This window comes from Pantoea brenneri, assembly GCF_038594305.1.
Taxonomy (GTDB): Bacteria; Pseudomonadota; Gammaproteobacteria; order Enterobacterales; family Enterobacteriaceae; genus Pantoea; species Pantoea brenneri.
Genome location: NZ_JBCGBG010000001.1, coordinates 2240208 through 2282123, shown reverse-complemented (window position 1 = coordinate 2282123; position 41916 = coordinate 2240208). Strand labels below are relative to the sequence as shown.

42 protein-coding genes, 2 tRNA genes, 2 rRNA genes and 1 pseudogene (1 of these 47 cut by a window edge) are annotated in these 41916 nt (G+C 57.6%); 28 read left to right on the top strand and 19 right to left on the bottom strand.

The genetic code is table 11. The annotated features are described in order from the left end of the window. From AABB92_RS10865 to AABB92_RS10855, 3 genes are all read left to right on the top strand, one after another. Positions 1-85 (top strand): 23S ribosomal RNA (locus AABB92_RS10865); the annotation flags it as partial. Positions 86-184: 99 nt separating this feature from the next. Further along, positions 185-300: ribosomal RNA gene (rrf, locus tag AABB92_RS10860) — 5S ribosomal RNA — on the top strand. An 87-nt stretch (positions 301-387) separates the two neighbouring features. Then, a tRNA-Asp gene (locus tag AABB92_RS10855) sits at positions 388-464 on the top strand. A gap of 117 nt (positions 465-581) precedes the next feature. Here AABB92_RS10855 and yafC read toward each other — a convergent pair. Then, the gene (yafC, locus tag AABB92_RS10850; RefSeq protein WP_031377450.1) at positions 582-1511 is read right to left on the bottom strand and encodes a DNA-binding transcriptional regulator YafC; all 930 of its coding nucleotides are present in this window, start codon (positions 1509-1511) and stop codon (positions 582-584) included. 266 nt (positions 1512-1777) lie between these two features. On the opposite strand from yafC, the gene AABB92_RS10845 reads away from it, so the two are divergent. Next, a complete protein-coding gene (locus AABB92_RS10845; protein WP_031377451.1) occupies positions 1778-2569 on the top strand; it encodes an endonuclease/exonuclease/phosphatase family protein in 792 nt (263 codons plus the stop codon). Between the two features lie 100 nt (positions 2570-2669). Here AABB92_RS10845 and mltD read toward each other — a convergent pair whose 3' ends face one another. Together mltD and gloB are read right to left on the bottom strand one after the other, a co-directional pair. Further along, on the bottom strand, positions 2670-4046 hold the full coding sequence (gene mltD, locus AABB92_RS10840) for a murein transglycosylase D (RefSeq protein ID WP_031377452.1): 1377 nt from the start codon (positions 4044-4046) through the stop codon (positions 2670-2672). Positions 4047-4117: 71 nt separating this feature from the next. Continuing rightward, positions 4118-4873, bottom strand: a complete 756-nt coding sequence (gene gloB, locus AABB92_RS10835; RefSeq protein WP_031377453.1) for a hydroxyacylglutathione hydrolase — start codon at positions 4871-4873, stop codon at positions 4118-4120. A 42-nt stretch (positions 4874-4915) separates the two neighbouring features. Between gloB and AABB92_RS10830 the strand changes: the two genes are divergently transcribed. Beyond that, positions 4916-5653 (top strand): class I SAM-dependent methyltransferase, encoded by a 738-nt coding sequence (locus AABB92_RS10830; RefSeq protein ID WP_031377454.1) that lies wholly within the window; start codon positions 4916-4918, stop codon positions 5651-5653. Here AABB92_RS10830 and rnhA read toward each other — a convergent pair. Together rnhA and AABB92_RS23460 are read right to left on the bottom strand one after the other, a co-directional pair. Then, positions 5635-6102 carry a ribonuclease HI gene (gene rnhA, locus AABB92_RS10825; protein WP_031377455.1) on the bottom strand — a complete coding sequence of 156 codons (468 nt, stop codon included), beginning with the start codon at positions 6100-6102 and terminating at the stop codon, positions 5635-5637. The genes AABB92_RS10830 and rnhA overlap by 19 nt on opposite strands. Positions 6103-6151: 49 nt before the next feature. Next, positions 6152-6214 (bottom strand): annotated as a pseudogene (locus tag AABB92_RS23460) (hypothetical protein); the annotation flags it as partial. Here AABB92_RS23460 and dnaQ point away from each other — a divergent pair. Together dnaQ and AABB92_RS10815 are read left to right on the top strand one after the other, a co-directional pair. Next, on the top strand, positions 6205-6885 hold the full coding sequence (gene dnaQ / locus AABB92_RS10820) for a DNA polymerase III subunit epsilon (RefSeq protein WP_353846918.1): 681 nt from the start codon (positions 6205-6207) through the stop codon (positions 6883-6885). The pseudogene AABB92_RS23460 and the gene dnaQ sit on opposite strands and share 10 nt — an antisense overlap. A 134-nt stretch (positions 6886-7019) precedes the next feature. After that, a tRNA-Asp gene (locus tag AABB92_RS10815) sits at positions 7020-7096 on the top strand. A gap of 72 nt (positions 7097-7168) precedes the next feature. Here the strand turns inward: AABB92_RS10815 and AABB92_RS10810 are convergent. Next, positions 7169-8662 (bottom strand): NCS1 family nucleobase:cation symporter-1, encoded by a 1494-nt coding sequence (locus tag AABB92_RS10810; protein WP_031377457.1) that lies wholly within the window; start codon positions 8660-8662, stop codon positions 7169-7171. A gap of 144 nt (positions 8663-8806) precedes the next feature. Between AABB92_RS10810 and AABB92_RS10805 the strand changes: the two genes are divergently transcribed. Genes AABB92_RS10805 through puuE form a run of 3 tightly spaced genes read left to right on the top strand, consistent with a single transcriptional unit; the run spans position 8807 to position 11254 of the window. Then, a complete protein-coding gene (locus AABB92_RS10805) occupies positions 8807-9529 on the top strand; it encodes a GntR family transcriptional regulator (protein ID WP_031377458.1) in 723 nt (240 codons plus the stop codon). After that, positions 9526-10257: an allantoin racemase gene (gene hpxA, locus AABB92_RS10800; RefSeq protein WP_031377459.1), complete on the top strand. Its 732-nt coding sequence runs from the start codon at positions 9526-9528 to the stop codon at positions 10255-10257. The genes AABB92_RS10805 and hpxA overlap by 4 nt, the downstream gene beginning before the upstream one ends. Positions 10258-10291: 34 nt before the next feature. Then, on the top strand, positions 10292-11254 hold the full coding sequence (puuE, locus tag AABB92_RS10795) for an allantoinase PuuE (RefSeq protein WP_031377460.1): 963 nt from the start codon (positions 10292-10294) through the stop codon (positions 11252-11254). A 61-nt stretch (positions 11255-11315) separates the two neighbouring features. Here puuE and hpxZ read toward each other — a convergent pair whose 3' ends face one another. Genes hpxZ through AABB92_RS10775 form a run of 4 tightly spaced genes read right to left on the bottom strand, consistent with a single transcriptional unit; the run spans position 11316 to position 14874 of the window. Beyond that, a complete protein-coding gene (hpxZ, locus tag AABB92_RS10790; RefSeq protein WP_031377461.1) occupies positions 11316-11699 on the bottom strand; it encodes an oxalurate catabolism protein HpxZ in 384 nt (127 codons plus the stop codon). Next, entirely contained in the window at positions 11699-13096 is a 1398-nt protein-coding gene (locus AABB92_RS10785; protein ID WP_046288503.1) for an AtzE family amidohydrolase, read from the bottom strand. The genes hpxZ and AABB92_RS10785 overlap by 1 nt, the downstream gene beginning before the upstream one ends. Then, complete coding sequence (gene hpxX / locus AABB92_RS10780; protein ID WP_031374962.1) at positions 13093-13275, bottom strand: oxalurate catabolism protein HpxX; 183 nt, start codon at positions 13273-13275, stop codon at positions 13093-13095. The genes AABB92_RS10785 and hpxX overlap by 4 nt, the downstream gene beginning before the upstream one ends. A gap of 12 nt (positions 13276-13287) precedes the next feature. Beyond that, the gene (locus AABB92_RS10775; protein ID WP_031374963.1) at positions 13288-14874 is read right to left on the bottom strand and encodes a gamma-glutamyltransferase family protein; all 1587 of its coding nucleotides are present in this window, start codon (positions 14872-14874) and stop codon (positions 13288-13290) included. Between the two features lie 143 nt (positions 14875-15017). On the opposite strand from AABB92_RS10775, the gene hpxU reads away from it, so the two are divergent. From hpxU to uraH, 9 genes are all read left to right on the top strand, one after another. Continuing rightward, positions 15018-15857, top strand: a complete 840-nt coding sequence (gene hpxU, locus AABB92_RS10770; protein WP_031374964.1) for a MurR/RpiR family transcriptional regulator HpxU — start codon at positions 15018-15020, stop codon at positions 15855-15857. 192 nt (positions 15858-16049) lie between these two features. Next, the gene (locus AABB92_RS10765) at positions 16050-16835 is read left to right on the top strand and encodes a transporter substrate-binding domain-containing protein (protein ID WP_031374965.1); all 786 of its coding nucleotides are present in this window, start codon (positions 16050-16052) and stop codon (positions 16833-16835) included. Between the two features lie 10 nt (positions 16836-16845). Beyond that, positions 16846-17511: an amino acid ABC transporter permease gene (locus AABB92_RS10760; RefSeq protein ID WP_031374966.1), complete on the top strand. Its 666-nt coding sequence runs from the start codon at positions 16846-16848 to the stop codon at positions 17509-17511. Further along, the gene (locus AABB92_RS10755; protein ID WP_031374967.1) at positions 17511-18167 is read left to right on the top strand and encodes an amino acid ABC transporter permease; all 657 of its coding nucleotides are present in this window, start codon (positions 17511-17513) and stop codon (positions 18165-18167) included. The genes AABB92_RS10760 and AABB92_RS10755 overlap by 1 nt, the downstream gene beginning before the upstream one ends. Then, positions 18148-18879: an amino acid ABC transporter ATP-binding protein gene (locus AABB92_RS10750; RefSeq protein WP_031374968.1), complete on the top strand. Its 732-nt coding sequence runs from the start codon at positions 18148-18150 to the stop codon at positions 18877-18879. The genes AABB92_RS10755 and AABB92_RS10750 overlap by 20 nt, the downstream gene beginning before the upstream one ends. Before the next feature lie 21 nt (positions 18880-18900). Further along, positions 18901-20136 carry a pyridoxal-phosphate-dependent aminotransferase family protein gene (locus AABB92_RS10745; RefSeq protein WP_031374969.1) on the top strand — a complete coding sequence of 412 codons (1236 nt, stop codon included), beginning with the start codon at positions 18901-18903 and terminating at the stop codon, positions 20134-20136. Then, positions 20133-21386: an allantoate amidohydrolase gene (gene hpxK, locus AABB92_RS10740; RefSeq protein ID WP_031374970.1), complete on the top strand. Its 1254-nt coding sequence runs from the start codon at positions 20133-20135 to the stop codon at positions 21384-21386. Before AABB92_RS10745 ends, hpxK begins: the two co-directional genes overlap by 4 nt. A 2-nt stretch (positions 21387-21388) precedes the next feature. Further along, complete coding sequence (uraD, locus tag AABB92_RS10735; protein ID WP_031374971.1) at positions 21389-21883, top strand: 2-oxo-4-hydroxy-4-carboxy-5-ureidoimidazoline decarboxylase; 495 nt, start codon at positions 21389-21391, stop codon at positions 21881-21883. Then, positions 21880-22215 (top strand): hydroxyisourate hydrolase, encoded by a 336-nt coding sequence (gene uraH / locus AABB92_RS10730; RefSeq protein ID WP_031374972.1) that lies wholly within the window; start codon positions 21880-21882, stop codon positions 22213-22215. The genes uraD and uraH overlap by 4 nt, the downstream gene beginning before the upstream one ends. A gap of 28 nt (positions 22216-22243) precedes the next feature. Here the strand turns inward: uraH and AABB92_RS10725 are convergent, their stop codons facing one another. Further along, positions 22244-23011 (bottom strand): amidohydrolase, encoded by a 768-nt coding sequence (locus AABB92_RS10725; protein WP_031374973.1) that lies wholly within the window; start codon positions 23009-23011, stop codon positions 22244-22246. Further along, complete coding sequence (locus tag AABB92_RS10720; RefSeq protein WP_031374974.1) at positions 22999-24159, bottom strand: pyridoxal phosphate-dependent aminotransferase; 1161 nt, start codon at positions 24157-24159, stop codon at positions 22999-23001. The genes AABB92_RS10725 and AABB92_RS10720 overlap by 13 nt, the downstream gene beginning before the upstream one ends. A 594-nt stretch (positions 24160-24753) precedes the next feature. Between AABB92_RS10720 and AABB92_RS10715 the strand changes: the two genes are divergently transcribed. Genes AABB92_RS10715 through AABB92_RS10705 form a run of 3 tightly spaced genes read left to right on the top strand, consistent with a single transcriptional unit; the run spans position 24754 to position 26592 of the window. Further along, positions 24754-25368 carry a methylthioribulose 1-phosphate dehydratase gene (locus tag AABB92_RS10715; protein WP_031374975.1) on the top strand — a complete coding sequence of 205 codons (615 nt, stop codon included), beginning with the start codon at positions 24754-24756 and terminating at the stop codon, positions 25366-25368. Continuing rightward, complete coding sequence (gene mtnC, locus AABB92_RS10710) at positions 25365-26048, top strand: acireductone synthase (protein WP_031374976.1); 684 nt, start codon at positions 25365-25367, stop codon at positions 26046-26048. Before AABB92_RS10715 ends, mtnC begins: the two co-directional genes overlap by 4 nt. Before the next feature lies 1 nt (position 26049). Further along, on the top strand, positions 26050-26592 hold the full coding sequence (locus AABB92_RS10705; RefSeq protein WP_046288502.1) for a 1,2-dihydroxy-3-keto-5-methylthiopentene dioxygenase: 543 nt from the start codon (positions 26050-26052) through the stop codon (positions 26590-26592). A gap of 53 nt (positions 26593-26645) precedes the next feature. On the opposite strand, the gene mtnA is transcribed toward AABB92_RS10705, so the two are convergent. After that, entirely contained in the window at positions 26646-27668 is a 1023-nt protein-coding gene (gene mtnA, locus AABB92_RS10700) for an S-methyl-5-thioribose-1-phosphate isomerase (RefSeq protein ID WP_031374977.1), read from the bottom strand. A gap of 122 nt (positions 27669-27790) precedes the next feature. On the opposite strand from mtnA, the gene mtnK reads away from it, so the two are divergent. Next, positions 27791-28990 carry an S-methyl-5-thioribose kinase gene (gene mtnK, locus AABB92_RS10695; RefSeq protein WP_031374978.1) on the top strand — a complete coding sequence of 400 codons (1200 nt, stop codon included), beginning with the start codon at positions 27791-27793 and terminating at the stop codon, positions 28988-28990. A 190-nt stretch (positions 28991-29180) separates the two neighbouring features. Here mtnK and fadE read toward each other — a convergent pair whose 3' ends face one another. Further along, positions 29181-31634: an acyl-CoA dehydrogenase FadE gene (gene fadE, locus AABB92_RS10690; protein ID WP_031374979.1), complete on the bottom strand. Its 2454-nt coding sequence runs from the start codon at positions 31632-31634 to the stop codon at positions 29181-29183. Positions 31635-31886: 252 nt separating this feature from the next. Between fadE and lpcA the strand changes: the two genes are divergently transcribed. Then, positions 31887-32465 carry a D-sedoheptulose 7-phosphate isomerase gene (gene lpcA / locus AABB92_RS10685; protein ID WP_031374980.1) on the top strand — a complete coding sequence of 193 codons (579 nt, stop codon included), beginning with the start codon at positions 31887-31889 and terminating at the stop codon, positions 32463-32465. 50 nt (positions 32466-32515) lie between these two features. Beyond that, entirely contained in the window at positions 32516-33283 is a 768-nt protein-coding gene (locus AABB92_RS10680) for a class II glutamine amidotransferase (protein WP_031374981.1), read from the top strand. Here the strand turns inward: AABB92_RS10680 and dpaA are convergent. After that, the gene (dpaA, locus tag AABB92_RS10675; RefSeq protein WP_031374982.1) at positions 33254-33994 is read right to left on the bottom strand and encodes a peptidoglycan meso-diaminopimelic acid protein amidase; all 741 of its coding nucleotides are present in this window, start codon (positions 33992-33994) and stop codon (positions 33254-33256) included. The two genes, AABB92_RS10680 and dpaA, sit on opposite strands and share 30 nt — an antisense overlap. Positions 33995-34239: 245 nt before the next feature. Here dpaA and dinB point away from each other — a divergent pair, with 245 nt between their 5' ends. Continuing rightward, complete coding sequence (dinB, locus tag AABB92_RS10670; protein WP_046288501.1) at positions 34240-35295, top strand: DNA polymerase IV; 1056 nt, start codon at positions 34240-34242, stop codon at positions 35293-35295. Positions 35296-35356: 61 nt separating this feature from the next. Here dinB and AABB92_RS10665 read toward each other — a convergent pair whose 3' ends face one another. The 4 genes from AABB92_RS10665 to pepD all read right to left on the bottom strand — a co-directional run bounded on the left by AABB92_RS10665 (position 35357) and on the right by pepD (position 40670). Next, entirely contained in the window at positions 35357-36424 is a 1068-nt protein-coding gene (locus AABB92_RS10665; RefSeq protein WP_031374983.1) for a sugar ABC transporter substrate-binding protein, read from the bottom strand. Between the two features lie 25 nt (positions 36425-36449). After that, positions 36450-37451, bottom strand: a complete 1002-nt coding sequence (locus AABB92_RS10660; RefSeq protein WP_031374984.1) for an ABC transporter permease — start codon at positions 37449-37451, stop codon at positions 36450-36452. Then, positions 37448-38953 (bottom strand): sugar ABC transporter ATP-binding protein, encoded by a 1506-nt coding sequence (locus AABB92_RS10655; RefSeq protein WP_031374985.1) that lies wholly within the window; start codon positions 38951-38953, stop codon positions 37448-37450. Before AABB92_RS10655 ends, AABB92_RS10660 begins: the two co-directional genes overlap by 4 nt. Positions 38954-39212: 259 nt before the next feature. Then, complete coding sequence (gene pepD / locus AABB92_RS10650; protein ID WP_031374986.1) at positions 39213-40670, bottom strand: beta-Ala-His dipeptidase; 1458 nt, start codon at positions 40668-40670, stop codon at positions 39213-39215. A 253-nt stretch (positions 40671-40923) separates the two neighbouring features. On the opposite strand from pepD, the gene gpt reads away from it, so the two are divergent. Further along, on the top strand, positions 40924-41382 hold the full coding sequence (gene gpt / locus AABB92_RS10645; protein ID WP_031374987.1) for a xanthine phosphoribosyltransferase: 459 nt from the start codon (positions 40924-40926) through the stop codon (positions 41380-41382). A gap of 117 nt (positions 41383-41499) precedes the next feature. After that, a protein-coding gene (gene frsA, locus AABB92_RS10640; protein ID WP_046288500.1) for an esterase FrsA crosses the window boundary here: on the top strand, positions 41500-41916 show its beginning. Its footprint extends 831 nt past the window's final position; the window shows 417 of its 1248 coding nt (coding positions 1-417); it begins with the start codon at positions 41500-41502; its stop codon lies off the right edge, out of view.

Below are 41916 nucleotides of genomic sequence, written 5' to 3'. Positions count from 1 at the left end.
AAGACGACGACGTTGATAGGCCGGATGTGTAAGCGCAGCGATGCGTTGAGCTAACCGGTACTAATGACCCGTGAGGCTTAACCTTACAACGCCAGAGGCGTTTTGAGAGACGAAAGATTTTCAGCCTTGTTCATAACGGATTGAGCCGTGCGGCCCCTGGAGGCGGCGCGGACAACAGAATTTGCCTGGCGGCTGTAGCGCGGTGGTCCCACCTGACCCCATGCCGAACTCAGAAGTGAAACGCCGTAGCGCCGATGGTAGTGTGGGGTCTCCCCATGCGAGAGTAGGGAACTGCCAGGCATCAAATTCGTTCCTTTTCCCCTGACAAGGAAAATAACAGGAACAGACGGGTATCAGCCGGTTGCTGATAGCTGTGAAAGAATCGGTGGAGCGGTAGTTCAGTTGGTTAGAATACCTGCCTGTCACGCAGGGGGTCGCGGGTTCGAGCCCCGTCCGTTCCGCCACTTAATGAGTAAGCCCTGACTTAACGGTCAGGGCTTTTTCTATTGCATCGAATAAAAGCCGGCGTGTTGCCACAGCAGCGCGGCGGTAAACCGCCAGCGCGCACAGAGCGGGATCTGTTAAGGTAACTCTGTCGCCGAACGATCCTCGATCTGCCAGGGTTGATCGGCAGTCCACTCACTTAGAAAATCGATAAAGGCACGTACCCGCTGGCTCAGGCCAATATCACTGTAATAGACTGCGTTAAAGGGCATCTCAACCGGCAAACGCTGTTCCGCCAGCACCTCTACCAGTTTCCCCTCGGCAATTTCACGATCGATCATATAGTCAGACAGGCAGGCAATACCGTTACCGGTCAGGCTCAGTTGTTTGATGGTTTCGCCGCTATTAGACGAAATTTCCCAGGTAATGTCATAAAGCTCACCATTCTCCTGGGCGACCGGCCAGCGGTTAAGACGTGACGGATCGACGAAGCCGAGACACTGATGCTGCGCCAGATCCGCCACCGTTTTCGGCGTCCCGTACTCTGCCAGATAGGCTGGCGACGCAACCAGCTTGCGGAAACTGTTAAACAATAGCCGTGCGCGCAACGTCGAGTCTGTCAGGTTGCCTGCACGTATCGCTACGTCGACTTTACGCTCAATAAGATTGATAAAACTCTCCGACGAGATCAAAGAGAGCGTGATTTCAGGATAACGATCCCGGAACGGTTTGATCATCGGCATCAGTAAATGCAGGATCACCGGCGTGGCGGCATCAACCCGTAGCAACCCCTTCGGGGCCTGCAGGCTTTCGATCAACTCGCTTTCAGCGGTCGTCATCTCCTGCAGGAAGCGTTGTACGTGGCGGAAATAGCGCTCGCCCTCCTGGGTTAGCGCCAGCTGACGGGTGGTGCGGGTCAGCAGCGCGACGCCCAGCTTGCCCTCCAGCTTTTTAATCGTCCGGCTGACGGCAGAGTTCGCCATCCGCATCTGTTCAGCAGCGCGACTGAAGCTTCCACTTTCTACTACACTGACAAACACTTTGAGCTCGTCGGAAGACGCCTTCATTACTCCTCTCCGTATTGTGACCTTACCCGGAATGCGGTACCCGGCTGATATACTGTGCCAGGGGCAATTTTTATCATCATTATAGGGGAGATCAGCCTCTGGCTGATCTATGCGATGCCTGTTTCAGCAGAGCAGATAAAGCAGCAGATTTATCGCTGAAAAGTGGGCTGGATTCCGACATTGATCTGCATCCATTGAAACCCCGGACTAAAATCCCTATAACAGATCAGTGTTATCTGTTTTTGAACCATCAGTCAGGCGGGAAAGTGCGCAAAAAAACTTATGCAATGCGATATGTTGCGGGACAACCAGCGGAACAGATTTTTCCGCCGGGCGCGATGCTACATCTCGGTCAGGGACTGCCGCCCGGCGTGCCATTGCCCGCTCATCCTAACCTGAAAGTTCTGGTATGGAATATTTTTAAGCAGCAACGTGCCGACTGGATGTCAGTGCTGGAAGGTTTCGGTAAAGATGCGCACCTGGTGCTGTTGCAGGAGGCGCAGACCACACCGGAGCTGGTTGAGTTCGCCACCAGTAATTATCTGGCCGCCGATCAGGTGCCTGCCTTTGTGCTGCCTCAGCATCCCTCAGGCGTGATGACGCTGGCTTCGGCTCACCCAGTATATTGTTGTCCGTTGCGCGAGCGTGAGCCGCTTCTCAGGCTGGCAAAATCGGCTCTGGTTACCGCCTACCCGTTACCGACCGGCGAGATGCTGATGGTAGTCAACATCCATGCGGTGAACTTCAGTTTAGGCATAGACGTTTACAGCAAGCAGCTGGGACCGATTGGCGAACAGATCATGCACCATCGCGGACCAGTGATCATGGCGGGGGATTTTAATGCCTGGAGCCGCCAGCGTATTAATGCGCTCTATCGCTTTGCACAGCGGATGAAACTGGAGGAGGTGATGTTTACCGCCGATCATCGCCGCAAAGCGTTTGGCCGCCCGCTGGACTTCGTCTTTTATCGCGATCTGGCTGTCAGTGAAGCCTCGGTACTGGTCACACGCGCGTCTGACCATAATCCGTTACTGGTGGAGTTTAATCCAGGAGGTTAATGGGTATGAGTGGACGTTAAACCGGCTGGCGGTAAAAGGGCAGGGCGAAGGCGGGAGAGATCAAAGAAAAAGGCTGACAATTGTCAGCCTTTTCAACGTATCAGGTATCAGGATTCGCGTTATTATTCACGAACAGCGTTAAATTATCGCCGGGCTGAATATCTTTCGCATTGTCCAGTACACTGTTCCAGCGCATCACGTCTTTAATATTGACGCCGTGATGCCGTGCAATACTGGCAAGAGAATCACCCTTGCGAACACGATAGGTGATGCTGTTGCCGTTATCAGCCAGTCGGGTGCCGTTCGAACCGATAGTCAATGTCTGACCCGGTCTGATATCCGCACCACGCAGGTTGTTTTCCTGCTTCAGTGTACTCACGCTAACGCCAAGTTTAGAGGCAATCCCTGACAGGGTATCACCCCGTCGCACTTTGTAACCGCCATTGGCGCTGGCTTTCGCGAGCTGGGTCGGTTGCACCGCTGCGATATCACCGGAAGCCAGTGAGTTACGCAACTTAGCGACGTTGGACTTCGGCACCATAATGTAGTGCGGTCCGTTTGGCGCTGTCGCACCGCCTTTGTAGCCGGTATTGAAGCTCTTCAACTTAGTGAGCGACATACCCGCCATTTCTGCGGCCTGCGTCAGTTTTATCTGCTGACCCACTTCCACGCGTGCCAGAGCACGGCTTTCGTTAGGCGTCGGCAGTTTGATACCGTAACGCTTGTTATTTTTGAGCAGTTCACTCAGGGCTAACATTTTCGGCACATACACCGTGGTTTCGCGTGGCAGCGATAAGTGCCAGAAGTCAGTCGGCTTACCGCGCGCCTTATTCTGCTTAATCGCTTTGAGCACCCGTCCTTCACCACTGTTATAGGCGGCAATGGTCAGTAACCAGTCACCGTCGAACATGGTGTTGAGACGCTGCATCATATCCAGCGCAACTTTGGTGGATGCAACGACATCACGTCGCCCATCGTAATATTGGTTCTGTTTCAAACCATAGTTACGACCCGTTGCCGCAACAATCTGCCAGATACCAGCGGCATTGGCAGATGAGGTTGCGCGGGGGTCAAAAGCGCTCTCCACTATGGGTAGCAGTACCAGTTCCATCGGCATTTTACGTTTCTGTATCTGCTCGACTATCCAGTACATGTACGGCTCTGCCCGTAATGTTACATCGTGGAGATAGCTCTTATTTTTTAAAAATTTACTTTTTTGTTCGCGGATTCGCGGGTTTTCCGGAATCCCCATCTTCAACTCGTCACTAATGAAACTCCAGAGATCTGCGTCTGCTGCGAGGCCAGTTCCATCTTCCTGCCAACGCGGCGACAAAAACTCGTCTCCGTACTTTCCATTTTCACCTTGACCAGCTGAAGACAGACTCTGGGCATGCTGTTCGGGGATATTGGCGTCATTCCTTGATGCCTGACATCCCACCAGCAAGACCGAGGCGAGTAATATCGCTTTAGCCTTCATGTGTGTGTCAATAGTTCGCTTAAAAGACGAGCAACTATACGTGACGCGTTTTCACAACACAACCCGAAAAATCAAAAAGCGTCTTTCTTCTCGCGTAGAACGGCAAATGTTTGCCATACCGGTCCTGTAGCTGAATTAACACTTAAAGCCCTTTGCAAATCAGCATCTTGGGTACGGAGAAATAAATTTATTGTCCGTTCGTGCGCCAGTTTTGTTGGCAAACTAATGCCATTTTCGGCACGTAAGTCCTTAATTTTCTGATATTCGGCCGTTATTTGCGGGTCATGAGGCAGAATAGCCGCAGCAAACTTCAAATTGGATAAAGTATACTCATGCGCGCAACAGACCAGTGTTTCGCCGGGTAGCTGATTAAGCTTTTGAAAGGAATCATACATTTGTTCCGCAGTCCCCTCAAAAAGGCGTCCGCAACCGCCTGAAAAAAGCGTATCGCCACAAAAAAGATAAGGCGAACTGTAATATGAGATATGTCCTAAAGTGTGTCCGGGTGTCGCGATCACCTCGAAGGTCAAACCCATCACCTCGACCCGATCACCTTCATGTACCAGGGTCTTCGCCCCTTTACTGGCGGTTTCATGTGGACCGAAAACCTCAAGCTGCGGGAACTGCTCGCACAGTGTTTTTACCCCACCGGTGTGATCGTTATGGTGATGGGTTAGCAGGATAGCGACCGGTTGCCAGCCGTTGGCTGCCACTTTTTCTAATACCGGTTGCGCTTCACCCGGATCGACAATCAGGCATTTCCCTTCATCATCTGTCAGTGTCCAGATGTAGTTATCCTGCAACGCAGGAATACTGGTAAGATTCATCATCACCTCTCGCAGGCCGTAGGAAAAGGAAGATGGTAAAGCATGAAGCCCGCTAAAACACGCCAGATTCTGAATGCGCCGCTCTCATGGCGCGATATGCCATGGGGAGACTATTTTCGTGACGCGCTGACGCAGCAGCTGCAGCCTTACCTTGGAAAGCTTTATGGCTTTCATATGCTTAAGCTTGGCAACCTGAGCGCAGAAATCAACACTGAAAACTGTGCTATTTCACATCAGGTCAATGTCGGCAGTGAAGGCGAGCTGTTACAGGTACTGGCAAATCCGATGCAGCTGCCGTTTGAATCGAAATCGATTGATGCCTGTTTACTGGCGCATACCCTGGCGTGGAGCCAGGACCCGCATCGGGTATTACGCGAAGTCGATCGGGTCTTAATTGACGATGGCTGGATGATCATCAGTGGCTTTAATCCTTTCAGCCTGCTCGGCGTCAGTAAAATCGTGCCGGGTTTACCGCGTAAGGCACCGTGGAGCGGCAGGATGTTCAGCCAGATGCGATTACTCGACTGGCTGGGGCTGCTCAATTATGAAGTGGTCTTTCGTACCCGCTTTCAGGTGCTGCCGTGGCATCGGCAGGGTGGGAAAGTGATCAGCGCCCACCTGCCGGCGCTGGGCTGTCTGAATATTGTGGTGGCGCGCAAGCGGACCTTCCCGCTGATTCCGACCCGGGCGAAGAAAAGCCTGAGCACCAGTAAGATTCGTCAGACGGTCAACGCCACGCGCCAGTTCCGGCAGAAAGAGGATCAGGATTCAGTTTTATAACCGATGTCATCAAAGGCGGGATTCTCAGCAGCGCTGCGCGCCAGTTCATCACAGCGCTCATTTTCCGGATGTCCGGCGTGGCCTTTTACCCATTCCCACTGAATCTGGTGGGTACTGAGCGCAAGATCGAGACGCTGCCAGAGATCGACATTCTTCACCGGTTTTTTATCGGCCGTTTTCCAGCCGCGTTTCTTCCAGTTGTGGATCCAACTGGTAATCCCCTGACGGACATACTGACTGTCGGTGCTGAGCACCACATCGCACGGCTGTTTCAGCGCTTCAAGCGAGACAATCGCCGCCATCAGCTCCATCCGGTTATTGGTAGTGAGGTGATAGCCGGCGCTGAAGGTTTTCTCATGCTGGCCGTAACGTAAAATGGCGCCGTAACCGCCGGGGCCGGGATTTCCAAGACAGGATCCATCGGTGAATATTTCTACCTGTTTGCGCATCTCTGGTAGACTTCCTCTCAAAAACGCTAAGTCTGACATAAAACGGGTCTTATGAGCACTGCAAATAACCGCCAGATCGTACTCGATACTGAAACCACCGGCATGAACATGATCGGGGTACATTATGAGGGTCACCGCATCATTGAGATTGGTGCGGTCGAAGTGATTAACCGTCGCCTGACCGGTAACAATTTTCATATGTATCTGAAGCCCGATCGGCTGGTGGATCCGGAAGCGTTTGGCGTGCACGGCATTGCAGACGAGTTCCTCGCTGACAAGCCGACATTCAGTGAGATTGCCGATGAGTTTCTCGACTATATTCGCGGCGCTGAGCTGGTAATCCATAACGCGCCGTTTGATATCGGCTTTATGGACTACGAATTCGCCAAATTGCAGCGCGGCATCGAAAAAACGGAAACCTTCTGCAAGATTACCGACAGTCTGGCACTGGCGCGCCGGATGTTCCCCGGCAAGCGCAACAGCCTTGATGCGCTCTGCTCACGCTATGAGATCGACAACAGCAAACGAACCCTGCACGGCGCACTGCTCGATGCCGAGATCCTCGCAGACGTATTTCTGACCATGACCGGCGGTCAGACCTCACTCTCATTTTTATCGGAGAGTGAAAGCGCCCGTCAGGCGCAGGGGGAGAGCATTCAGCGCATTGTGCGTCCGACATCCGCTTTACGGGTGGTGACCGCCAGCGATGAGGAGATCGTCGCGCATGAATCGCGTCTCGATCTGGTGATGAAGAAGGGCGGCAGCTGCCTGTGGCGCGGCTGAAGTCAGTGATTTTGCGGGAAAAATCAACGCGAAGGTGAAAAAACCAGCAAACGGTTTTTTCCTCCGGAAAAAGCGTTGACGTGGTGGGAGCCTGCCATTAATATTCGCCTCGTTCTCGACGGGGAACAAAGCGCGGAGCGGTAGTTCAGTTGGTTAGAATACCTGCCTGTCACGCAGGGGGTCGCGGGTTCGAGCCCCGTCCGTTCCGCCAATCTCTTTAAAGAAGCCGATTCAGTAATGAATCGGCTTTTTGCTGTCTGCGTGTTACCCACTGCTGGTGTGTTTAATCCTTTTGCACCGCGACGTTACTGCGCCAGTTGCTCACCTCTTCGGTTTCACGATCCTCGCGGGCGATAAAGCGATAACAGCCTGCCGCCAGACCTGCACCGATAAACCAGCTAAAGTTCGCTACCTCATGCAGTGACGGAATAAAGCTGATGACCAGACAGATTGCGACCGAAGGCAGCAGTGCGCCAATTGCTTTCGGATTAAAGCCGCCGCGATACCAGTAACGGCCCGCCGGGGTGTCATTGAACAGATCGTTCACATCAATACGGCCACGCTTAATCAGATAAAAATCCGTCAGCAGAATGCCGAACAGCGGTCCGATAAAGGAACCCAGCACGTCGAGGGTATAGTGAATCAGCTCCGGTGACTGGAACAGGTTCCACGGCGTTAACAGTACCGAACCCACGGCGGCAATCATTCCGCCCGTCCGGAAGCTGATTTTTTGCGGCGAGCAGTTAGAAAAGTCGAACGCCGGTGAGACAAAGTTGGCCACGATGTTGATGCCGATGGTGGCGATAATCATGGTCAGCAGGCCAATTGCCACCGCGAGGTCATTACCGACCCGGCTCACGGTTTCGATTGGGTCGGTGATCATTTTACCGAACAGCGACTGGGTGCCAGAGACAATCACCACCGTCACAATCGAAAACAGCAGAAAGTTGAACGGCAGGCCCCAGCGGTTACCGCGACGGATCTCCGCCATGCTTTTGCCGTAACGTGAGAAATCACCAAAGTTCAGCAGCGGGCCGGAGAAGTAGGAAACCACTAACGCGGTGGCGGTAATCATCTGCCACGTCTGCTCACCGGCTGACAGCGACTTGCTGGCGAGAGTGAAAGAGATACCATCAAAACCGGTCTTGTATACAATCCAGCCGGCCAGCGCCACCATCACCACATAGACTGCCGGCCCGGCGACATCAATAAAGCGCTTGATGGCGCTCATGCCGTGCCAGAACACCATCGCCTGCAGCAGCCACATGGTACCAAAGCAGCACCAGCCCAGCAGCGACAGACCCAGCCAGCTGGTTTCGGTCATCGACGACAGTGACGGCGCAAACTTCAGCAGGACCAGCATCAGCGCGTTGGCGGCCAGATAGGTCTGAATGCCGTACCACGCAAAGGCGATCAGTCCGCGAATCACCGCCGGTATGTTAGCGCCAAACACCCCAAATGCCTGACGGCAGATCACCGCGTAAGGCACGCCCGCCATCTGGCTCGGTTTCGCCACCAGGTTGGCGCAGATCTGCACGATACAGATGCCCACCAGCAGACACAGCAGCACCTGCCAGCTGGCTAACCCCAGCGTAAAGAAGCTGGCGGCCACCACATACCCGCCCATGCTGTGCACATCCGACATCCAGAATGAAAAAATGTTGTACCACGACCAGTTCTGGTCGCGGGTCGGCGCCAGGTCGTCGTTACACAGCCGTGGGCTGTAGCTGGCGTTGGCTTCAGAGGCCGTGCTGGCCACCGTTGAATGATTTGGCATGAAACCTGCTCCTCTACCCGAGAGTGGAATGAATAATTGCGTGAAAGCGTATTGCAGGATTCAGGCCAGATTTGTTTTCTTGTATACAAAAATTATTGTTCATGTATACGATATGCTGCGCACAGTCACCTACCGGAGCGGGTAATGAAGAGTGAAACAGGCCAGCGAAAGGCCGCCGAACTGCATGATAAAGATGAGGCTATCTACCAGGCGTTGATGAACGCGATTGTTGAACATCAGCTGCCACCCGGCAGTAAATTACCGGAAGAGGCCCTCTCTGCGGTGTTTGGTGTCAGTCGCACCGGGATCCGTAAAGTGCTGCAACGCCTCGCGGCAGTGCAAATGGTGACTCTGACGCCCAAACGCGGTGCACAGGTTGCCACCCCGGGCGTTGACGAAGCGCGCGATATCTTTCGTACCCGCAGTTTAATGGAGTGCGCCAACCTGCCCGCGGTGCTGGCGCATCTGCAGGCACCGCATCTGGCGGCGCTGGCGCAGTTAATCGCGCAGGAGAATCAGGCTCATGCCGACCAGGATGGCCCGGCCGCGATTCGGCTGTCGGCCGCGTTTCATATTCAGTTGCAGGCTATCTCCGGCAATCAGGTGCTGACCGAGATGGTAACCCGACTGACGCAGCGCTCATCGCTGGTGATTGCCGCCTATGGCGCGCCCTGGCAGCACGGCTGTCGCTGTGACGATCACACTACGCTGCTCAGCCTGCTGCGCGATCGCGCCCTGGCACCGCTGACGCAGGCGCTGCAGCAGCACTTCGAACACATTGTCTCCAGCCTGCACTTTGAACGTAGCGGTGAAACCCTGCCCGATTTCGCCCGGCTGTTTGGCACGGATAAAGGAAATGCATCATGAGCCTGATTCAGGTCATCAACCCGAATACCAGCCTGGCAATGACCGAAACCATCGGCCAGGCAGCCCGCGCCGTGGCGGCTCCGGATACCGAAATTCTGGCCGTCTGCCCGACGCACGGCGTGCCGTCGATTGAGGGTCATTTCGACGAAGCGATAGCCGCTATCGGTGTGCTGGAGCAGATCAAGCTGGGTAAAGCGCAGGGCGTCAGCGGCCATGTGATTGCCTGCTTTGGCGATCCGGGTCTGCTGGCGGCGCGGGAGCTGGCCAGCGGTCCGGTGGTGGGAATCGCGGAAGCGGCGATGCACACCGCGACGCTGCTGGCGACACGTTTCTCGATTGTTACTACGCTGCCGCGCACGTTGGTGATTGCACGCCATCTGCTGCAGCAGTATGGCTTCAGCCATCACTGTGCAGCGCTGCACGCCATCGATCTGCCGGTGCTGGCACTGGAAGATGGCAGCGGACTGGCGCAGGAGAAAGTGCGCCAGCGCTGCATCCAGGCGAAGCGTGAAGATGGCAGCGGGGCGATTGTGCTGGGCTGCGGTGGTATGGCGACACTGGCCGCTTCCCTGACGCAGGAACTCGGCCTGCCGGTGATTGATGGCGTCGGTGCAGCGGTCAAAATGGTCGAGTCGCTGGTGGCGCTTGGCTTTGGCACCAGCAAATATGGCGATCTGGCCTGGCCTTTGCAGAAACATCTCTCAGGTGCGTTTCAGCATCTAAACTAACGGAACTCTCCCGATTGATGACAGGAAGCGAGTAATGACTGACGCTGCAGAGAAGAAAGAGTACAGCTTTAACAAAAACTATCCGCGCGATTTAATCGGTTATGGCGCCAATCCGCCGCACGCCGCCTGGCCCAACAACGCCCGCGTGGCGGTGCAGTTTGTCCTGAATTACGAAGAAGGAGCGGAAAATAGCGTGCTGCACGGCGACGCCGGCTCGGAGCAGTTTCTCTCCGACATCATTGGCGCGGCCAGTTATCCGGATCGCCATATGTCGATGGAGTCGCTGTATGAGTACGGCTCACGCGCTGGCTTCTGGCGCATCCATAATGAATTCCAGAAACGCGGTCTGCCGCTCACCGTGTTTGGCGTAGCCATGGCGCTGGCACGTCATCCGGAGATTGTTGAGGCGATTAAACAGGCGGACTACGATGTGGTGAGCCACGGCTGGCGCTGGATCCACTATCAGGGAATGGACGCCAAAACCGAACGCCAGCATATGCAGCAGGCGGTGGATGTGCTGATCGACCTGTTTGGCAAAGCGCCCACCGGCTGGTACACCGGCCGTGACAGCCCGAACACCCGCCGTCTGGTGGTGGAGCAGGGCGGTTTCAGCTACGACAGCGATTATTATGGCGACGATCTGCCGTTCTGGACCCAGGTCACCTGTCAGGATGGCACGGTCAAACCGCACCTGATCATTCCTTACACCCTGGAGTGCAACGACATGCGTTTTGCCTCGCCACAGGGCTTCAATACTGCCGAACAGTTCTTCACCTATCTGCGCGATACCTTTGATGTGCTGTATGAAGAAGGCGAAACGGCGCCGAAGATGATGTCGGTCGGCATGCATTGCCGCCTGCTGGGGCGTCCCGGAAAATTCCATGCGTTGCAGAACTTCCTCGATCATATCCAGCAGCATGATGACGTCTGGATTTGCAGCCGTCAGCAGATTGCCGAGCACTGGATCAAAACGCATCCGGCACCGGACGCACCCTGAGGTCAGCGCAAGGCGTTTCATTCAGCCACCGGGCCGGACGAAACGCCTGCTGTTCAGGCGCTTAACTCATCAGGCTCACCTGGGCCGCAACGATGCACCAGCCGTGCGGCAACCGCACCCAGGTTTGCTGTTGCCGGCCGATTTTATCGCTGCCGGCGCGGGTGAATTCGGTGCTGCACACCGCAAGGTCTTCGCCAAAAGTGGTGATCACGGTGTTGCGCAGCGTTCGCTCCAGCCCGGCAGAAGGGCGGGCAGCACGGAATGCGCGTATCTCATCAATGCCGTATAAATTCTCACCGGCACCCAGCCGAACGGTGCGGGCATCATGCCAGAACAGCGCATCCAGCTCGGCAATATCGTTGCTGACCAGCGCCTGCTCGTAGCGGTAAAACTGTGCCGTCACTTCACTGACTATCTGCGGTAAATTGATCTGTTGAATGTCCATCAGGCTCCTGCCATGTTGATTTGTGCCAGTGTGATACCTTGTTGTTCCAGTGCCCACGCAGCACGCAACACGGCCGCTTCATTAAAGGGACGGGCGATTAACTGCAGGCCAATCGGCAAACCACTGCGGGTCGCCAGCGGCACGGTGCAGACCGGCAATCCCAGGAAAGAGATCGGCTGCGTCAGCATACCCATGCTGGCTTTGGCGGGCAGTTCCTCTCCATTAATCGTGATAGTTTGCTGACCAATGGTAATCGCGCTGCACGGCGTCGCCGGTGCAATCAGCAGGTCAAACTGGCTGAACAGCGGCAGCACCTGCTGCTGGAAATGGCGACGGAAACGCTGCGCCTGCAGATACCAGGCGGCGGGCATCATCGCACCCGCCAGTAAACGCTCTCGGGAGTTGGGTTCAAACTGCTCTGGCACCTGACGTAACGCAGGCAGATAATGGTTACCCCCTTCCGCCGCCGTCATGATAAAGGCAGCAGAGCGCGCCAGTTCGGCTTCCGGCATCACCACCTGCTGCTGCGCGTCGAGCGCGGCGGCGACAACCGCAACCGCAGCCCGTGCCTCTTCGTCACACCAGTCATTAAAAAAACCGCCCAGCACGCCGCAGCGTAACCCTTCCACACCGCGGGACAGGGTCGGCAGCGTCGCAGCCGCGGGTCGGCTGGCCTGAAACGCATCGCTGCTGTCTGCGCCCTGTAGCTGATCATAGACCAGCGCCAGATCGTCGACCCGGCGGGCGAAGGGGCCAATGTGGTCGAGGCTGGCGACAAACGGATGGCTGCCGCTACGCGACAGGCGGCCAAAGGTCGGCTTCAGGCCAAACGTACCGCACAGCGAGGCGGGGACCCGAATCGAGCCGTTGGTGTCCGTGCCAAGTGAAAAATGAACCAGACCGGCCGCCACCGCCGCGGCTGAGCCGCCCGAGGAGCCACCCGCCACGCGGCTCAGGTCGCGCGGATTATGGGTCGCGCCGTAGTGGCTGTTTTCGGTGGTAAAGCCGTAGGCGTAGGCATCCATATTCAGCATGCCCGACAGCATCGCGCCCGCCTGCCGCAGCCGGTCAATGGCAAACGCATCCGCACGCGCGGCGGGCCGTTGACTGAACAGGCTGGCTCCGGCCAGCGTACTGTAGCCGGCAACGTCAAACAGGTTTTTTACCGCGTAGGGGATACCCGCCAGCGGCGGCAGATCTTCACCGCGCTGGCGCTTGGTATCGATACTCTCTGCCTCTTTCAGCATCCGCTGCCCGGTGACCTCAGTCCATGCATTGAGCTGCGGATTGTGCTGCTCAATCGCCTGCAGTGTGTTTTCAGCCACCTCTCTGGCGCTGATCTCGCCGTTGTGGATCGCCAGACGCAGCGTCTGAATCGAAACGTCGCTCAGTTTCATGCCTGATACACTCCCGCGACTTCCAGTCGATCGTCCAGCGGAAAGGCCATCAGCGGCGCGGCCATCTGCGCGATACGCGTCAGTTGGATTAACAGCTCTGCGCGCCGGGCTTCGTCCAGCTCCAGTTGTAGCATCTGCTCCATGTGAGCAAGATAGGGGGTCCAGTCAGCTTGATTCATGGTTGGCTCCTGTTAAAAACCGGCGGCGCTGCCGTTGCTGCGCGGATCGCTGGCACCTTCAAACATGCCATTGCTGTGGCGCACGATAGCGCCCGCATGGCCGACAAATTCACTGAAGGCCGGCAGCAGCTCGACCTGATGTCCCCACTGCCGCAGCAGCTCCACCGTTTCCGGTGCGAGACGGCTCTCCAGTTTGAGTGAGTCGGAAGACTGACCCCAGGTGCGGCCCAGCAGCCAGCGCGGTGCGCTGACCGCCTGTTGCAGCGGCAGGCCCTGAATCACATGACGGGTGAAAATCGCCGCCTGGGTTTGCGGCTGGCCATCGCCGCCCATCGATCCATAGACCAGGGTACGGCCATCTTTCAGGCGCGCGGCAGCGGGATTAAGGGTATGAAAAGGCTGCTTGCCGGGGGCCAGCGCCAGCAGGTGATCGGGATCGAGACTGAATGCCGCGCCGCGATTCTGCCAGGTAATGCCGGTGCCCGGCAGCACCACGCCGCTGCCAAATTCGTGATAAATACTCTGGATAAACGATATGGCCAGGCCGCTGCTGTCCATCACGCCCATCCAGACGGTGTCGCCCGGACCCCGCCCGTTACCCCAGGGCGCCGCCTGGCGATCGTCGATCTGACTGGCGAGCGTGGCGAGATGATCGCTGTCGAGCAGCGCCTGTAAATCTTCGGTAACGTGGCGCGGATCGGTAATGTGTTTATCACGCAGCGCGAAGGCTTTTTTGGTGGCTTCCACGATGCGGTGTACGGTCTGCGCTTCACTGGCGTCAGCCATATCCAGCGCGTCGGTAATGCCAAGGATCGCCAGCGACACCATGCCCTGAGTCGGCGGCGTCATATTCCAGATATCGCCTTCGCTGTGTGAAAGATGCAGCGGAGTACAGCGGCGGGCGCGCTGCTGTTGCAGATCCTCCAGGGTGATCGGCATGCCCAGCGCTGACATCTCACTGGCCAGATGGCGCGCCAGCGGGCCGCGATAAAAACTGTCGAGCCCCTGCTCCGTCAGCTGACACAGCGTTTGCGCCAGCGCCGGCTGGGTAAAGCGGCTGCCCGGCTGCGGCACATCGCCATCAGGCATAAAGGTGGCGGCAAAGCCGGGCTGATGCTGTAACTCGTTGCGGAAGGTCGCCGTGGCGGCCGTCTGTGAAGCGGTCACCGGAATGCCATCGGCCGCATAGCGAATGGCATCGCGCAGCAGACGTGCCAGCGGCAGCGGGGCAGCTCCCAGCTCCGCGCCCAGCTGCAATGCTTCATGCCAGCCGCTGACCGTGCCGGCGACGGTTAATGCCGCTTTCGGGCCGCGGTGTGGAATCTGTTGATGATCGCCGTAGAAATCGAAGTGAGCCAGCGATCCGGCTGCACCGCTGGCATCAATCGCGACAGGATCGCCGCCTGGCGGCATAATCAGCCAGAAGCCATCGCCACCGAGGCCATTCATGTGTGGATAGACCACGGCGATAGTTGATGCCGCCGCCACCATCGCTTCAATGGCGTTGCCGCCGTCACGCAGCACCGCCAGCGCACTTTCGCTGGCCAGATGGTGTGGCGTCACCGCCATCCCCTGTGGGGCCATATTGCTTTGAATCATGCTTTTCTCGTTCTGTTATCGGGTGACAGAACGGTATACAAAGCAAGAGCTGTTCCAGTTTTCATTCCGGCCGCGGTTGCAGCCGCGTTAACCTGGCGCAAATTATGCTAGCTTCAGCTGAAACAAAAGTTACAGGACCTGTTATGCAACAGCTTGATGAACGACTCAGAAGCCACTATTCCCAGCTCTCACCGCAAGAGCAACGGATTGCCGACTTTGTTTTTGACCATTTTGACGATCTGATCAGCTACAACAGCGCCGAGCTGGCGCGGCTTAGCGGCGTTTCGAAAGCCACTGTCAGCCGGTTGTTTAAACGTCTGGGTTATGAAAAGTACAAAGAGATGCGTGATGAGTTGCGCACCCTGCGTCAGAGCGGCATGCCGCTAACTGATAACCGCGATGCGGTGCAGGGCAACACCTTACTGTCACGGCACTATAAGCAGGAAATGGCTAACCTGACGCAGTGGGTGAATAGTCTGGATGCACAGCATTTCGGTGAGGTGATCCAGCAGCTGGCGCAGGCAAAACGTGTCTTTATTATCGGCATGCGTAACGCCTATCCGGTGGCGCTGCACCTGCGTCAGCAGCTGATGCAGGCGCGGCCGCAGGTGCATATTCTGCCGCAGCCGGGCCAGACGCTGGCCGAAGAGCTGGTGGATATCACGCCGGATGACATGGTAGTGGTGATGGCGTTCCGCCGCCGCACCCGGATGATTCGCCCGCTGATGCAACAGCTACAAACCGCCGGCATCCCGCTGCTGGCGCTGTGTGAGCCGCAGGCGCAAACGGTGATTGCGCTGGCACGCTGGCAGCTCTGCGCGCCGCTCGACAGCGTCTCGGCTTTTGACAGCTACGCTTCGGCAATGAGCCTGATCAACCTGATCGCCAACGCGCTGCTGCATGAAATGCTGGCGCAGGGCCGTCAGCGTATTCATCAGATCGCCGATCTTTACCAGCAGTTTGACGAGCTGGAGCACCGCTAACAGGCACCGTTTTGGTGCCTTGCCCCATTTTAGTACAGCCTTTTTCGACAGCATTTCGCGGCTTATCAGGCCGCTTTTCTCCCAACCTCATTGCCATCTAACCCTTTTTCTCCCGCTGCGCTGATTGGCACATTAGTTGCAGAATGCATGCTTAAGAATCTTTTGTTTCACACAATCTCACCGGGGTGCATAATGAAAAAAGTTTTGATGGCGGTTGCGGCAGCGGCATTACTGATGGCACAGGCGGGCAGCGCGCTGGCCGATCAGCTGCAGGATATCCAGCAGCGTGGCGTGATCCGGGTGGCGGTGCCGCAGGATTTCCCGCCGTTTGGTTCAGTCGGCACCGATCTGCAACCCCAGGGTTACGACATCGACATGGCGAAGTACCTGGCGAAGCAGATGAAACTTAAGTTACAGCTGGTGCCGGTCAGCAGCGCCAACCGGGTGCCTTATCTGCAAACTGACAAAGTCGATCTGGTGATCTCCAGCATGGGCAAAAACGCGGAGCGTGAAAAAGTGATCGATTTCACCCGCGCCTATGCGCCGTTCTTCCTCGGTGTCTTTGGGCCGAAAGGCGAAGAGATCAAATCGGCGGCGGCACTGAGCGGCAAGTCGATTGGCGTAACCCGTGGCGCAGTGGAGGACATGGTGCTGAGTGAGGTCGCGCCGAAGGACGCTCAGGTGAAACGTTACGAAGATAACAACACCACGCTGTCAGCTTACCTTTCCGGTCAGGTGCAGTATGTCGCGACCGGCAACCTGGTGGTGGCAGCAATCGCCCGTCAGAACCCGGCCAAAGCACCGGTTGCCCAGTTTATGCTGAAAGATTCGCCCTGCTTCATTGGCCTGAAGAAAGACCAGCCGGCACTGAAAGAGAAGATCAATGGGCTGATTGAGCAGGGCATCAAAGATGGCACCCTGAACAACCTGTCAGAACAGTGGCTGAAAGCCCCGCTGCCCGCCAGCCTCGGCGCCTGAGGAACGGATAATGATCGGGCAACTTAACTTTCCCGCCCTGTGGCCCTACTGGCCGGAGCTGCTCTCCGGCCTGTGGGTCACCATCCAGTTAACGCTGCTGGCCACCGTCGGCGGCGTCAGCCTCGGCATCGTCGGCGCCGCGCTGCGCAGCGGTAAACCCGGCTGGATGAGCCGTCTGTGGGGCGTCTACGTCGAGCTGATCCGCAATACGCCGTTCGTGGTGCAACTGTTCTTTATCGTGTTTGGCCTGCCTAATCTGGGGCTAAAGCTCACCGCCGGTGAAGCAGCGCTGCTGGCGATGCTGATCAACCTTGGTGCCTACAGCACTGAGATCATCCGCGCCGGTATTCAGGTGACGCCAAAAGGACAGTGGGAAGCGGGCCGGGTGCTGGGCCTGACCCGTAGCCAGACGTTTCTGCGGGTGGTGCTGCCGCCCGCGCTGCAGCGCATTTATCCGGCGCTGGTGAGTCAGTGCATTATCGTGATGCTCGGCTCGTCGGTGGTGTCGCAGGTCTCCTACGAGGAGCTGACTTTCGCCGCTAACCTGATTCAGTCGCGCACCTTTTTAAGCTTTGAGGTCTATCTGGTGACCACGTTGATCTACCTGGCGTTGTCGATTGCGATGCGTCAGTTGCTGCTGGCGATTGGCCGTAAATGGTTTGGAGTGCAGGCATGATGACAACCTTCACTGACTGGGACATCGTGCGCAACCTGCTGCTGGCGGCGCGCTGGACCCTGCTGCTCTCTCTGGTGGCGTTTGTCGGCGGCACGCTGGTGACGCTGCCGTTGCTGTTTATGCGGCTATTGCAACGTAAATGGCTGACGCGCTGGGTACGCGGCTATACCGCGCTGTTCCAGGGTACGCCGCTGCTGATGCAGCTGTTTCTGGCCTTCTTTGGCGTCGGGCTGTTCGGGATTGACGTCGCGCCCTGGACGGCGGCCTCGCTGGCGCTGACCTTTTACACCAGTGCCTTTCTGGTCGATATCTGGTACGGCAGTATTCGCGCGTTGCCGAAAGGCCAATGGGAAGCGTCACGCTGTCTCGGCCTGAGTTTCGGCCAGACCCTGGCGCGGGTGGTTGCGCCGCAGGCGATCCGCATCGCCATCGCCCCGACGGTCGGCTTTGCGGTACAGGTGATCAAAGGCACTGCGCTGGCGTCGATTATCGGTTTTATTGAGCTGACCAAAGCCGGCACCATTCTGAACAACGTGACCTATCAGCCGTTCAAAGTCTTTGGGCTGGTGGCGCTCGGTTACTTCCTGATGTGTTATCCGCTGTCTCGCTACAGCCAGTATCTGGAGAAAAAATTCAATGCCGCTCATCACCATTAATCAGGTGCAAAAATATTACGGCGACAACCATGTGTTGAAAGGCGTGGATCTGGATATCGACATGGGTGAGGTGATCTCGATTATCGGTCGCAGTGGCTCGGGTAAAAGCACGTTGTTGCGCTGCATCAACGGGCTGGAAGGCTATCAGGAAGGCAGCATCAAGCTTGGCGGCATGACCATCACCGACCGCGATTCGCAGGCCCGCGAGATCAGCCGTTCAATCGGCATGGTGTTTCAGAGCTTCAACCTGTTCCCGCACATGACCGCGCTGGAAAATGTCATGCTGGCACCACGTCGGGTATTGAAAAAGGGTGAGGCGGAGTGCCGGGCGCTGGCGACGCAGATGCTGGAGAAGGTCGGGCTGGGTGAACGCCTCAATTACTATCCAGCCAGCCTCTCCGGCGGTCAGCAGCAGCGGGTGGCAATCGCCCGTGCGCTGGCGATGACGCCGAAAGTTTTACTCTGTGACGAAATCACCTCGGCGCTCGATCCTGAGCTGGTCGGCGAAGTGCTCAAAGTACTGGAGCAGCTGGCGGCAGAAGGAATGACGCTGATCCTCGTCACCCATGAAATGAACTTCGCCCGCGACGTGGGCGATCGCGTGGTCTTTATGCATCAGGGGCGCGTCTGGGAGCAGGGCGACAGCAAAACGTTATTTGCGCAGCCGCAATCGCCTGAACTGAAACAGTTTATCTCCTCGGTCCGCCTGTAAGTCTTCAACAAGGAATTCATCATGGATATCACTCGCTACCCGCAACTCAATCCACCGCAACGTCTGCTGATGGGACCTGGGCCGATCAACGCCGATCCGCGCGTCCTGCGTGCCATGTCAAGCCAGTTGCTTGGCCAGTACGATCCCGCCATGACCCATTACATGAACGAGGTAATGGCGCTCTATCGCGGCGTATTCCGTACCGAAAACCGCTGGACCCTGCTGATTGATGGCACCTCGCGCGCCGGGATTGAAGCGATCCTGCTCTCCGCCATCCGGCCCGGCGACAAAGTACTGGTGCCGGTGTTTGGCCGCTTTGGGCACCTGTTGTGTGAAATCGCCCGTCGCTGCCGCGCAGAGGTTCACACTATTGAGGTGCCATGGGGCGAGGTCTTTACTCCCGATCAGATCGAAGATGCGATCAAAAAAGTGCGGCCACGGCTGCTGCTGACGGTACAGGGCGACACCTCCACCACCATGCTGCAACCGCTGGCGCAGCTGGGGGCAATCTGCAAACAGTATGGCGTGCTGTTCTACACCGATGCTACCGCGTCGCTGGCCGGTAATGCGCTGGAAACCGATGCCTGGGGTCTGGATGCGGTCTCTGCCGGGATGCAGAAGTGCCTCGGCGGTCCGTCCGGTACCTCGCCGATCACCCTGAGCGAACAGATGGAAGCGGTGATCCGCAAGCGTAAGTGCGTCGAACAGGGGATCCGAACCGACGCGCATCAGGATGGGGAAGAGGAGATGATCTACTCCAACTATTTTGATCTCGGCATGATCATGGATTACTGGGGGCCGGAGCGTCTGAATCACCACACTGAAGCGACCAGCGCACTGTTTGGCGCCCGCGAATGCGCCCGTCTGATCCTGCAGGAAGGTCTGGATAACGGCATTGCGCGCCACAAACTGCACGGCGAAGCGCTGCTGAAAGGCATTCAGGGTATGGGACTGGAGACCTTTGGCGACCTGCAACACAAAATGAATAACGTGCTGGGCGTGGTGATCCCTACGGGCATCAATGGCGATCAGGTACGGCAACTGATGCTGAATGATTTCGGCATTGAAATTGGCACCTCGTTTGGTCCGCTGCACGGCAAGGTGTGGCGCATCGGCACCATGGGCTTCAATGCCCGCAAGGATTGTGTCATGCAGACGCTGGCGGCGCTGGAAACGGTGCTGACCTATCTGGGCTATCGCACGCCGCAGGGCGCTGCTGCGCAGGCGGCCTGGGACTACTACGGGAGCCAGGCATGATGATGAACGCCAGCGAAGCCCACGCTGCTGCACAGCGCGTCATGGCGCGCTGTGATGCGCTGGCAGCGATCAGCGAAACGGCGCAGGGACTGACGCGTGTCTACCTGTCGCCGGAGCACCTGCGCGCCAACGCCTGCGTCGGAGAGTGGATGCAGGCCGCCGGAATGCAGGTGTGGCAGGATGCGGTCGGCAACATTTGTGGCCGCTACGAAGCAGCCGAACCGGGGGCTCCCGCCTTACTGCTCGGTTCGCATCTCGACACGGTACGTAACGCCGGTCGCTATGACGGCATGCTGGGCGTGCTGAGCGCCATCGAAACCGTACAGTGGCTGCATCAGCACCAGCAGCGTTTGCCGCTGGCAATTGAGGTGATCGGTTTCGGCGACGAAGAGGGGACCCGTTTTGGCATTACGCTGCTCGGCAGCCGCGGCATTACCGGTAGCTGGCCGCAGAGCTGGGTAACCCATCCTGACGGCAACGGCATTACCGTGGCGCAGGCGATGGCAGATGTCGGGCTCGACAGCAGCCAAATCGCCACCGCCGCGCGCCGGGTAGAGGATATTGTCGGTTACCTTGAGTTGCACATTGAGCAGGGGCCGTGTCTTGAACAGGCAGATCTGCCCCTGGGCGTGGTGACGGCGATCAACGGTGCGCGCCGGCTGAACTGCCGCTTCATCGGCGAAGCCGGGCATGCCGGTACGGTACCGATGACCCACCGTAAAGATGCGCTGGCTGCCGCTGCCGAATGGATGGTGTTTATCGAGCAGACCACCCGCGAGCAGGATCCCCAGCTGGTGGCGACGGTCGGCACTCTGACCTGTGCGCCCGGCGCGGTAAATGTGATCCCTGGCGAGGTTGCGCTGTCGCTGGATGTACGCGGCCCGCTGGACAATCCGCTGGAGGCGCTGCTCTCCAGCCTGTTAACCCAGGCGGAGGCGATCGCGCTGCGTCGCGGATTACGCTTTGAGGCGAACGAATATTACCGCATCGGGGCCACCGCCTGTGACTCCGCGCTGCAACAGGCGTTGAGTCATGCGGTGGAAACGGTGCAAGGGCGCAGCCTGTCGCTGCCGAGCGGCGCTGGCCATGATGCGATTGCGATTGCCGAACGCTGGCCGGTCGGCATGCTATTTGTGCGTAATCATCGCGGTATCAGCCACCATCCGGCGGAGTCGGTGGCGGTGAATGATGTTGCCCCGGCACTGCAGGCCTACCTGCAGGCGGTTTGTCTGATTGCTGAACGGAGCTGAGCATGCAATTAACCACCTTTAATCAGTTGCCGGAAGAGCAGGCACTGGCGGCGATTGCCCACTGTGTGGCGATCCCGCACTGGCAGCAGGCGCTGGTGGCGGCGCGTCCCTATGCATCGTTGGCGGCACTGCTCGCCACCGGCGATGCACTGGCGCGACAGTGGCAGGGCGATGCTTTACAGGCGGCGCTGGCTGCCCATCCACGTATCGGCGAACGGGCCAGCGGAAGCGACAAACAGGCGACGCTGTCGCGCGGCGAACAGTCTGCTATGCAGCAGGCCGATCGGTCGCTACAACAGGCGATGCAACAGGGCAATCAGACTTATGAGGCGCGCTTTGGCCGGGTATTTTTAATCCGAGCCAAAGGACGCAGCGCAGAGCAGATGCTGGCGGAATTGCAGCGTCGGCTCCAGAATGATCAGCAGGCTGAGCAGCAGGAAGCGCTGGATCAGCTGCGTGAAATTACCCTGTTACGGCTGGAGGAGAGCATAGAATGAGTACTGTCACGACCCATATTCTTGATACGGCAATAGGCAAACCGGCCAGCGGCGTGGCGATTTCGCTGGAGCAGAACAGCCCGGAAGGGTGGTTCCCGCTGTCTCAGGGCGAAACCGACAGCGATGGCCGACTGAAAACCCTGACCCCGGAGCCGCTGACGCCGGGTCACTACCGCTTAACTGCGGAGATTGGCGACTATTTTGCCGCCGCCGGTCGGGATGCGCTTTATGTCAGCGCCCAGATCGATTTTGTCATTGCCGAAGCGGGCAGCCATTTTCATCTGCCGTTCCTGATCTCGCCGTGGTCGTGGTCAACCTATCGCGGCAGCTGATTGCTGTCGGCCAGGCTTGCGCGACAGACTACAGCGTAAACCGATCCGCATCCTGCCAGGCCGGGAAGCGTTCACGATAAGCATTGAGCGCCTCCAGCGACAGCGCGGCATCCAGCCGGGCGCGCTGGAACGGCTCGGCCGCCTGCAGGATCGCACCCTGCGGCGAAATAATCTGGCTGTCGCCACGGTACTGATGCTGGTTGCCATCACTGCCGACCCGGTTACAGCCCGCCACGTAAGCCTGATTCTCAATCGCGCGCGCTAACAGCAGCGCCTGCCAGTGCAACGCACGCGGCGCAGGCCAGTTGGCGACGTACAGCGCCAGATCGTAATCATTGCGGTTACGTGAAAAAACCGGGAAACGCAGGTCATAACAGATTTGTGGCAGAATGCGCCAGCCGCGCCATTCAACTATCTGACGCTGCTCGCCGGGCAAATAGTGATGATGCTCATCCGCCATACGAAACAGATGCCGCTTGTCGTACTGATGCAGCGTTCCGTCCGGCTCGACCAGTAAAAAGCGGTTTACCGCGCCGTTTTCGGTCTGGATCGCCGCACTGCCGCCGATCAGGGCGTCAGTCTGCCGGGCATGATGTTGCAGCCATTCCACCACCTGCGTCTGAGGCAACGAGCTTTTTGCCGCCTCCATCGCAAAGCCGGTGGTAAACATTTCCGGCAGCAGAATTAAATCGCGTCCGGTAATGCCAGCCAGTTGCTGATCGAAATGGCGCAGATTCGCCTCGCCATCCATCCAGCTCAGGGTCTCCTGCAATACGGTGAGGTTTAAAGCTGACATAAGCGCTCCGCGGCGGCATCTAACGTCGCTTGCTGTTTAGCAAAACAGAGGCGAATCAGTTTATGAGGGAAGGGATCGGCGCAGAACACCGACAGCGGTATCGCCGCCACGCCTGCTTCTTTGGTCAGCCACTGGCAGAAACTGACATCGTCCAGATCGGAGATTGCGCTGTAGTCCACCAGTAAAAAATAGGTGCCTTCGCACGGCAGAATCCTGAAGCGGCTATGCTGCAAGGCCGCAATCAGCTGGTCGCGACGCGCCTGATAAAACGCCGGCAGCTCGCGATAATGTTCCGGCTGGTGACGCAGCATATCGGCAATCGCCAGCTGCGCCGGGGTATTGACCGAAAAGGTCAGATACTGATGTACCTTGCGTACTTCAGCGCTGATCGCCGCCGGTGCAATGCAGTAACCCACTTTCCAGCCGGTCATGTGGAAGGTTTTGCCAAACGAAGAGACGGCAATAGCGCGCTGACGCAGTTCCGGATGAGCCAGTACGCTGGCATGACCTGCCGGATCAAAGCAGATGTGTTCATACACTTCGTCGCTCAGCACATACACCGGCAGCCCGGCAATCGCCTGCCACAGCGCGGCATAATCCTCGCGCCGCCAGACGGTAGCCGAAGGATTGTGCGGCGTATTCAGGATCACCAGCCGGGTTTTCTCACTCAGCAGCGCACCAAAGGCCGACCAGTCAACGCGAAAGGTCGGTGGTTGCAGGGCGATGCGCTTCAGCACCCCACCCGACAGTTCAACCGCTGGCGCATAGCTGTCGTAGCTGGGATCAAAACAGATCACCTCATCGCCCGGCCTGACCAGCGCGGTAATTGCCGCGTACAGTGCCTCAGTCGCCCCGGCAGTAACCGTAATCTCGCGCTCGACGTCCGGACGATAGTCATAAAGCTCAGCGGTTTTCTCCGCAATCGCCTCGCGTAACGGCAAAGCGCCGGTCATCGGGGCATACTGATTCGCACCCTGACTAACGTGATACGCCAGCCGCTGCTGCAAATAGTCCGGCCCGTTAAAATCGGGAAAGCCCTGAGAAAGGTTAATAGCGTTGTGCTGCTGTGCCAGCGCACTCATCTGGCTAAAAATGGTCGTCCCAAGCGCCGGAAGTTTGCTGTCAGGAATCAGGTTGTGCTGCGTCATGGTTTTCTGGCCTTAAGCGCGAATGTCGATGCGGAGTCACCCGGTGTTTGTGCCACTATAAACAGGATGGTAGTATTTGGCAATCGAGACGCTTAGACGGCTAAATGCGTCATGCTCCGCACCTCAGCGGCGTTGGCTGCGTTTGCTTACCCCGGTCACTTACTCTTGTAAGCTCATGGGGATGCGCGCACTTGCCGCCTTGCTGAGATGCGGATCATTTAGCATTTACAATGCGTCATGCTCTGCACCTCAGCGGCGATGGTTGCGTTTGCTTACCCCGGTCACTGACTGATGTAAGCTCATGGGGATGCGCGCTTACCGCCTTGCCTGCCTTCATGCTCCGCGCGGCAGCGGCGTTGCCTGCGTTTGCTTACCCCGGTCACTGACTGATGTCAGCTCCCGGGGATAAGCGCGCTTACCGCCTTGCTGACACACGGATCATTTGGCAGGGATTATGAGCTTTGCTGATACAGGAATCATTGAAAAGACATCGTGAGCTTTGCTGGCAAAGTAGCAAACTTAACCTGTTGTATTTTTAGGGCCGTTACCGTTATCTGAGTTACCAGCCATCACATTCCACTGCAAGGAAACCCTATGTCGGATATTCACCCGTTAGATCAGCTGGTCGCCGCCTGTCACTGGATTGGTGCGAAGGGCTGGGCACCCGCGACCGGCGGTAATATGTCTGTGCGTCAGGATGCGCAGATCTGTCTGCTGAGCGAATCCGGTAAAGATAAAGGCACGCTGACGCGTGATGACTTTATCCAGGTCGATATTGCCACCAGCCAGGCGCTCTCCGGCCGCAAGCCGTCGGCGGAAACCGGCCTGCACACGCTGATCTATCGGCTCTTTCCTGAGGCGGGCGCGGTGCTGCACACCCATACCGTGAATGCGACGGTGTTATCGCGGGTCGAGCAGGGCGCGGCGCTGCTGCTGCACGGTTATGAGATGCAGAAAACGCTCACCGGTCAGCATAATCACCTGGATACCGTCGCCATCCCGGTGTTCGATAACAGCCAGGACATTGCGGCGCTGGCGTCGGAAATTGAAGATTACGCCGCCCGGTTTCCGCTGCGCTATGGCTTCCTGCTGCGCGGTCACGGCTTAACCTGCTGGGGCCGCGATGTCAGCGAAGCGCGTCGCCAGCTGGAAGGGCTGGAATTTTTATTTGAATGTGAACGTCAACGTCGCCTGCTGGAGAACACATGATCCGCGCCATTGTTACCGATATTGAAGGCACCACCAGCGATATCCGCTTTGTCCATAACATCCTGTTTCCTTACGCGCGCCAGCATCTGGCGACGTTCCTGCGTGACCAGCAGCATCAGCCAGAGGTGCAGGCTGCACTTGAGGCGGTGCGGGCTGAGGTCGATCAGCCGCAGGCCGATCTGCCGACCCTGACGCAGATCCTGTTCAGCTTTATGGATCAGGATCGTAAATCTACCGGACTGAAAGCGCTGCAGGGGATGATCTGGCGTGATGGCTATCTCAACGGCAGTTTCACCGGCCATCTTTATCCCGATGTGCTCCCGGCCCTGACCGCCTGGCAGGCGCAGGGTCGTAAACTCTATGTATATTCCTCAGGCTCGGTTGCGGCGCAGAAATTGTTATTTGGCTACAGCGACGAAGGTGATATTACTGGCTTATTCAGCGGCTACTTCGATACGCACGTCGGCGCTAAACGTGAAGTCGCGGCGTATCACACCATTGCCGCACAGATTGGCCTGCCAGCGGAGCAACTGCTGTTCCTGTCGGATATTCATCAGGAGCTGGATGCGGCTGCCCAGGCTGGCTGGCATACCCTGCAGCTGATACGTGGTGAGGCGGATGGCGCAAGTTGCCACCGTCAGGTCACTGATTTTTCTGAGATTAACCTGGAGTCGATTTAAAATGAGTGCACTGACTATTTTTACCGACAGCGAAGCCAGCCAGCCGATATGGCACAGCACCGACCCGCAGGCGATCGCTGAGCGGCTGAATACTAAAGGCGTCCGCTTTGAACGCTGGGAAGCCGATCGCGATTTGGGGGAAAACCCGGACGCAGCAGCGGTTATCACCGCCTATCAGCATGCGATTGACCGGCTGGTGGCGGAGAAGGGCTATCAGAGCTGGGACGTGATCAGCATGCGGGCGGACAATCCGCAGAAAACGGTGCTGCGCGAAAAGTTTCTTTCCGAACACACCCACGGCGAAGATGAAGTGCGTTTCTTTGTTGAGGGCGCGGGTTTGTTCTGCCTGCATCTGGATGGCGAGATCCTGCAGATCCTGTGCGAAAAGAACGATCTGATCTCGGTGCCTGCCGGTACGCCACACTGGTTTGATATGGGATCGTCGCCGCATTTCACCGCGATTCGGATTTTTGATAATCAGGAAGGGTGGATCGCTAACTTTACCGGTGACAGGATTGCCGACGCCTATCCACGACTGGCGTAATCGGCTGAGCCGCTTCGGCCACCGCGCAGAACAGTGCGCGGTGGCCGTCTGACTCACTGGGGCTGGAAAATTCCCGCCGCTACCTGCTCCGGTGTTACCACGCCGGTATCCAGAACCCAACCGCTAATCAGGGCGGCTGGCGTCACATCAAACGCCGGGTTGTAGACGTTCGCCGCTTCAGGTGCCCACTGCACGCTGCCAAAACTGCCGGCCACGCCGGTCACTTCACTGGCAGCGCGCTGCTCGATCGGAATCGCCGCACCGTTCGGGCAGCTGCGATCCAGCGTGGTGTGCGGCGCGGCCACATAAAACGGGATCTGATGATAGTGTGCCAGTACCGCCAGGCTGTAGGTGCCGATCTTATTGGCGACGTCGCCGTTGGCGGCAATCCGGTCAGCGCCGACCCACACTGCGTCCACCTGTTTGCTGGCCATCAGACTGGCGGCCATGCTGTCGGTAATCAGGGTATAAGGAACCGCCCGTTCGCCCAGCTCCCAGGCCGTTAGCCGGCCGCCCTGCAACAGCGGACGGGTTTCATCGACCCAGACGTTGTTAACCCGGCCCTGCTGATGAGCGAGGATGATTACCCCCAGCGCGGTGCCGACGCCCGCCGTTGCCAGCCCGCCGGTGTTACAGTGGGTCAGCAGCTGGCTGTTGGGTTTTACCAGCGTGCTGCCTGCGGTGGCAATCGCCTCGCACAGCTGTTTATCTTCTTCGACCAGTCGCCAGGCTTCCTCGGCCAGCGCGGTAGCGAACGCCGGTTGCGCCAGCGCCTGTTTCATCCGATCAAGGTTATTCATCAGATTGACGGCGGTAGGGCGGGCAGCACGCAGGATCGCCAGCGACTCAGCCAGTTGCCTCTGCGTCTGTCCCTGTTCTGCCAGCAACGCCAGCAATAACGAGGCGGAAAGGCCAATCAGTGGCGCACCGCGCACCCGCAGCGCGTGAATATGCTCAACCAGCTGCGCCACACTGTGCGCTGGTAGCCAGTTTTTTTGCTGCGGCAGCGCCTGCTGATCGAGGATCCAGAGCTGATTGTCACGAACCTGTAAGCTGGTGGTTTGGAGAGTCTGCATGGTGGGTGAAATCCCTGTTGCGTTAATGTCAGATATTGTGCCAACATGCTCGACGGATGTATAGACGTCTGAACGGCTTTTACACCGGGTTTATTCAGCCTTCGAATGATGAGGAACAGGCAATGTCGCAATACCGTACCTTCACCGCTGCTGATGCGGTGGACTATGCCCGACAATTCGGCGGTCTGGATAATCCTTCCGCCCTGAGCCGTGCCGAGGAAATTGGTGACGGCAATCTTAACCTGGTGTTCAAAATTTATGACGATCAGGGCAACAGCCGGGTGGTGGTCAAGCAGGCGTTGCCTTATGTGCGCTGCGTCGGCGAGTCATGGCCTCTGACGCTGGATCGGGCGCGGCTTGAAGCGCAGACCCTGGTCGAGCACTACAAATATTGCCCACAGCACACGGTGCAGATTACCCATTACGATGCGGATCTGGCGGTGATGGTGATGGAAGATCTCTCCAGCCACCGTATCTGGCGTAGCGAGCTGGTAAAGGGCGTTTACTATCCTGACGCGCCACGGCAGCTGGGCGAATATCTGGCACAGACGCTGTTTAACACCTCCGATTTCGTGCTGCATCCGCATCAGAAGAAAGCGGAAGTGGCGCGCTTCATTAATCCGGAAATGTGCGAGATCACCGAAGATCTGTTCTTTAACGATCCCTACACCGATCATCCGCGTAACAGCTATCCGGCGGCGCTGGAGCCGTTAGTGGCCAGCCTGCGTCACGATGATGCGCTGCGTATTGCGGTAGCTGGTCTCAAGCACCGCTTCTTTGCCCATGCCGAAGCCTTGCTGCATGGCGATATCCACAGCGGATCGATTTTTGTCGCGGACGGTAGCCTGAAAGCGATTGATGCTGAATTTGGCTATTTCGGGCCGATGGGCTTTGATATCGGCACCGCGCTCGGCAATCTGCTGATCAACTATTGCGGCCTGCCCGGTCTGCTGCCGCCGCGTGAAGCCGCCGATGCCCGTGAGCAACGCCTGAGCGATGTGCATAGCGTCTGGACAACCTTCTCCAGCCGTTTCCAGGCGCTGGCGGCGGAGAAAACCGCTGACGTGGCGCTGGCTTATCCCGGCTATGTCGATGCCTTCCTGCGCAAAGTATGGGCGGATACCATCGGCTACTGCGGTACCGAACTGATTCGCCGCACGGTGGGAATGTCACATGTGGCGGATATGAAGCTGATCGCCGATCCGGCGATGCGTACCGACTGCATCCGTAACGCGATTAACCTGGGACGCACGCTGATACTGGCGGCCGATCATGTAGAAAATGTGGATGCGCTGATTGCCCGCATCCGTCAGGCAGGATAAAAAAGGCCGACGTGATGTCGGCCTTTAGATAAAACAAGAATCTTGCTGGCGATGAGGGGGATGCCAGCGCAGGAAGCACGCTCAGATTAAACGCTAAAGCCATTGATGGCGTTGTTGCGTCTTTACGGAGGGCATACGCTCCCTGAGCCTGCGCTCAATTAACGGGCCGACATCACATCGGCCCGCCGCCTTATGCCGCCTCGCTGGCACGTGCCGAAGCGGATTGAGGTTTCTTCTCTGGCACCGGTACCGCCAGTGCATCCGCTTCAAACTCATCCACATTGATAGAACGCAGGCGGCTGGTTTCTGCGCGGCGCAATATCTCGGCTTCTTTATCGTCAATCCAGCCCTGCTCCAGCGCCCGTTTTGCCAGCTCATCCAGCCGGGTAAAGGAGAGGTGCTGCTTGCTCTGTTTGCTCAGTCTGTCGTGAATCACTTCCGCAGCCATTACATCCTGCAACGCCTGTTCCAGCTGACCGGCCGGATTGTTATCAACCGGTGCCAGATACTGTCCGCGTCCCAGACGTGTGCGGGTGGCAGACGGCAGTTGCAGCATTTTTGCCAGCTGATGATCAAGACGATCGGACGGTGCCGGGCAGTGATGACCACCGGCGAAAATCACCAGGCGTAACGCACCCGCCACCAGCCGGTTAGGGAAGTTGCGCAGCAGGTCATCGATAGCCACTTCCGCCTGATGCAGCGCATCCTGAACGCCCCAATGCACCAGCGGCAGATCGGCTTCGTTACGGCCTTCATCGTCGTAGCGCTTCAGCGTGGCAGAGGCCAGATAAAGCTGGCTCAGGACATCACCCAGTCGCGCCGAGATGCGTTCACGACGTTTCAGGCTACCGCCCAGCACCGCCATTGAGACATCTGACAGCAACGCGAGGTTGGCGCTGATGCGGTTGAGATGCTGATAATAACGACGCGTCGCATCACGGGTCGGGGTGGCGCTGGTGCGTCCGCCGGTCAGGCCGAGCCACAGACTGCGCACCTGATTACTGCCGACGTGGCCGATATGGCTGAACAGCGCCCGATCAAAAGCGTCAACGTCGTTACTGGCCGCGGCCGCCATCTCCTGCAGAACATAAGGATGGCAACGAATTGCCCCCTGGCCGAAGATGATCATGCTGCGGGTTAAGATGTTCGCCCCTTCAACGGTAATCGCGATCGGTGCACCCTGATAGGCGCGCGCCAGGAAGTTGCTGTTACCGAGCATAATGCCTTTACCGCCGGCAATATCCATCGCGTCGATGATCGCCCGCTGACCGCGATGGGTGCAGTGATATTTCACAATCGCCGACAGTACCGCCGGTTTTTCACCCTGCATAATACCGGCGGTGATCAGCGTTGCTGCCGCATCCATCACGTAAGCATTACCGGCAATGCGTGCCAGTGGCTCTTCAATCCCTTCCATTTTACCGATCGACAGTCTGAACTGACGGCGGATATGGGCATAGGCACCAATTGCCAGCGCCACGCTTTTCAGGCTGCCGGTCGAGTTGGACGGCAGGGTAATGCCGCGACCCACTGACAGACATTCAACCAGCATACGCCAGCCCTGTCCGGCCATTTCCGGTCCGCCGATGATGTAATCGATCGGCACGAAAATATCCTTACCACGGGTCGGACCGTTCTGGAACGGCACGTTAAGCGGGAAGTGACGGTGACCGATTTCCACGCCGGGGGTGTTGGTCGGGATCAACGCGCAGGTAATGCCCGGATGGGTGTTATCGCTGAGCAGATGATCGGGATCGGACAGTTTAAACGCCAGCCCCAGCACGGTCGCGATAGGCGCCAGCGTGATGTAGCGTTTGTTCCAGGTCAGGCGCATACCCAGCACCTGCTGACCCTGCCATTCACCCATACACACTACGCCGGTATCGGGAATCGCACCGGCATCTGAGCCGGCTTCCGGGCTGGTCAGGGCGAAGCAGGGGATTTCATCGCCACGCGCCAGACGCGGTAAATAGTGGTTTTTCTGTTCGTCAGTACCGTAGTGCTGCAGCAGTTCGCCCGGACCGAGCGAGTTCGGTACACCGACGGTAATCGCCAGGATGCCCGATACGCCAGCCAGTTTCTGCAACACGCGAGCCTGGGCATAAGCGGAAAACTCCAGCCCGCCATACTCTTTTTTGATGATCATCGCGAAGAAGCGATGCTGTTTCAGATAAGCCCACAGTTCCGGCGGCAGATCGGCCATTTCATGAGTAATCTGGAAATCATTCGCCAGCCGGCACGCTTCTTCAACCGGACCCTCCAGGAAGGCCTGCTCATCCGGTGTCAGGTGCGGCTGAGGATAGTTATGCAGCTTCTGCCAGTCCGGTTTGCCCTGAAACAGATCGCCTTCCCACCAGGTGGTTCCGGCATCGATCGCTTCTTTCTCGGTGCGTGACATTGGCGGCATCACCTGCTGAAAACGCTGCAGTATCGGTTTTGAAAACAGATTACGGCGCAGCGACGGCAGGTTAAACGGCAACAGAATAATAGCCAGTGGCAGCAGCAGCCACGGCGTCCAGAGGTGTGCGGCCGCCATCGCCGCGGTCCACAGCAGCAGAATCAGGCTGCTCAGCCGCAACGACAGGCGGTGGTAGAACAGGGCGCCAATCAGCACCACCGTGGCAAGTATCGAAACAACCATCATAATGAACCGCTCCGTAAGTAGTAAGAGGTCTGACCTGTTGAGTAGAGGTTTAGAGCAGTTGGCTCTTTTTATCAATTCGTTTACATCGCAATTACAACCTGACTCACAAAATCAATTTTCCGACCCGTTTCGCTGGCGGCTGTGCAGAGATAATGCCAGCGGCGATCGGGCCGGAATGGCGTGATGCTTTGCGCCGCCCAGGCATTCCGTTAAACTTGCTGCGATTAACCTCTGCTAAAAAAGGACCTCCCTATGTACCAGGACATCATCCGCTCTGAGCTCAACGAAGCCGCCGATACGCTGAATAAATTCCTCAGCGATGACGCGAATATCCATGCGATCCAGCGTGCTGCGGTGCTGCTGGCTGACAGTTTCAAGGCGGGCGGCAAGGTGCTCTCCTGCGGCAACGGTGGGTCGCACTGCGACGCGATGCATTTCGCCGAAGAGCTGACCGGTCGCTATCGTGAAAATCGTCCTGGCTATCCGGCGATTGCGATTTCAGACGTCAGCCATCTCTCCTGCGTCAGTAACGACTTTGGCTACGATTACGTCTTTTCGCGTTATGTTGAAGCGGTAGGCCGTCCGGGCGATGTGCTGCTGGGGCTCTCCACCTCCGGCAACTCGGCCAACATCATTAAGGCGATTGAGGCGGCGCGGGCGCAGGGGATGAAAGTGATCACCCTGACCGGCAAAGATGGCGGTAAGATGGCGGGCAGTGCTGACATTGAAATCCGGGTGCCGCACTTTGGTTATGCCGATCGCATTCAGGAGATCCACATTAAAGTGATCCATATTCTGATGCTGCTGATCGAAAAAGAGATGGTGAAGTAACACTCTGGCCTCTCGCCTGGCGGGAGGCGTCTTACTCTAAGGTGGTGGCTATGTGCGAATTGCTCGGGATGAGCGCCAATGTTCCCACGGATATCTGTTTCAGCTTTACCGGCCTGGTGCAGCGTGGTGGCGGAACCGGCCCACATAAAGATGGCTGGGGCATTACCTTTTACGAAGATAAAGGCTGTCGTACCTTTAAGGATCCTCTGCCGAGCTTCAATTCGCCGATAGCGCGGCTGGTGCAGGAGTACCCGATCAAATCGCATTCGGTGGTGGCGCACATCCGCCAGGCGAATCGCGGTCAGGTCTCGCTGGAAAACACCCATCCGTTTACCCGCGAACTGTGGGGCCGTAACTGGACCTACGCCCATAACGGGCAGCTAAAGGGCTACCGTCAGCTGGAGACCGGGACCTTTCGTCCGGTCGGGGAGACCGACAGCGAAAAGGCGTTCTGCTGGATTTTACATCAGCTGGCGACGCGTTATCCCCGCACGCCGGGTAACTGGCCAGCGGTGTTTCGCTTCATCGGTGAACTGGCGGGCAGCCTGCGGCAGAAAGGGGTGTTTAACATGCTGCTGTCGGACGGGCGTTATCTGATGGCCTTCTGCTCCACCAACCTGTTCTGGATCACCCGACGCGCGCCGTTTGGCCGCGCACAGCTGCTCGATCAGGATGTAGAGGTTGATTTTCAGCAGCACACCACGCCGCATGACGTGGTGACGGTGATTGCGACGCAGCCGCTGACGGCCAATGAAACCTGGCAGCGGATTGTGCCAGGTGAGTGGGCGTTATTCTGCCTTGGAGAGCGCCAGGAATGAGCGTGAAGCAGCTTCGGGATTGGTCACTACCGGGCTGCTGTTCATCACATACTTACCGCTGGCGACGTTAACCGTTGGTGGCTGGTGATACTTCGCAAAATAAGCGTAACCCGGCTGCAACTGCTGCCAGAAACTGGCGTAGGTAGAGTAACGGTGACGCTGCATATTGCTGTCGGTCATGCGGAATGGATAGATACTGATGCTGATATCCTGCTGGCCGTTACGCAGCGCCGCATTGACATAAGTAAAGATCTCATCCATATAGGCGTTCGTCATGGCATAGCAGCCAATCGACTTACAGTCGCCATGAATCATCAGGTAGTTACCGCTGTAGCCCTGATTGCGATCGTACTGGTTCGGAAAGCCGATATTGATCGCGCGATAAAACCGGCTATCCGGTTTCAGCTGGTTCAGCCTGACGTTATAAAATCCTTCCGGGCTTTTGAAATCGCCTTCACGACGTTTCGGGCCGAGACCACCAGAAAAATTACAGATGCGATAGGTATCCAGCAGGCGGTATTCGTTACCAATTTTGCCGTACAGTTCGAGGGTACGCTCTTCCTTGAAAATCTGAATATAAACCGGCGTGCCGAGTAACTGTTTCTTTAATTCTTTACTGACCGGTGCCGCTTGCTGAGCGGGTTCTGGGGTCATTGCCATGCTGAGGGCTGGCAGTAAAATCATCGCAAACAGGAGTGCGATTTTGCCCATGCTGTGTGTACCTTGAGGTGAAGAGAACAATGACGCGAATCGTGCGTCTCTGCTTGCATTATCGGAACTATCCGCTACCGCAGCGCAACATTAAACATTGTCTGTTTTTTTAGCAAGACAGCGCGCCAGAAATTCGCGATTTCCTGAACAGAATACGGACAGAAATTTGTAAACTTTAATGCCGGCCGCGACAAATATTGCAGTTACCTTCGCCAACTGTATACTTATCCAGTGCTGGAGGGGGTATGCGTAAAATCATTCATGTCGATATGGACTGCTTCTATGCTGCGGTGGAGATGCGCGATAATCCCCTGTTGCGTGACATCCCGATTGCCATCGGCGGCAGCCGCGAACGTCGCGGTGTCATCAGTACCGCTAACTACCCGGCGCGCAAATATGGCGTGCGCAGCGCCATGCCGACCGGGATGGCGCTCAAGTTATGTCCCCATCTGCGGCTGCTGCCAGGCCGCTTTGATGCCTACAAAGAAGCCTCGGCGCAGATTCGCGAGATCTTCACCCGCTACACACCGCTGATTGAACCGCTGTCGCTGGATGAAGCCTATCTGGATGTGACAGACAGCCCGCACTGCCACGGCTCTGCCACCCTGATCGCCCAGGATATCCGCGCGACTATCCTGCGTGAAACTCAGCTGACCGCCTCGGCCGGCATCGCACCGATTAAATTTCTGGCGAAAATCGCCTCCGACATGAATAAGCCGGACGGACAGTTTGTCATCACGCCGGCGGAGATGTCCGGTTTTTTACTGACGCTGCCGCTGGCGAAGATCCCGGGCGTGGGCAAGGTGTCGGCAAAAAAGCTGGAGGAGATGGGCCTGGTGACCTGCGGAGATGTGCAGAAGGCGGATTTAGCCCAGTTGCTGAAGCGCTTTGGTAAGTTTGGCCGGGTGCTGTGGGAGCGCAGCAACGGCATTGACGAGCGTGGCGTGGTGGTTGAGCGGGAACGTAAATCACTCGGGGTTGAGCGTACGCTGGCCGAAGACATTAACGACTGGGACGCCTGCCTGGAGATCATCGATTTTCTCTATGCCGAGCTGGATCGCCGGCTGAGCCAGATTCGGCCCGATAAGCAGGTGGCGCGGCAGGGCGTGAAACTGAAGTTCAGCGACTTTCAGCAGACCACCCAGGAACACATCTGGCCGGTGCTGAATAAAGAGGACATGATCGCGATTGCCAAAAAAACCTGGGATGAGCGTCGGGTCGGGCGGGGCGTCAGGCTGGTGGGGTTGCACGTCACCCTGCTCGATCCCCAGCTGGAACGACAGCTGTTACTGGGGTTGTAGCGCGGTCTGGCGATAAGTGCGCGTCAGCCTGGCGTGCCTGCCAGTACTGACGCGCCGTCACTTACTTGTGATTTTTCGCTGCCAGAGTGGCGAACCACGGCGCGACGAAATCGTCATTACTACCCCAGCCTGGGACGATTTTATTCAGCGAGGCAACGTTTACCGCGCCGGGCTGGCTGTTGAGCTGCTGCTGAGAGATCGACGCAGCCTTAAACTGATAGGTGGCTGGCGTCGCTTCACCGGCAATCTTTTTCGCTACCAGACGCATGTTTACCGCGCCAATGGTTTTCGGGTCCACCGCCACGGTCTGAACCCACGGGCTGTTCTTCTCACGCATCAGCTGCAAATCCTGGTTCGAGACATCGATGCTGTAGAGCTTGATCTCGGTACGCCCGTTCTCCTGCAGCGCTTTATAGGCGCCCTGGCTGAAGGCGTCCCACGCGCCCCAGATGGCGTCAATCTTGCCTTTCGGGTATTTCGCCAGAATGGCCCCAATCTTGTTTGCGGTATCACCCTGTACATCGGTAGAGACGGCGCCAATCGACTCCAGCTGATGAATGCCAGGATTCTCCTTCAGCAGTTTCTCGTACACCACCTGACGGCGTTCCATTGGCGGGAAGCCCGCCACCCACAATTTGACGATGTTGGCTTTGCCGTTGAAATCGCTGATTAACTGACCCAGCGACAGCTGCGCCAGCGATGCGTCATCCTGCGCCGTCACGGTCACGCCCTCAATCGGGTTATCAACCGGGGTATCAAACACCGACAGCTTAATACCGGCGTCGGCGATGCGTTTGACCAGACCGCTGGCGTAGGGCGCTTTACCGTGCGACAGCACGATGCCGTCATACTTCTGGCTGATCGCCTGGTTAACGAAATCCTGGAAACGCGCGTCGTCGCCGTTACTGAGGAAAGTGCTGACCTTAAAGCCGAGCTGACGGCCCTGCTGAATCGCACCTGCGACAAACTGGGTGGTGTTATCGTCAGAACCGAGGTTACGGATCACCGCGATGCGGATCGGGCCGTCGTGACTGGCGATAGCCGCGGGCACCGGGGTAACGGTCTCCGCGAAAGCGGCGCTGGCGTTCAGCAGGCTCAGGGCCAGCAGCGAGAGCGTTATTTTTTGCATTATTATCAACTCCGGTCAGTGCGCCTCAGCGGCGCTGGATATAGGTGATTGCCAGTGCCAAAGCCAGCACCAGCCCTTTAATAATGTCCATGGCGTAATAGGGGACGGAGAGCATCACCAGGCCGTTCTGCAATACCCCGAGGATCACCGCGCCGACCAGCGTGCCGAGCGCATTCGGTTTGCCCGATCCCGCCAGCGAGAAGCCAATCCACGCCGCCGCCACCGCATCCATCAGGTAGCCGCCACCGGCGTTAACCTGTGATGAACCAATACGTGAGGCCAGCAGAATGCCGCCCAGTCCGGCCAGCAGCGAGGCGATCACATAGGCCAGCACGCGATAGCGGGTAGTGCGGATACCGGAGAGTCGCGCCGCTTCGGGATTGCCGCCGAGGGCATACATCCGGCGGCCATGTTTGGTCAGCGACAGCGCCAGCTGGGCCACGACCGTTACCACCAGCATAATGATCACGATGGCTGGCACCTGACCCAGCAGGCCAAACGCCGCCGGGATAGTGCCTTCCGCCATATCGCCGCTCGGCAACACCATGTTTTCCGTGATCGAGCCGCCAAAGCTGTAGGTCATCGCCACGCCCTGAATCACAAACAGCGTCGCCAGCGTGGCCAGCATGTCGGGGATCCGCAGGATGACAATCAGAAAGGCGTTAAACAGCCCGACCAGGCTGCAGAGCGCCAGGGTAATCAGGATTGCTTCGGTGGTGTCGAGGCCGTGCCAGACAAACAGCGAAATCACCAGCGCGTTGGCCAGCGAAGCGGTCGAGCCGACCGAAAGATCGAAGCCGCCGACAGTCAGTGAGATCGATACGCCGACCGCGATGACCGTAACAATCGCAATCGATCGCAAAATATTGATGATGTTGTTAGGTTCGAGAAAACTGTCTGAGGCCAGGCCAAAGGCGGCGATCAGGATCACCACCGTCAGTAACATGCCCCATTTATAAAGGAAGTCGAACAGTTGATGACGCCATGAAGATGATGGCAGATTCAGGCTGGTTTCTTTGCTGCTCACGCAGGGGTTCCTCCGGTGGAATAAAGCAAAAGCGTCTCTTCAGTGACATCGCGCGCGGCCAGTTCAGCCACAATGCGTCCATCCCAGAGCACACAAATCCGGTCGCATAAGCCGACCAGTTCAGAAAATTCACCTGACGCGTAGATAATGCCTTTGCCTTCGCGCGCCAGACCATCGATCAGAGTGAACAGTTCGGTTTTGGCTTTGATATCGACGCCTTTGGTCGGCTCATCGAAAATCAGCACGTCGGCGTTGTTACGCAGCCATTTGCCAATCGCCACTTTTTGCTGATTCCCCCCGGAGAGGCGGCGCAGTGGTTGGGCCGGACCGGTAGTCCGCACCTGAAGTCGCTGAATGATGGCCTCTGCCCAGCGCCACGCCTGGCGATGGCCGAACAGGCTCCAGCGCGAGAAACTGTCGTCCGCGCTGACGCTCAGATTCATCGCCACCGATTCATCAATAAAGATGCCCTCTTTACGCCGCTCTTCCGGCACCAGCGCCATGCGCCGGCTGACCGAATCGTGCGGGGAGCGCGGCTGCCACGGCTGGCCGTGCAGCTCTCCCCGACTGACGCGGCTTTTACTGGCACCAAACAGCGCTTTGCACAGTTCGGTCTTTCCGGCACCGGCCAGTCCGGCGATGCCGAGAATTTCGCCCTGATGCAGCCGCAGCGAGATATCCTGCAGCAGGTGTTCATCATGCAGTCCGTCGACCGCCAGTAGTAGCGGCTGCGGCTGTGGTTCACGCCGGGCGGGATAGATGTCGGTGAGCTGATGCCCAAGCATTTTTTCCACAATCTGCTCACCGCTTAGCGCAGCCATCGGGCCGCTTTCAATCAGCCGGCCATCGCGCAGCACCGTCAGGCGATCGCAAATCGCTTTCAGTTCGTGAATCCGGTGAGAGATAAATATCACGCCGATACCGCTGGCCTGCAGGCGACGCACCACGGTGAATAGCCGCTCGCTCTCATGCTGGTCGAGCGGGGCGGTGGGTTCATCCAGAATCAGAAAGCGGCAATGATGCGACAGCGCACGCGCCAGCAGGATCTGTTGCTTTTCAGCGAGGGTGCAGCGCTCGACCAGCCGATTGACGTCCAGCGTCACCTCGAGCTGCGCCAGTAAGGCTTGCGCCTGACGACGTATCTCACCCCAGCGGTAGCGGTGGCCTGGTTCCGCCAGCCGATCCAGCAGTATGTTTTCCGCCACGCTGAGCTGTGGCACCAGCGCCACATCAACTTCCTGCTGAACCAGATGAATCCCCAACTGCTTTGCGTCGCGCGGGCTGCGGAGGGTGACCGGAACGCCATCCAGCAGGATCTCGCCGCTGTAGTGACTGTGGGCGCCGGACAGCACCGCCATCAGGGTCGATTTTCCTGCGCCATTCGCGCCGGTCAGCGCGTGAACAGAGTGGCCTTCACTGACGAAATCTACCGATGAGAGTGCGGCAAATCCGCCAAAAGCGATGGAGATGTTACGCATCTCGAGGCGGTTTAACGCAGCCATGTCACCATTCTCCTGAAGAATCACTGGCCGCATTTTTTCCTGAAGCTTCAGGCGCGGCAACGACCGAAAGCGCATAAGCTAGCACGAAACGGTATTAGCCATCCAGACATCTGGACATAACGGCGGCTAAAACCAGCGAAGCGTGAAAGCGTGGCGTATTCAGGCGGGGAAGGGCGTTCGGGGTGGTGAATTATGCTGTTGCGGCACGGCGGGCATAAAAAAACCAGGCCGAAGCCTGGTTAAACTTTTTGCGGTGAGATTACTTTTCTGGCACCACATTCAGCAAGGTGGTCAGCAATTTCCAGTAAAGGCCGACGCTTTCAATGTGTACCTGCTCATCCGGTGAGTGCGGACCGGTAATGGTCGGACCGATCGACACCATATCCATCTGTGGATACGGTTTTTTGAACAGACCGCACTCCAGACCGGCGTGAATCACCTGAATGTTTGGCGTTTTGTCGAACAGCGCGATATAGGTCTGACGGGTCAGCGCCATGATCGGCGAGTCCGCGTCTGGCTGCCAGCCTGGGTAGCCGCCTTTCGCTTTGGTCTGCGCGCCTGCCAGCTGGCCAAGCGAGGTCAGCATCTGCACCACATAATCGCGTCCGGTGTCGATCAGTGAACGGATCAGGCAGTTGATTTCTGCTTTATCCGCTTCCATCGTCACCACGCCGATATTCAGTGACGTTTCGACCACGCCTTTGGCGACGTCTGAGTTACGGATTACGCCGTTCGGCGTGCTGTTCAGCAGATTAAGGAAGCGATCGCGGCTGTCGGCGGTTAATGCTTCACCCTGATGCGCCAGCGGTTCGGTGACCAGCGCGATGTTCGGCTCTTTAATGCCGTGCTCGTTCTGGATGGCGGTCAGGAAATGCGCCGCAGCAGATTTCAGCGCATCGGCCTGGTGGCTGTCGACTGCAACGGTTGCAAAGGCTTCACGCGGAATGGCGTTACGCAGCGTACCGCCGCTGAACGCCAGCAGACGCAGATCCAGTTCGGCAGCGTGCGCCGCCAGGAAACGCGCCAGCAGCTTGTTGGCGTTGCCGAGGCCCATATGAATGTCGGCACCGGAGTGGCCACCGCGCAGCCCTTTCAGCGTCAGCTTCAGGGTTTCAAAGCTGGCAGGCACCGCTTCACGGGTCAGTGGCAGGGTGGTAACGAAGTCGATACCTCCCGCGCATCCCATGTAGATCTCACCTTCTTCTTCCGAGTCGGTGTTGATCAGGATTTCGGCCTGCAGCCAGTTGGGTTGCAGACCAAAAGCGCCATCCATGCCGGTTTCTTCGGTCATGGTCAGCAGCACTTCCAGCGGGCCGTGGGTCAGGCTGCTGTCAGCCAGTACCGCCAGCGCCGATGCCATACCGATGCCGTTGTCAGCCCCCAGCGTGGTGCCGCGCGCTTTGACCCATTCGCCGTCAATCCACGGCTGAATCGGATCTTTGGTGAAGTCGTGTACGGTATCGTTATTCTTCTGCGGCACCATATCGAGGTGGGCCTGCAGCGCGACCGGCTTGCGGTTTTCCATCCCGGCAGTGGCGGGTTTACGAATCAGGATATTGCCGACCTGATCGCGCTCACACCAGAAGCCTTGCTCTTTGGCCCAGCCGACGATGTAACTCGCCAGCGCTTCTTCATGAAAAGAGGGATGAGGAATGGAGCAAATCTTAGCGAAAATATCCCACAGTGGCTGTGGAGAGAGTTGAGACAATTCAGACACGACAAGTCTCCTGTGTCAGTGCGCCGGACCAGCCGGACATCGCGAGTTTCCAGTGAAAGATCGCCGCCAGAGAATCTGGCGAGATGGCCTGAGAATATCACTGTTTTTCCCCGGGTGCGCACTCAGACGCGCTAAAAAGCCGCAACCGACGCGCGGGTGCTGGTTTTTAGCGCGTCAACTCCTTATAATCTCGCGCAACCTTTTCCCCGTTGCACATTTTTAAGCCACCGCGGTTGGCTGGGATTCCTATTCTATGAGCGAAAAATACGTCGTTACCTGGGACATGCTACAGATTCATGCCCGTAAACTGGCTCAGCGCCTGCTTCCTGTTGAACAGTGGAAAGGCATTATCGCGGTCAGCCGCGGCGGTCTGGTACCGGCTTCGCTGCTGGCGCGTGAACTGGGGATTCGCTATGTCGATACCGTTTGCATCTCCAGCTACGATCACGATCATCAGCGCGAAATGAAAGTGCTGAAGCGCGCCGAAGGTGATGGCGAAGGCTTCATCGTCATTGACGACCTGGTGGATACCGGCGGAACAGCGCAGGCGATCCGCGAGATGTACCCGAAAGCCCGCTTCTGCACCATTTTTGCCAAACCAGCTGGCCGCCAGCTGGTCGATGATTACATCGTCGACATTCCGCAGAACACCTGGATTGAGCAGCCGTGGGACATGGGCGTGGTCTACATCCCGCCGATTGTTAAAAACTGATTAATCTTCCCTAAACAACGCCCGGTTTTCCGGGCGTTGTGCTTTCTGCACCTCGCACCCTGATTTGGCGTACAGTACACTAAGCTATCGCCGTTTTATGCCGCAGGAGAAGTGAGTATGTCGAGCAAAAATCTCAGCGAAGAGTTGTTCAAACCACGCTTTAAACATCCTGAAACCTCTTCTTTAGTGCGTCGCCAGCATCACGCGACCCCGGACGTGCACTCCGCCCTTGATGGCGACAGCCAGCGCGGCTGGTATCGCATGCTGAATAAGCTGATGTGGACCTGGCGCGGTCTGACGCCGCAGGAGATCAGCGAAGTGCTGGCGCGCATCGCCATCAGCGACGTTGAGCATACCGACGAGACGCTGCTGGACACCGTGATCGGTTTTCGCGGCGGCAACTGGAATTTCGAATGGTGCCGCCAGGCGGGCTTCTGGCAGCAGAAAGCGCTGGAGTGCAGCGACGACAGCGAAGCGGGCGAGTACTGGCTGCATGCTGCCCATCTCTATAGCGTGGCTGCCTATCCCTATATC

Coding starts and splice junctions, on each gene's coding strand:
- hpxK (WP_031374970.1), top strand. CDS start 20,133: ATGATGATGAACGCCAGCGAAGCCCACGCTGCTGCACAGCGCGTCATG.
- mtnC (WP_031374976.1), top strand. CDS start 25,365: ATGATCCGCGCCATTGTTACCGATATTGAAGGCACCACCAGCGATATC.
- hpxA (WP_031377459.1), top strand. CDS start 9,526: ATGAGCCTGATTCAGGTCATCAACCCGAATACCAGCCTGGCAATGACC.
- dinB (WP_046288501.1), top strand. CDS start 34,240: ATGCGTAAAATCATTCATGTCGATATGGACTGCTTCTATGCTGCGGTG.
- AABB92_RS10750 (WP_031374968.1), top strand. CDS start 18,148: ATGCCGCTCATCACCATTAATCAGGTGCAAAAATATTACGGCGACAAC.
- dnaQ (WP_353846918.1), top strand. CDS start 6,205: ATGAACATGATCGGGGTACATTATGAGGGTCACCGCATCATTGAGATT.
- mtnK (WP_031374978.1), top strand. CDS start 27,791: ATGTCGCAATACCGTACCTTCACCGCTGCTGATGCGGTGGACTATGCC.
- lpcA (WP_031374980.1), top strand. CDS start 31,887: ATGTACCAGGACATCATCCGCTCTGAGCTCAACGAAGCCGCCGATACG.
- hpxZ (WP_031377461.1), bottom strand. CDS start 11,699: ATGGACATTCAACAGATCAATTTACCGCAGATAGTCAGTGAAGTGACG.
- AABB92_RS10745 (WP_031374969.1), top strand. CDS start 18,901: ATGGATATCACTCGCTACCCGCAACTCAATCCACCGCAACGTCTGCTG.
- AABB92_RS10665 (WP_031374983.1), bottom strand. CDS start 36,424: ATGCAAAAAATAACGCTCTCGCTGCTGGCCCTGAGCCTGCTGAACGCC.
- uraD (WP_031374971.1), top strand. CDS start 21,389: ATGCAATTAACCACCTTTAATCAGTTGCCGGAAGAGCAGGCACTGGCG.
- AABB92_RS10805 (WP_031377458.1), top strand. CDS start 8,807: ATGAAGAGTGAAACAGGCCAGCGAAAGGCCGCCGAACTGCATGATAAA.
- puuE (WP_031377460.1), top strand. CDS start 10,292: ATGACTGACGCTGCAGAGAAGAAAGAGTACAGCTTTAACAAAAACTAT.
- mtnA (WP_031374977.1), bottom strand. CDS start 27,668: ATGCAGACTCTCCAAACCACCAGCTTACAGGTTCGTGACAATCAGCTC.
- AABB92_RS10725 (WP_031374973.1), bottom strand. CDS start 23,011: ATGTCAGCTTTAAACCTCACCGTATTGCAGGAGACCCTGAGCTGGATG.
- AABB92_RS10775 (WP_031374963.1), bottom strand. CDS start 14,874: ATGATTCAAAGCAATATGGCCCCACAGGGGATGGCGGTGACGCCACAC.
- AABB92_RS10715 (WP_031374975.1), top strand. CDS start 24,754: ATGTCGGATATTCACCCGTTAGATCAGCTGGTCGCCGCCTGTCACTGG.
- yafC (WP_031377450.1), bottom strand. CDS start 1,511: ATGAAGGCGTCTTCCGACGAGCTCAAAGTGTTTGTCAGTGTAGTAGAA.
- AABB92_RS10755 (WP_031374967.1), top strand. CDS start 17,511: ATGACAACCTTCACTGACTGGGACATCGTGCGCAACCTGCTGCTGGCG.
- hpxX (WP_031374962.1), bottom strand. CDS start 13,275: ATGAATCAAGCTGACTGGACCCCCTATCTTGCTCACATGGAGCAGATG.
- AABB92_RS10655 (WP_031374985.1), bottom strand. CDS start 38,953: ATGGCTGCGTTAAACCGCCTCGAGATGCGTAACATCTCCATCGCTTTT.
- uraH (WP_031374972.1), top strand. CDS start 21,880: ATGAGTACTGTCACGACCCATATTCTTGATACGGCAATAGGCAAACCG.
- gloB (WP_031377453.1), bottom strand. CDS start 4,873: ATGAATCTTACCAGTATTCCTGCGTTGCAGGATAACTACATCTGGACA.
- AABB92_RS10810 (WP_031377457.1), bottom strand. CDS start 8,662: ATGCCAAATCATTCAACGGTGGCCAGCACGGCCTCTGAAGCCAACGCC.
- dpaA (WP_031374982.1), bottom strand. CDS start 33,994: ATGGGCAAAATCGCACTCCTGTTTGCGATGATTTTACTGCCAGCCCTC.
- AABB92_RS10720 (WP_031374974.1), bottom strand. CDS start 24,159: ATGACGCAGCACAACCTGATTCCTGACAGCAAACTTCCGGCGCTTGGG.
- gpt (WP_031374987.1), top strand. CDS start 40,924: ATGAGCGAAAAATACGTCGTTACCTGGGACATGCTACAGATTCATGCC.
- AABB92_RS10765 (WP_031374965.1), top strand. CDS start 16,050: ATGAAAAAAGTTTTGATGGCGGTTGCGGCAGCGGCATTACTGATGGCA.
- fadE (WP_031374979.1), bottom strand. CDS start 31,634: ATGATGGTTGTTTCGATACTTGCCACGGTGGTGCTGATTGGCGCCCTG.
- AABB92_RS10830 (WP_031377454.1), top strand. CDS start 4,916: ATGAAGCCCGCTAAAACACGCCAGATTCTGAATGCGCCGCTCTCATGG.
- AABB92_RS10785 (WP_046288503.1), bottom strand. CDS start 13,096: ATGAAACTGAGCGACGTTTCGATTCAGACGCTGCGTCTGGCGATCCAC.
- hpxU (WP_031374964.1), top strand. CDS start 15,018: ATGCAACAGCTTGATGAACGACTCAGAAGCCACTATTCCCAGCTCTCA.
- rnhA (WP_031377455.1), bottom strand. CDS start 6,102: ATGCGCAAACAGGTAGAAATATTCACCGATGGATCCTGTCTTGGAAAT.
- mltD (WP_031377452.1), bottom strand. CDS start 4,046: ATGAAGGCTAAAGCGATATTACTCGCCTCGGTCTTGCTGGTGGGATGT.
- AABB92_RS10680 (WP_031374981.1), top strand. CDS start 32,516: ATGTGCGAATTGCTCGGGATGAGCGCCAATGTTCCCACGGATATCTGT.
- AABB92_RS10705 (WP_046288502.1), top strand. CDS start 26,050: ATGAGTGCACTGACTATTTTTACCGACAGCGAAGCCAGCCAGCCGATA.
- AABB92_RS10760 (WP_031374966.1), top strand. CDS start 16,846: ATGATCGGGCAACTTAACTTTCCCGCCCTGTGGCCCTACTGGCCGGAG.